Source organism: Vibrio pomeroyi (assembly GCF_024347595.1).
Lineage (GTDB): Bacteria > Pseudomonadota > Gammaproteobacteria > Enterobacterales > Vibrionaceae > Vibrio > Vibrio pomeroyi.
This window is the reverse complement of the sequence record NZ_AP025507.1, coordinates 865074-922744: the sequence shown is the minus strand read 5'-3', so window position 1 is coordinate 922744 and position 57671 is coordinate 865074. Positions and strand designations below refer to the sequence as shown.

The window sequence follows — 57671 nt, the reverse complement described above, 5'->3', positions numbered from 1 at the left end:
ATTGCTATTACCTAGTTTATTTTCATTTCTGAAATAGATAATAGTGAACATATACTAAGTTGAGTTTGCCAAAAGGACGCTATTATTGTTTTGGAAGACTCTCTTTCATCGAACCTAAAAACGCCCTTGGAGACATGCCAAAGTGCTGAGAGAAGCGTCGACTGAATGCAGACAAGTCGCTATAACCTACATTTTCTGCGACCAATTGAACGGGTAAATCGGTATGGCTTAGCAAGGCTTGGGCTTTTTCCATACGATAGCGAGTGATGTATTTAAGCGCACTGATTCCAATGCACTCTTTAAAGCGTTTCTTAAATTGAGTGGGGCTCAAACATGCCGTTTCTGCAAGCTGAGAAATAGAGAGAGGTTGGGCGTAATTATCCGCAATGAGCCTTTGTACCGCACGAATACGAGGGTCGATACTTTTACTCACTTCTTGTTGCTCTAATAGCAGTGAAAACACATCCAAGATGGATGACTCAATGCCACTGTCGACTTGATATTCCAACTGCTTTTCAACAAACAACAAGAAGCTCATTAAAGGTGGCGTTATCGTGAAAACTGAGAGCTCATGCTCTAACAAGTGCTTCGGTAACTCCGTCATATCCGCGACAATAAACCGTGCCGCTTCATCAGCTTTAAACGCATGCGCTGTGGTTACCGGAATCACCACACATTCACCGACAGAAACCTTGCCAACATACCCTACCATTTCAATGCTTATACTCCCTTGAATGGGCAACACCAGTTGATGGTAACCATCATGAGCATGAGTATTAAATTGCTTGGTGTAAGATCGAATGCTTAAGCTAGATTTCATGAGCAACGCCAGAGTACATTTCGCTAGGTTAAAGTAATAGAGACAACGCTACATTATCACTCCCCTAGAGTCACACTCAATGCTCATCAAATTCATGCTAGCTAGGCAACATGATCAAAAACGGCCTCCAAATGAGAGGCCGTTTTTATTAAAAAGCGTAATTCACACCAAGATTAGAATGATACTTGGCTGTCCTGACCCACGGTGACTTGCACGCCATTTTGAGCTTCGTATATTGCGAAGCCTGCGGCTAATGGCGCAGCATTGTCTTCATCACTGTCATGCTGCGCAGTACAGGTATAACCCAATGAGTAAGTACCTGGGTCAATGAAGCCCAGAGAGAACTCATAGTTTGTCTGTGCTTGATTCATTGTCACTGATGCTGAAGTGATCGGTTTCACTTCATCACTGCCGCCGATTGGTGCCATGTCAGCTTTGTCGACATCGCCTTCATACAGATAAACCGACTGAACGAACGTGTTATCGTCTGTAGGATTACAAGCTTCGAAAGTTGTGGTCGCTACAGTACCTTCAATGTTTCCTGTCTCAACCGTATTGATAAGGCTCACAGACGTTCTTTGAATGGTGTAATCAGGGAAAGTCGAACTGTTCTTTAGGCCACGTCGAAGATCGAACTCGACAACAAAATCGTTGCTTTGTTGGTTCACATTAAATGAATCATTAAAGTACAGTACGCCAGCGTTATCTTCTTTACCCACACCTTGCGGGCACGCGCCATTACCTTTCACCGTTAACTCACGATTCGTATCATCATTTTCTATCACGTAAGATGGATCTGTTGGGTGATCGCCATCATGAGCAAACACACACAACTTATAGCTACCTACTGGAACTACCTCATTTTCAATCAAAGGGAGCACATCGCTGCCTTGGTAATCCAATAAATTCACACTTAACGGAATAGGATCTGCGCCATCAGGTAATAGATCGCCGTTCTCATCAACGTAGTCGCCGTTTTCATCCGTTTTATACACGTCATATACTAGTGGTGAACCTCCTTGTTGAGGAAGTAAAGCCACCTTGCTGAATGTCACCGTCACATCTTTAACACCATCGACGGGCGCATCACTCACGCTCAAGGTAATGGGTGTCGTGCTGCTTGATGATCCTGAATCACCACCACAACCGACAAGCCCAGCCAGCACAAGGCTCGCTAAAGCGGTTTCCTTTAAATACTTCATAACTCATTTCCTATAAATCACTGCTCAATAAAGGGCTTAGTTTGTTGCCCTCTTATTCTTTTTCCTTAATGTGGCTCATAGAAGAACAGCGCTTATACCAAAATCGGTTACCCCTATTATTTAGGGATATCTCCATCCAAAAACTCTGTTCATCAAGGTGCACATATCAGGTCGCACATAGGTTAATTAAGTCTAGTAAGTAAATTGTCAATAGTCGCACGTGTTTGGCAAGATTGCTGTCAATTGTGTTGAAATAGTCGGTATGTATGGAGTCAGATAAGATAATTGAAAGCAACTCAACCAAAGCCCCAAACTACCACCAAGATCAAAAAAGGCCGTCAAGACAGCCTATTGCTGAACTTAAACGACCTTTTCATTGAATTTTGATTAAGCTAAGACGATATCAGCTCATTCAAACTCTCTTATTTTTGAAGTTGCTCTTTAGCGGCTTCAACCTTAGAAAAATCTAGGCCAAGCTCTTCAACTGCTTCTTTGATTAGCGCAGGGTTTTGCATTACCTGACCCATCAGCATTTGAAGTTTATCTTGTGGTAAACCAAGTTGGCTGATCGTCGCCATTGCTGCAAGAGGATTCTCGGTCAACGTTTTGAATAGCTCGCTGATCTGCTCGTCGCTAATATTGTTCTCTTTCAACATTGCTAAAATCGGGTTCATTTTTTTGCCTTTGAAACACTAAATTAAGTAGGAGCACAGCATACCATCTAGCTGTGCTCGATTGTACTAGCAACTTATACTTTGCCTACTGTGAAGTAACGCTAAGCCTAGCGAGACTCTAATGGGTAAGAGCGGTAGCTCCACATCCCATACGTTCTAAGAGCATCACGGTAGATACCTAGTAACTCGCCATCACTCGCCTTCTTAAGATCTGCGAGTGGCTTATCTGGGTAAGAAACCGTATCAAAGGTGATGCCCTGAGGGCCGGTTTGCCAGCTAGCGATTTCAAATAGAGTTTGACCACGACGAACATGGCTTGCCGAGCTGATAATAGTCGCGTGCTTAATGTCATGACGAGCTAACGCGTAACTACTGAATAAGGCATTGCCTACCGTGCTGGTCGCATAGTTCTCTTCGATGATGCGATCTTTGCTTACCCCTTTCTCGATAAGCCAATCCGCCATTAACTTGCCTTCAGTCTTATGGTTCTTCGGCACACCACCCGTTAACACGATCATCGCGTCTGGGTTCGCTTTAGCCATCGCTAATGTTGTCTCAAGACGCTCAATCAAGATCTGATGCATTGAGCCGTCCGGGTTAAGCGCATAACCCAATGTAACGATCGCGCCATGATCATCGAGCAAGCCTTTGTCAGCAGACTCTTTAAGCGGTGTTTCTAATACTCGGTAGACCGTAGCAAAAATGCGTTTGATGTCTTCTGCTTTGCCTTTATTCAGGCTCTCCAGTTTCTCCATGTGCTTATTGGATTCATTTTCATTGCCTTCAAATCTCTGCCAAACCGCAAGATAAGCGTGAAGATCAACATCGTCTGGTGCAACCGTTAGCGCTTGCTCAAACAACTCAATCGCGCGTTCTGCATTCTTGTTGTAGATCTGAGCGTTCGCAGCTGAGATAAGCAAATCGGTACGGTAAGGTTCCAGCTGGTACGCTTCTAACAATCGGTTAGTCACAATTTCCATGTTGCTTGGCATTTTTGCCGTAAAGCCCGCGTGAGAAATTCTTGCCGGAGACTTAAACGCCTGCAACGCATCAAGAAGTAATTGGTCGACAACTTGTCGCTTAGTCACCAACTGCGCGTAATCCGCAGAAGCCTGTACTGCGCCATCGTTAGCAGCAAAAGAAAATGGAGTTGCGCCAAAAGCGAGCATGCCACCAAGAGCGAGGGCGATAATGTTCTTTTTCATGGAAAGATCCTGTGTCGTTAAGTGTTCACATCAGATTTGCTCACCAATGTAAGTCCCTAAGATTAAAAAACCGTGAAGCACACCTTAATCTCTAACGTTTATATTCATTTGTTGCATAAGGTGTGGCAGCAGATCACGATTTTGAGCTTACCAATAAGCCTGCGTATCCAGATAATTCTGGTTTGAACCAGTGTTCAACGTTTTTGTTGGTATATCTGACTGCCGATTTCATACGCCCTATCCCGCCCAAAACCGCCAATCACAAAGCCAAACTCCGCATAAAACAACGAATCAAAAAAGCCACTTTAAGCTTTTTTTCAACAACTTAAAATCCAACACACTGAATCGCACGATGTTACCCCTCGCTCAAATAAAGAGGTCTTCAACACATAGATTTGGAATGCGAGTCAGAAGATATTTCAAATAATTCAAAATCAATTATTGAACGATCGTTCAAGTGATGATTTAATGAATTACCAATACAAGGAGTTACCCCATGCTTAAGTTCTATTTTCACCAAACACCAAACCCAATGAAGATCGCTCTGTTTCTAGAAGAGACAGGCCTAGATTTTGAACTTGTTCCTGTCGATACCTTAAAAGGCGAACAACACACACCGGAATATCGCTTAATAAACCCGAACGGAAAAACGCCAGCCATTGAAGACGAAGGACAACGCGTTTTCGATTCTAACGCTATCCTTCTGTACCTATCAGAGAAAACGGGCAAGCTAGGTGGGCAGCCAGAAGACAGAGCCGAACTACTCTCTTGGATGATGTTTATCGCGAGTGGCCTTGGTCCATACTCTGGTCAATCGGTACACTTCCGTCATGCAGCACCAGCAGGTCTAGACTACGCTGTGAACCGTTACCTACGTGAAGCACAACGTCATTACGAAGTGCTAGAAAAGCATATGGAAGGTCGCGAGTTTATCGTCGGAAATGAGTACACGATTGTCGATGTCGCTGCATGGGGTTGGATTGATAAAGCACCAGTAGTACTTGGTGAAGAAGGCCTAGAACCTTACCCGAACTTGAAGCGTTGGTTTAACGCAATCAACACTCGCCCACCCGCACTACGTGCCCGTGAAACCGGTAAAGATGTTGAATTTAAAACCGAACGTGATGAAGAAGCGAAACGAGCACTGTTTCCTTCGAATTATGCGAAGTAGAAGATAGCTGAAAGTTAACACTTTTCGAAATGACGGTTAAAATCCCAAACATAAAGAGCCGCTAAAAAGCGGCTCTTTCTCCATCCAAAAGATCAGAGACCTTCGGTTAATGAGTGATTGGTTGTATTGCTTCCAGTTAATTGTTTTGTAATGAGGCTTATGCAAAGGGCTACGAGAGGGACTGAACGTAGCTGATCAGATCGTCGGTTCTGGATTTAGTTCCATTGAATTACGCAACAAAGCCACTGAACAGACAACAGAAATAATCACGAAAGAATCCGCTAATGGTGAAAGCTTGATGTTTAGCTTTGGTGAGCCAGAAATCATGGACCGTGATTGCACCAACTATGAATACAACGAGCTTTACTACAACGAAGACGGAAACTACTGGGAACCGCCACTCGATAGAGCAGGCTTAAATAAACTGACTCGGGCTAACGCTTATCACGGTTCTATCTTAATGGCTCGCCGTAACATGATTGCGGGCCGTTACACCCAAGGTGGAATGCAGAAGCAGCAAATGCAATCAGCCGTACATGACTCGTTAGAATTTCGTGACACTGCCCTGCTTAAGCTTCGTAACTACTTTGGTAAAGTCATTGGGCTATGGCCTATCCCTACTATGTATTTACGTAAACGTAAATACGGTGACTTTGCTTTCCTAGAACGGAATGACAAGCAAAAGAGTTACAAGAAAGAAGACGTTATATTCATCAAACAATACGACCCAGTTCAGCAAGTCTACGGAGGACCGGATTACCTTGGTTGTGTTCAGTCCGCTTTGCTTAGCCAAGACTCCACCACGTTCCGGCGCCGTTACTATAAGAACAGTTTGCACATGGGATTTATCTTCTATGCGACTGACCCAAACTTGAGTAAAGACTATGAGGAAGATCTAAAGCAGAAGATGGCTTCAAGCCGTGGTGTGGGGAACTTCCGCTCGATGTTCATCAACATTCCAAACGGCAATGAGAAAGGGATTCAGTTGATGCCCGTTGGCGACATTGCAACAAAAGATGAGTACGAGAAAATTAAGAACGTCACCGCACAAGAGGTGATCACTGGTCATCGCTTCCCTGTCGAACTGGCCGCAATTATTCCAAACGGTGGTACTCGTGGTGACCCGATTAAATTTGATTACGTTTACTGTAAAAACGAAGTGATACCCGCTTGCGAAATGTTCATGGATGCAGTTAACAGCGACCCAGAAGTACCCAAACACCTCCATTTAACCTTCAATTTAGACAATGTCGCGGCCTAAGTAATAGGATATTTTTTGCAATTGCGTTTTTCATTGTAATTTTCGCTCAGCCTTTTCTCCATAAGGGCTGAGAAACAACTCAAATGATCGTCACAAAACACAAACGATCATTAAAAAACCGACCTAAAACACCAAAACCATTGCATTTCAAACACTTAACACAACCAACCAGATCAACACTGATCGTCATAATTTCAATTCCTTGCAATTTTTTGCACTCTTCGCAATTTTGTTAGGCGCTCTGTAAGCTATTTGGAGCGCTGCTAACTTGCAGCAAGCCCCGTTGTTCCTAAAGGGCTAGCGGCTTGTTAGCCTTCCATAGCAGCGACAGAATTTCACTGAAATAGAATTGCGAAAAAATGAGATCGAAAACGCTTCAGGTGGTGAGGAGGAGTGCGTTTTCCGTGGGCTAGTTGTGTTTTAGGTGAAGCTGTGTGACAGGAGTAAAAAAGCCACCTTAAGCGGTGGCCAAACTTGATACTAAGTGAATTTTACTTTCTATATTTTTTGTACAATGAATCAATAGAGTATTCAAACAATTCTTTGATATGGTGTTTAGCCTCTGATATCGAAACAAGCTTAAAATCTACCGAAACAGATTTACGACCAAAGATTCCAATAAAGCCAGGATTAGAAACGACTTCCAAACCCAACAAGCCTCTGTCATTTTCGACTGGTGAAAATTGATATGATGCATACTTGCCATCCATGTCGCCTAAGATGAAATAGAAACCGCCGCCTTCACCTAGCTCTTCAAACAATTCCAATTCTTTTGCCCAAGGGTAGGTGTCGATAGTTTCACAAGCTTCACGATGAAATTTTAGATCACTTTCATGATTCACAAGTTCAGTACCGCCTTCTCTATACTGATAAAAAACTTTAATTTGACTCATTAGATCAACCTTATTCGACTAGACAAAGAAATTCCGCTTTTTGAATATATAATTATTCTCTCTATCATCTGTACGCGAGAGGTGTGAGGTTCTGCACACCCGCAATAATTTAGTAAAAATCACTATTCATTTAGTCTGATTTTCTTTCTGTTTCTCTTAGAATTCCTAGCAGATAAAATTAGGTGACCGAACAATGAGTGATAAGAAAAGTATTTTCCCAGAAGGCTCAATGGCCCACGAAGCAGAGCTAAATAATACATCAGTACTTAATTCTAATGCTGATGAAAACACATTTTTCCCAAAGACTTCTATGGCTTACCAGAACGAAGTCAAAGCATCTCGTATTACACCAGGGATGGGGCAAGGCTTTTTACCACCCTTAAAAAAATCTGGGTACATGCAAGCAGCAGCACAACAAAATGCGCCGACTCAAACTGCAAACATTGCCCCTGAAAATATGTATTGGCCTCCTTATAATTTTATTGAGGGGGAATACATCAATACGAAGGTACTACCTGATGACGCGCTAAGGACGCAATTACAAAATAATCACACTGAAGTTATGCTTTTAACTTTAGAAGAGGCGTTTAGAGTCCTACAAAGTTGGGGTTGGATGGATACTAAAGATACTTGGAAGTCCATGACAACCTCAACTGGCAGTCAAGTTATGATTAATTACGGGGTCAATGGTAAAGATGTTGTATCGACTTCAATGGTTATTGCCCAATTTAACCTCCATGGCCTAAGAGCAACAAAACTTGGATTAAAAGCCACTTTTGGTATGAAAATGGCTACTGAATTGAACAAAATTGGCAATGAAATGATCAAACTAACTGGTCATTCAGGCTTAAGGCGTATTTTAACAGCATCATACTACAGACTCGATAATCCAAAGATTGTACAGCTAGGTATTGGCAAGTATGGCTTATCCCACTCTATAAAATCTGGAACCGTTCTAACTATTTATGTCGCTGCTGGATATCGGATATTAGACTACGCACTTAATGATGAAGTGTTTTTGACTGACCTCATCGGTTCTCTGGCGACAGATTTAGTTAAAATAGGAATATCTTCGATTGTCTCTGCTGCATTTGGTGCTACAGCAATGGCTCTAACATCTTTCGTTGCAGCACATTTAGTAGTAGTAGTAGCTGCAGGATTATTAACGTCAATGGTATTAAATGAATTGGATAACCACTATGGCATTACTGCTAAAGTGATAGAATTACTAGAAAAAGCACAACAAGAAGCTGTTGAGAAAGGGAAAGAGCTACAAAAAGACGCCTATAATAGCTTCTTAGATCTTGCCGAAATGCTTGTAGAAGGGGCTCTGGAAACAGGAAAAGAAGTAGTCGAGGCAGAAATCCGACACTTTATAAAAACATCACTAAATGAATTAATTTTGAAACCATTATGAAGCTAAAACCTGCATTAGAAAAAATCAAAAGAATATACAAGATAGCTGCAGGTACACTGCTTTTTGCTATTATGACAACCGCTTCATTTTATATGGGATGGAACAATATCATTGAATTAAGGCAACCTATTGGTGATGTTGAGGTATATTCTCGATTTGACCTCGCAGTTATTCCTATGGGCGTAATGATGCTAATAATGCTCATCTTGGGTATATGCTATGTGATAACAGAAGAGCGGTGGGAAGATAGGTACAGTGCAAGATTGCCGCTTTCTAGTTTAGGGTTTGCTGCTTTAGCTATTCTATTAACACTTGCCACACCTTATATTTATGAGTCGAGATATAAAGAGGCAGGGCTACAAGAATGTACCGGAACTCCAGTAGGATACATGCCATTCTTTGGTAAAAAGTTCGCGATTACCCCCTCTCTATGCAGGTAATAACTATTGTTTTCAAGCTATCCTAAGGTTTGTTTAAGTGGCTAAAACTGTATAAATCCGCACCATAATTTAGTACAATGAGCCTATCATTTCGATAGATTCACGGTGTCATATGAGAGTTGTTTGTCCAGAGTGTGGCGAGAAAGCCCGCATACAAAAATCAAACCGTATTTCAGCGGGTTATAGCGATTTATATTGTAGTTGTAGTGACCCCGAATGCGGCCATTCTTTCGTGATGAACCTAACCTTCAGCCATACTCTTAGCCCTTCGGCCAAAACGACTTCTCAGTTAGCTTTTGAAATGGTTAGAGCTCTCCCTCCCGAGCAACAGAAAGAATTAAAACAACAATTATCTATAATTTAATCTAGATACTGTGGCCTTTTACAAATACCTTCCTGGAACGTCATCTTACCATCAACAAGCTCTGCAACAGACATTTGCCCTGTAGGGAATACTCGAATCGACTTTGTTTCACCTGTAACATTTTCACATCTTTCAGATCCAACGTTGTACGCTGAAAACACTAAGATATTGTCACTATTTCCTACGTACTGAGCACTACCAAAGTTATGATAAAACAGGCTTGGTACTAGCAAAGCCATTAAGTACAGCGCGGAACATAACACCCCCGTATGAACAAACTTTTTAGTCGCAACGCTTTCACCATGTTTTATATCATCCGTTTTCGTGGAGTAATTTACCATAATAAAGAAGCGAGCCATGAATAGAATTACTGTCAGAAAGTTAAATAGTAATATTAGGAGCGCTAACATCATGCCCCATATTAGCGGTAACAAATAAATTGCAATAAGTGTCCTTGTATTACCAAAGAGACTCGCATCAAATGAGGTACTCCGCTCAATCACTTGATCTGCTACCAAGGATGCAGAAAACATCGCAAACATTGCTAGAGCTCCTCCAAACCATTTAAAGAAGCCCTTATTATTCTGGATAATAGGCCATAGCCTATAATTTATAATGCAAATGGCAGTTACGCTTGGAAACATAAACATTTGACTTATAGCCAAAAGGTTTTTCACATCAACATCGAAAACCCCGCTGGCTAGTATAATCGTAACATTCAAAATGACTGAGATATAAAGCCAGCTCATCATATTCTCTGCCAGAGAACGATTAGGTATTTCGGATATCAATCTTACTGTTTTTGATATCTTTTCGATTAATTTTGTTCGATTATCTACACTTTTATAGTGCTCAACAGTACCCAACACGATTGGCAGCAAAACAAAAATTATAAATATTACGAACATAACAACCCCAATCAATTGCTCAACCTTATCATTCATAAATCGCGCCCACTAGGAATGAAACCGTACAAATTCTGTAGACTCGCAGGCAAAAACACTTTTCTTTTGAATTTCAAAAAGTTTACGATATGTCAAACTTAGTAGAGCCCACACCATCAGCCATTTCAATTAGCTGCTTCATTGCGGCTAACTTTTCAGGCTTCAACTCCTCTTTTGGGTCTGCAACCAATAAACCCATCAAATAAATACCTACATTCGCTCTGCTTTCACCTTCAGTGCTGAGTGCTAATGCATCTATAATGAACTCCATCGCTTGTAAAAATATGTCCTGTTGTTTTAATGACATAACTCTACTCCAAACCAAAAGACTGAATAAATACACAGTGCTTTTATAAATATTCATACAGTGTTTTTATAAAGCGAGATTCATCCCTCATTCTGATTACTAATTTGAACCTTATATCAACGGCCACTCGTCGGCTTCAGGAAAGAACGACAAATTAGGCTGTTCATATTCATAGTCGTCATCTTCTCCGGTTAGAGGTTCAGGCGGTTTAACCTCGAATTCATCTAACCAGCTTAAATCTGGCTTGGGTTGATACTCTTCAACAAGCTGGGCAGGGCGAACCATACCGCATGGCAGGTGCTCCGCTGGGCGGATTCTTATACTCGTTTCATCATCTATTCGAATTGAGCTGCCTTGTTGCAGCGCGATTAGAGCTGAACCATCAATGTTTGGCGGTAACCCACCACCTACTGAGTAAGGTTCCAATAGTCGCTTAAGCTGATCGCTGACCTGTACTTTCTGCGGTAGCGTACAGTTGTTGACAGAACTCTGAGAGGAATCGGAGATTCCAGAAAGAGCAAGATCAAAAGCCCCCGCTTCAGCTTCATCGCTCTTTTCTGTTTTTGTCACTATCTGCTAGGTCTTAAGACGTGTCTTAACCAACTCACCTGCAACAACAAAACCTTCTGTCTTGCGAATGTCTTCGCCATGCGGAGAAGCAAACTGCAGCACTTCATAAGAGTTCGTGATCAGCAAATCCTCACGCTTAACGAACGGGCCACCCCGCCCCATGATATAGCCTTGCCAGTTGCCATGGTCGGCCGCTTTCATTGTTCCTGCGACATTCACTTGGTCAGTATCAGCCCTCGCCTCATAGTTCTCAGTAATCACAGCCAATAATTCAGCATTCGTCATGACATGCGCAGGTTTAAAGGGACCAACCAAACGGTACATCGACATGAGGTAAATAGAAACCAACTCTTCACGTTATTGCTTGAAAACGAATTGCAGGGTTCGACATGCATGTTTTGCGTCATTCGTTCGCAAGTCACTTCATGATGAATGGCGGCAATATTTTCGTGCTAAGGGACATTCTAGGCCACGCAGATATAAGCATGGCAATGCGCTATGCCCACTTCGCACCTGATCACCTATCTGTAGCAATACTCCATAATCCTCTATCAAACCTGTCGCTACTTGCCAAATTTCAGGTAAAAAAAGAGCCGCTAAAAAGCGGCTCTTGATTTTTAAACTATTGTTGAAACAACCATAAATTGATAACAATGAATCCATTAAAGTCATAGACTTAATCGAAAAACAACCATATCTTGATATCGCATAAAGCAACCATAAGTTGATATTTTTGTGGAACGAGGATTTCAGCGAAACTACAGCGGTAAGAAAGTTACTTTCAGTTAGCTAGTAAGATTCATCAAAAGAACCATCTCAAGCTTAGAAAACATCTAATCATTACAGTCCAGATAACCTTGTATCAGTCACGTTCACCAACTCTCTAAAGAATCGGATGCACTTGTCCAGTTCATCGCGCTTGACAATATGCGCTTCGGTTCTATCGGTTTGAGCGCGATGAACAGCCTCACCTCGTTTTTTTAACCATTTATTGAGTTGTGTTCTAGCTTCATCAGCGGTTTGAAAATTATTCCAAACCCAAGCTTCGGTCACATCAATACCGAAGAACTCAGCAAAAAGTGCTTTGGTCTTCTTTGACCCAGGATTGTTAAAGTACTTAAGATGCTCATCCAGTCGGTTCTCAACAATTCTTCCAAGTTGTGAGCCTATAACGACACCATATTTCGCATCAACAAGCTCTTTTGCTATGTCTTCTACATAGGTTTCCCAAGCAGTAAGAGTCATTATCAGAGTTGCTCTCTTAAGTACCTCTGGAGGTTGGGAGTTGGAGTTACATCCGTTTAACTGATCGTAACACTCTAGTAATTGCTCTGCGTCTGAGATCGCGTACTCAAAATTGGCTTTCGCTTCTGACATCCTTGGTCCTAGTTATCATGACTATATGCATAAGGTGAAATTTACCATATTTAGGATTCACCCAATGATAACTAAGTTCAATAAAGTTGAATTACTTCAATAAGCTAGTGACTGTTAGCTACGAATCTTGCTGGGAGTAGATTCGCAAAGCTACAAAGCGTCTAACGTCTTAAGTCAGTCCACTCTGAAAAGTAATGAATGGGTTCACAAATTTTGTTCATTGATGCGTAGTGAGAGTTACCTATTTGAATACCGTGAACCTGTAACCCATGATTTTTCCTTCGGTTGCTAATTTTTCTACTTAATCCCGAAGACACTGGAAATTCGCCATCACTCACTAGCAAGATATCTGCTTTATGCCACTCTTCCGAATCACATTTTTCTAGAGCTTTGTTAAGTGGCCCTTCAGCATCAGTACCACCACTAAAAGACATGGTCAAAAAGTTAAGTAAGACATTAAAGCCTGAAGCATCCAATGTTAAGTCAAGCTCACTGACTTCTCCCTTGCTACCAAACAAATAAACGTAACAGCGACGCTTTTCCTTGTATGCGACCTTTAGACATTCCAAAACACTGGCTTTGGCAATATTTTCTGGCAACCCAGCCATAGAGCCCGATGTATCCAAGCAGATCACCATCGGACCTCGGTTCTTATTACTTTTCTTGCTCTGCTTTTCACTTATACTCTCTTGTTCTATTAACTCTTCTGTTTCTGGGATCTCAGTCCCTTCCACTGAGTAAGAAAGTAAAGCATGCTCAGCTCGCTTAGCGTGCCAGAGTTTTTTGAGTACCGGATTGGTTAACAGTGAAGCTTCTTGGGGCAACATTCTAGAGATCGAATCTGAGCGAGTAAGGCCTTTAGTCTCCATTGGAACAAGAGGTGTCGTTACATACTTTTCATGTCTGGAAGTGCCACTCATTTTGATTACTATTTCTTCAAGGACTGAGCCTTCTGCTTGCTCATCACGCCCTAAGTCTCGAATCAGGTTTTGCAACTTGGGAAGTTTTTTAACAAGCTTGTTTAACCGAACAATATCGAGCCAGCCATGGCTTTGGAAGACGCCTTTTGATAAGTCAAAGCCTAAACCTGTAATCAGTCCAAGTTCAGTAAATACCTCTTCTAATTGAGTCCATACCACTAGCCTTTCTTGCCATACATCAGGCAAGATACCAACACCATCCTGTTCAGAGAGTAATTGCTGCCAGATTTCCTCTGAGGCATTTTCGGCAATTTTTGTTTGCTGAGCATTAGTTAGAGAAATAGGTTTAGTTTGTTTGCGCTTGTTCTTTTTCTTCTCTAAAGCTTGCTTGATTTGATTTAACGCTTCATCTTCCAACTTCTTAATCCGGTCAGTCACCAAAGGTGATGCTTGAGATTGAAGCTTATCTATCGTAGTAAGAATGTCGGTTAGCAAGGCATCTGTGACCTCTTCATTCTGTGCACAATAGTGGCTTAATCCGGTATCTTCTAACGCTTTACAAATCGCCTTTGTTAGTGGTTGAGAAGCCAACGGAAACAAGCTCGCCGGACTTTCTCCTAATAGCAGCTGATTCCTAAAGTTGATTAGAGACTCACAACGTTCGGTTAAACTACCAGTAGACCCGGTAATAGCTGCCGGAAGGAACTTCTCCGGCACATTATCGAGGCATGTAAATTGACTATCCAAGTTGAATAACGGAGATTGAACCTGATATGACTCGCTAATCACACAATTCTCCTTCAATTACGTCACTATTACTTGGTTCTAGAGCTAAAGTTGGGGATTTTTCTAGAGGTAGATTTTTGAAACCTGACTCAAGCGAAGCAACCCTGTTGAGTAATTTGTCGCCCTTTTTTATAGAAGCTTGCAGAGCATTAGTAACTTCAGATAATAAATCCTTCTCTAGCCAAAGGTGATTATCAAAGTAGCCTGAAACTTCTGATAGTTCTTTGTTTACGTGATTATAATGGGTTTCTACACTACTTCTTAGACTTTGGATCTCTCTAACTCGACCTTCAATATGAGCTTTGGAAAATGACCTGTTTAGAGATACAGGAGAATTCTTTACATCGTCCAATAAAGGCTTACATTTCCGTCCGTAGCGTTGAGCGGAAGTGGTTTCCTCTTTATACGTATCATCCCAGTAGAGTAAATTTCCACGAGAATCCTTCTTCTGGTACTTACTCATTTTATCTGTTGTTTCATGTCCATCTAGATCCGTGAACAAAAGGCGACCTTTAGAATCTTGTTTATGAGTAAGTTGGTCTTCCTTAAGTTTTGTTTCCCACGCTTTGATAACCTGCATCAAACGCGATGACGGAGTTTTTCCGTCGACTGTCACCAATCGCTTGTAGAGCTCTTGTAGGCCTTCAAATTGCACTGGTTGCTCCCATAAACAATGCGGCAAAATCCAAGTGTCGTAAATACTGGTTTCAGTGAAGCCTGATGTGAAAGCAGACACCTTCATTAACTTCACCAATTTTCGCCAACGGCGATCAGATACGTAAATATCTTGTGCCGCTAAGTAACTACGAAACTCTTTACATGCTTCTCTCGTTGCTACAGTTAACTCAACTTTCTCAGCTAAGCGCTGCACCTCATTTAGATCTTCAATCTTCAAACGGACATTGAGGTCTGGGTCGAACCCCTCTAGCGATCCGTTGAGTAATTCATCAAATGACTCTGTGGATACAGGCGACACATAAGAACGCAAAACAAATCTATCGTATAAAGCGCTGAGCTCCTCACCTTCCGGTAGCTCATTACTTGCTGCTACAACAGAGATTAAAGGAACATTGACTCTTCGATTCCCGTTATCAAACTGGCGTTCATTCAACAAAGTTAGAAGACTGTTTAAGATTGCACTGTTTGCTTTAAAGATTTCATCGATAAACGCCACCGATGCTTCAGGCAAATATCCACTGGTAAGCCTGTTGTAACGATCCTCTTCCAACGCTTTGATCGAAAGAGGGCCAAACAGCTCTTCTGGAACAGAAAAACGTGTCACCAATCGTTCAAAGTAATTAGCCTCAACGAAGACATTTTTCAATCGCTTTGCCAATTCACTTTTAGCTGTTCCTGGAGGCCCAACAAGTAATACATGTTCACCAGAAAGTGCTGCTAACATCATTAATCGGACTTGGTGCTCTCTTTCCAATAATCCACCGCTCATCTGAACCATTAGGGTTTGGAGCTTGTCTTTTCTGTTCATCGTCGTTGTACATACTGTCGTTGTCACAATAAGTTCCTTTTTCGTTATTCTGAAAATCGAGACATGTTTATAAGCACAATTGCCCTCGTGGTCGAAATGGTATTCAACATAAGAGTTAGGCTATGTTGTTATTTTATATAGTCATTTCCCTTTATTATGACATTTCCACTTTTCCCTTTGGGTGATATGCATCAGTATTTATAAATTTAAATATCTCTATTGATACAACAAATACTTAGATCTAATGAAAAGGGATATTATAAGCCGTACAGATATGAGCATAACGATACGCTATGTAGACTTCGTACCTGATTATCTGTCTAAAGCGATTCCCAATAGCCGTATTTAGAGCATGAATCTATTGCCTTTATCGCCACTTGCTAAATTTCAGACAAAAAAAGAGCCGCTGGAAAGCGGCTCTTTAGTTTCAAATATTGGCCAATCTTTCAAAAGACGACTTCTTAAACCGGAGACTCACATTGTGGGCATTTTATATTAGTCGGCTGCATTGGCATTGTGGAATGATACGTCCAATACTCGCCATTCTTAATCAGTCTATGGTTGCAGCTATGACAATGGTTGTAGACGGTAAACAGTTCACATTCATTGCATTGGTACCACAATTTCTTAGAATTTCTTTGGTTATGTAGGACTAATCGTAGGGAGCTAGATCCACAACCGATGCAAAAGTTATGGCTCTCCACATCATCACTCTGATGAAGTTTTGATGGCTCATACTGTAACAGCATTCCAATCAACCTCTGCATTTCGTCACTGTACTGATGTGATAATAGAGGATTTAAACAAACGGCCCCATATTGGTGTGGAGGGTTTCGGCTGTCCCAATCAAACAACCTTAGCTCACCCAGATAGGTGATTGCACCCCACTCTTGTGGTGACATAGGGCCACCCGCATCTTCTAAAGCATGAGCTTCTGGATGCAACACATAAACAGCATTTTTGCTATTCTCAGAATAGTCTTTTTTTATTGCGAGTTCTTCAAGAACGCCATTTAGGCCCCCTCGGCCACGCATGAACGCTCTAGAATAAAATTTCGCATCCAGTACTACTCTTTTTTTCAGCTTAGCCCCTTCTTTAGTTTCAAACGTCATATCAAGAACAAAATCAGGAGTCTTACCGTTGCTCAACCTTGGTTCATAACTCAACGATATTTCTCGTTTCGAACTATGATTAAAAAAGTAAATCACATCATCAGAATATTTGTTTTCTAATATTCTCAGTAACTTACGCTTCCACCCATCTTCAACCTGAAATCTAAAACTATGGATAAAAGATTTGATTAGCTGAAGAAGGCACCAACGTTCATACAAGAGAGGAATATTAACCAAACCAATGCTATCAACTTTCTCCAAGGACATTAATATATCCTCGTCTGTTAAACCGATCTGCTCTTTTAATTTCTTGTACCCACCATGTACCGCCTGATAACTAGGATTTTGAACAAACGTCATTGAGTTCGGAAACGAACTCTTAGGGTAAACTCCTAGTGCTTTAATCTGCTTGATTAACTCTCGTAGTTGTTTTTCTTTAGGAGTAAGAAATTCATAAACTTGCGAAATACTTTGTAGTTGATTACTAAAAAAAACTTGTCGGTTTCTGATAGAAACTCGTTCTTTCTCTTGTTCTTTCAACTCTTCATTAGATAATTTTCGCTTCCACCCGTTACTCTTAAGCTCAATGGCTTGTTGCTTGATCTTTTCAATGTCAGCGATTTTTTTAGAAGACGGTAAAACCTTAATCTTACTAATATAGATTGGTTTGAACACTACTGTCTGGCCATTTTTATACCAGCTTGTAGTCATTTCTGCAGAAAGTAGATACTCGGAATTCGGCTCAAATAGAGGAAAATATTTATCATTAAGATTCAAAATCATCGAGCTGGAATTACCTAGATTCAGCCACTCTCCATTTTCATCGTACTTAATTTTACAGAAATAACCATCGTTGTTATTGGTTGCTTTTTGGACTTTTAAGAAGCCCGTTGAGCCTGCCCCTGAAGAGGAATATTGTTCAAGTTTCTCCAGATATTTAGCTTTGTCTAAGTTGATTTTTTCTACGTTCACGCTTTCAAGGGCAACCTTATAATCCTTTACCACCAAATCACGGTTTACTTCTTTATAGTTTTTCAAACTATCAGCACGCTGTTGTAGCTTCTCCAAATTGTTTGATAACCGCTCTGTCTTGCTTCGAGATACGCGACATAACTGCGACACAATACGCTGAGTTGCCATTAGCACATACAGTACATAGCAATTTTCTGCGACGTTAAAGTTTGCCTTGACCCCTCGGCTAGTTAGTTGCCTGCTTTCACCCTTAGTTGCTATCTCCATGAAAGTACGAGGTACAGGTTTCACCGCTTTTCGTGGTTTGAGCGTTTGTATTTCCCTCAGTTCTGACTTTGGTTTTTTCAAAACATGACGCCCTGCACTCAATATTGAGTCGACTAGCTTTAGTGCCGTTTCATCAACACTCCCTGCTATTCCTTTTTTTGCTTCGGCGTGAATGTAACTACGTTCATCTAAAATTAGCTCCCACATACCCGATTTGAAATCAATAAGATATTTGTCCAAATCATCTTTGGATGCATCGCTTAACGTAACGTGTAATTTTAAGTTTTGCTTACCAATACGGAAACTAATAGCACCCGCGGTTCGATGAGTATTGTTACGCCATTCTTTATAATGAGAGTTCCACTCGCCTGGCTCTACCCACCATATTTTTCCAGTATTAGGATCTTCGATTTTTTTGAGTGGAACTATAGTTCCGCCAGGTAAGACAATTACTGGAGATAGGTGGGTTTTCCTATCTGTATAGGAAATAGCTATTTGGGAACGCTTAAGGCCCTCTATATTCGGGTAGATAGTGGTAAACGCTTCAAACTGATCTTTAGAGACTTCGTTGAGAGATAAATGATACTGAGACTCGACAAGTTCAAGTAGAGTGAATTTGTCGTGCCAAGAAGTCTCAATATGCTTAATTATAAAATTGGCGTTGCTCATTACTACGCCCAATAGTTAACAACATCATCGTTGGCTTTTGCAGTGTCTATTATTTCTTTAATAGCTTCTGTAACCGAAAACTCTTCCGTGACGACTAAACCATGTAACTGTTCTTCAATTTGCGTTAAGAACACTCGCTCAATATGAGTAAGCTTATCTGTATTTCCCATCGGTTTAGAACCGTCAAACGTAAATTTTGGCAACACCTTGTGGAGAAGAAAGTTATTAAGTGCGAGCAAATCGTTAGGATTTACTTCTCGATAAAGCGCAATGTAGTTCAAACCTTGTCTGATCGTGCGCATTCCGAATTCAACTCCCAATGGGTGAAAATGCTCTCTGTTGAAATCAGTAAATTGTCTACAAAAATCATCAGAAGGTGAGAAGTTGGGGTATTGTTCACGAACACCTAATTCGTCAATCGATAAGCATACCGACTTGCTCACATCATCCAGGTTATAATTCTCTATCTCTTGTTCAATAGCATTCCAATCAGTTAAAAGTGGACTTTTGAATTTCATGATGTGTGCACGATCGAGAATTTTGGGTGACAAGTAATGCGTAGTTTCATCAATATTTATAGCACCGACAATTCGAACATTACTCGGAATAGCGATCGTTGATGGAGTACCTAGAACACCTGACAACATTCTTCTTACATCGCCATGGTATTTAATAAGGGAATCTTTATCACTGAAACCAAATGCGCGTTTCATTTCTGCATTGATTTCATCATCCTGCATCAGCGCAACAAAATCTACGATACCGTTCTTATTGTACTTTTCTTTCGCTCCACTAATGATCGAAACCACACCTCGCAACTCAGAAAGTACATGAGCTGCTTCATCATCGGAATAAAGTTGGATCTCAGGTTGCTGTTTTCGCTCTTCTAGTTTCGAGAGAAAATCTGCGAAGTAGTATTCGACACGCGCCAAGTTCATCTCATCAAGGCAGATAAAATATGGAACCGTTGGGTTTTGGTTTGCTTCTAACAACGCTTCTAAGAAAGGGGTGGCTAAATACTTCTTCTCTAACGGGTTGTAATAGCCTAATAAGTCTTCACTACTCGTCCAGTTTGGTTTCACTGGAATTATTTTAGCTACCCCGCCAACAGCTTGGGCAAATGATTGAACAAGGCTCGTTTTCCCTGACCCAGAATCTCCCGCTAGGATAACCAGATCGTTAGTGCGGATAAGAGTTAAATAGTTTTCGACAATGTGACGGGAGTAATACTGCCCTTGTTCTTTTAAGTATGCCTGTAGATAAGAGGTTAGCTTTGAGTAATCAGAACCAAAATCATCCACAAAGCTTAAGCCTGAGCTATGCTCACTGTTATCGGGCTTACTGCCTGATAGCTCGGCATAAACATCCTCATCAATAAACTCAAAGTCTCTTAGAAAACTTGCCTTTTCTTCAACGTATTGTTTTAGTAGTTCTATTTTCTTGCTCATTTCGTCTTCGATCTGCTGTTGTTTTTCTATGATTAAGTTGAGTGTTGATTTTTCTTGCTCGATATTAGCCTTGACTGTGTACTGCAATTTTTCGAGATCTTTCAGTTTATCCAGCAGAGAGGCTCTCTTAGCGTTCAGACCTTCGACCTTACTATTGATCTCATTAAATTGAGTATCTAAGACTTTTTGCCTCTCTGAGTATGTAACATTGAGCCTTTTTAACTTGGCCTCAGCCTTCTCTTCATCAGCTGCAGTCTTGCTTTCCAAATTTGATAAGAAATGTCGATAGACGTTCTCAGATACAAGAGTAGTCAAATCTGATTGCGTAATATTGTCAGTACTGAACTTGGGTAGCTCAGTAAGAACCTCAACGCTAGAGGGTAAAAGCGATACCAAGAAAGGATTATCTTTATTCTTGCGATTGTTGACCGATGCTAACTTAAGCTCTCCCTTAACTAGAGCAGACTCCTTGCCATTCAATAAGGCTTCAGCTGTTGCTGGGTGGAGGAATACTCCCGCCTGCAAATCATTGTTGTTCGGTAGTGGATATTCGATGGGCTCACCAGTATCGATGAGTTTTGCTTGCTTTAAAGAAAACCAAGTTCTAGCGGCATTACCCTCTAAGCTCCCCCATACTTGGATAGTCTCATTTTGGACCTTCCAAACGTCATATAGGCATTTGTATAAGTCGTTATCATCGAGTTGCTTAGCGTAATTCTTATCATAAAGAAGCTTGTTATCATCCACTACTTATCTACCCTAAACCTTAAAACACATATGAATACATTCACTATCTGATTCCTAAACGAATTAACAATTCACTTATTAGCTGAGCCAAAGCATCATGGTGCTTCTTTTGTTGGGTTTTCATTGCCCCCCCAAAAAGGTCATTCCAGAAAGATCTATGCTTTCTAAATAGCGCAAGTTCTGCTTGAATTTTAGGAACATACTCAGACATCAGTCTGGCAACGTTAGCTTGCTGTTTCCTAGCTTCACACAATTGAGATGTCGCTTGAATCAATAATGTATTTAGTTTTTCACACTCTTCCGTTAACTCACGCTTTTTTTCTTTTAGGGTATCGACTTTTTTGTAAGCGTTTTTAGTTGAAAAAAATACAATTGGAGCAGCGACAATTCCTCCAAGAACCCAAAAACCACCAGCCATGCCCGCACCACCAGTCGCAATTGAGCCACCACCAAACCAAGCCAAAGTTGCATTAGTAGCAGCAACGCCGGATAGAGAAGAAATAGCTGTTCCGGTTGATGCTGAACCAACTAATGAAACAAGCCCCCACGCACCCAGCGCAGTGGAACCTCCAACTAAACCACCAAACCCGGTGTTCAAACTCGTATTAAATCCGCAATGAAACTTATCCAATTGACTTAGCGAATATCTGATTTCTGACTTACTAGCAACCTTTTTTGCTTTCAAAATTCTACTTGCAGGCTTCAGTAGCTTATTAAGGTCTGTTAACTGCTCGCCTATTGCGGATAAGCTTTCATTTGTATCTCGCTCAATTGATTCAGTCTTTTTACGGGCAGGTTCATATACCGCACTGTAAATATCAGCGTAATGTTTATTATGCATCTCCAGCATATATGAACCACCAAGCGAGACAATACCGCCTATGATTTTGCTGGTGTTTCGGATAATCCCTCGCTTGCTTTCAGTTGATTCATAAAAATCCACTTCTTCGAATACATTTTCTAATGAAGAGAACGAATTATTAACAATATCTTTTAGTGATTTAGAATTGCAATCGGTGACTTGTTGATAGGCTAGAATCGAGTTGCCAGTATTACGGTACGCTTGGATAAAAGAGGACACTTAATATACTCATAGTGAACTTGGATAAATAAAGAGCAAATGAACAAATTCTTTTGCTCACTCTCTTTCTTAAAGCAGGGAAGAGAAGCAACTTTACCACACGTCATACATATCGGGTTTTGCGTACGATCAATCAAATGTGTGATATTGCCATCACACATACTCGATTCAAATTAGGTAATTAATCTAACTACATTCCAGATAGACTTTGTAGATTATTTTGTTTGCAATATCATAATCTATTGAGCCACTTTCCAAGCTTAGTTCAGCAACTTCAACTATCGTACGATACCATGTTTCTTTGTTTACCAATTTAGAATAGCTATTAACTACTTTTTCCAAGAGTATCTGGTTACACCAAGTTAGCTCTTCTAAAAGAATAACCTTAACTAACTCTAACCAAAACTCAGAAGTTCCCGGTGCTTTTTGCTCATTCATCCAGTTCAGAAAAATTGGCAGCCTATCAAGTATAAGCTCTGCTTTATTTACTGCATGAATAACCTTGGTCAATTCAGAAAAATCTACCTGTCCAATCAACTGTTGATTGGTGATGTCCTCATCTAGCCAAAACTCAACGCTATCTTCATTGAACCAACGGCGCCAAAATGATTGAGGACTTTCTTTCTGCCAACATGTTGTTGAAAGTCTATGTTCCCACTCACTCCAGCGTTTAGAGAGCAACGGGTTTGAAGATAGTATTTTCTGGTCTTCCGCCGATAGAGAAAACAGCCAACTTATCAAGTTCGGTAACTCGTGTTCGTAACAGCGCAGCGCATATTCCACCACTTGCATCGCGTTTTCCAACGTTTTGCTTTGTGCAAGTAGCTGATTGATCGGTGAGGTTTCCACGTTGGTGAGCGCGGCAGGGTTAACTTCAAACAGTTGCGCTCGCGCTTCGACCAATCGCGCCACCCAAGCGCTGTCGAGCCACTCTGGCAAAACTGGCTCAACATTATGACCCAGCGCGGTGGCAAACACCGCCCAGTATTGCCAATAATGCGCATTAATCGGGCTATTTGCTAAGTTCGGACAGCGCAAGAAAAAGCCTTGTTGATCCAACAAACGTTCAGCCAAAGCCACCCAGTTCAGCACCGACAAGTTTTCTACATCGAGATGAAGATGACGCGCGAACGCCTCAAGCACAATCTCATTGACGCGTTTTGAAACCATCCCTTGTAATAACCAGTCTAGTTCGCTATGAGTTACAATGCGTGACCATTGCTCACCCGCAGCATGAACTTGCAATTCCACCGCGATCAAGTTGCGCTGCTCAAGCAACTGGCGCTCACGAATTTCCCAATACGTATTTTGAGCTAATTGCAACTGACGCTCCTCGCAAGCCAACAGTAAATCACGCAACAAGCGACCCAGTGGTCGCTTGACGGTTTGGTTTATCAAAGGTTGCTGCTTCCAACGCCAAAGGGTCTGCTCAATTCGTCTTTCAATAAACGCTTTGTCGCTTTTTAGCTTGGCAAAAGGGTCATCCAATTTTGATTCTGCATTCAACTCTGCACGAAATTGAATTGCGTCGACTGGCAACGGTTCAATACACAACACCCCGTGAGGATAACGTTCATACAGCACTTGCTCATAGTTGAGTTCACTCTGTGTCTGAGTGCGCAACACATAGTTGCGTGCCGTTCCTAACGCACTGTTCAGCCATAAAGATAGATGGCTCATCAACAGTGGATCACTGCACACTACGTAGTAACGGACGCTTTTTTGATAGTACGCCGAGAGGTAGAACACTGCCTCGCGGGCATCAATTCGCCCCGCCCCTTGGGCAATATGGTCTAAAACGCTCGCTCGCTCACTGCTCAAGTTCAGCCCGTTTTCACTGCCATAAAAACGGCGCAATAGGGTCATATCAGAACAAACAATCATCGTCGTCTTCCTGCTGATTTTCTGAAGTTAAATTAGCTGGGGTTAAAACTGCGGTAGCTAAATTTTCGCGTTGAGAGGCTACGGGTGCCTCTGGTGACACAATGGTCTCTACGGTCACACTGCCCGGCAATGCATGCTCAAAAGTGCTATTCGCTGATGGGCTAGAAAACAGCGTGTTGGGACGTGCAAACAGATCCGCGGACGATTTACGCAAATAACTGGTTGAAAACTCCAAGCCTGTATTGGCGAGAACGTTAGGATCGCGGTCAAAGATCATCATCTCTTCGTTACGGTTGGTGCCCGAATAGGTGAAGTTCATCGAACCACCTAAAAAGGCATGTTTGGTCAACAGTCCTTTGGTGTGCAACTTTTGCGTTTCTTCCAAACGGTAAGTGGTAAAACGCCCCAAGCACTTATTCAACTGGGTGACAGGCTTAAGATTGCTCTCATGCTTTTTCACGACCACGTTAAGATGGCAGCCATTGCTAACTGCCGTTTCGAGCATTTCAAAAAATGTCACCATACGGTGGCCCCAACTCGGATTGAGTAGATCCCAAGCGCCACTACGGTTGTCGAGTAGTTCAAAATCACTCACCCACGCACTGACTAACCACATCTCTCTTGGGTGGAGAATTTCCCCCACCAACATGCCACTCAGCACTTCTTTAATGTGCTGCTTACCCACCAACGATTTGGTCATGATTTGACGTTTATCGCGCAAACTCATTGGATCACCTCTGCGATCTCCACATAAACCAACAGCCCTTGTAATTCGCGTTTGATCCGCGCGACTCGTGGGAACACAATCAAACCATGCAGATCAATCGAAAGCGTACTGATGTTCGCTAACGCGCAGCCAATCTGAGGTCGCTGTGCTAAATCAAACGAGAGCACGGCTCGACCTTGGGTTTGCAAACGTTTTTCAAGCTCCACTTCCCAACTCGACTGATAGATCACTTGGTTGTGGTCGCTACACACCACTTTGCTAAGCAAGCAACGTTCAGTGCGGTTGCCCGGCGCGACAAATCGGTTGTAATAGGCAAGCGCTGATTGGCGAATTTGATTCCCGCGCGGCCACAGCAAGCCCAAAATCTTATTCGTGGTCTCACTCACCTGCCCTTGCCCTGTGTGGCGGTCACGTGCCAGTAAATATGCGGCAATGTGCAGCGGCACTTCCAACGCGAACTGCTGCTCCAAAGCTGCCCAGCCTTTCAGCAAATCATGCAAATATTGATCGGTGTGAGCGGCACTACCGGGACGCAAAATGCGCGTATGTAACATATTGTTCCAAACATGCGAAGGCGTGATCCCCAGCGCTGAGACTGCACGTTGCATGTTACTCAACGCATGACGGCGCTGCTTATACCCTTTGGCATTCCTCAGGGTCATAAAACTATCGCGTAAAGCATTTTGCTGCGGTAACTGCTCAAGCAAGTAAGCCAAATCGGCATCCACTTGCTCATACTCATCCGCTTCAAACACATGACTAAAGTGAGTCATCACCCGCAGAGGATCGTTGATGTAGGTTTCACGTAGGCGGATCACATTGCCCACCCCGCCACTTTCCGATTCACTGATCCATACCGTCAACTCATCGCCCGTCCACTGGTGATCAACGTTGATATCGGTGTCTGATACATCGGGAAGCAGAGTCGATACCAAACGGCTGATCCCACCTGCTAAGGTATAACCCAACGTTTTTTGTAACCAAGCTTGGAAGCTAGGAGCACTTTCGTCATCGTTGATCACCGCAAGTGCCACCAGCATCTCTTGCACTCGCGCAGGCTCATCGAAGTATTCGAGCAAATCCGCATGAAGCGCTTGCTCTTTCAGTTCGCTATCCTCTTCCTCGTTGACCATTTCAGCCATTTTGAATACGTCACAAGGCATGTTTTGCAACACACTCAAACCGGCTTTACTCCCCAACTGCCCATGTGCCTGCGACAAGGTGCAATGTTGCTGATGCATAATTACAAACATCGCAGCCATTGCGCAGTCAAACACCCATTTGGCAAAGAAGCCATTGCGTTCATAGCAAGGGGTTGCAAGAAATGCATCTTCCACGTAGGCAAATTTCAAACGCTGCGGGTTATCGGCAAACAACGCAAATTCGCGCCGCTGCTGCGCATCAAATTGGAACACCCACTTAGCACCATCCACCCACAATCGAGTGCCAATTGCCACTGGGGTTTGCTCATGTTGCCATTCGAAACGAATATGGGCAGGCTCTTTGCTCTTAGTGAACTTGATCTGTGCTTCTGAGCCAGTGGTGTAACGGTAGAGCTCAATTGGGTTCATCTCTTCATGGGTAAAGAACTTCACCCCTTGTAGGTATTGGCTCCAATCACTGTTGGCCGGCGGCAGCAGCAAATCGCCTCGATCGTAAGGAGTAAAAAAGCGCGAATGCCACGTTGAAAAGGCATTGCTGGTTTCACTGATAGTCTGCTCTTGGTCGAAATGACGCGTCTTCAGCTTGGTTGGGCTATAGATCGCCAATGGCAAGCCTTGCTCATTGGTCAAGGTGACTAATGGGGCTTGCGCGCTGATGTTCTCAAACGCTTGTGCCAGTTCAAAAGCCATCTGCCCAACGGTGCCCGCTTGCGGAGTGAAATTATCGGGTACCAACCAGTCGACATCTTTACGGTAATCAACCGTAAAACGTTTCGAGACCCGACCTGGCGCAAATTCTTTCAAACCTTGGAAAAAGCCCATCTCTTCCCACTTGCCTTTTGGCAACTCGCCCCCCGGCACCTGACGATCGTCATCGCTATGTGACTCATCTACGACCGAACTGGCACTTGGGGCATCTTGTGCAGCACTTTGCGGATCTTGAGACAAAGACTCAGAGCCTTGTTCATGCTGGCTTTTTTTCGCTCCGCGATCAAGAAATACCGCCAACGATGGCGCGCTCAACTCATTAAACAAGGTGCCGGAAATAAACTCCGGTAACGGGTGCTTTTTGCCTTCCGACTCTTTCCACTCTTGGCCATTTTCACTCCAGTTGGTTTCCAACTTATTGAGCAAACTTGGCAAAAACTCCATCATCACCGCGCGCGGAGATTGCCACAAAATGGTTTGCAGCTCGTCATCACTCACCACCAACGCTTTTTGAATGTAGTTCGCCAAGGTAAGAAAGGCTTGCTGATCACTTAATACCGCGCGCACTTCGTCACGCACGCGATTCAACGCGCCCACCTTAACAACGTATTTGTCATACACTAACTTGCGCGGCTCTCCCAACAGTGACCAAATATTTTTGCACTTGGTTTGTTGCGCCAGCCAATCCAGAGCCGCCATCGCCGCCTGCATTTTTTGAATGTGGCTATTTTGCACGGGCAATTTAAACGCTTTCACTCGCGGGTTGATCAACTGCTCATACTGCTGAAAGGCAATGCGATCACGTCCGAAGTCCGACAAAATGGTGTACATCCAAGGACGCATACCACGCTTACGACCCGCACGACCTTTACGCTGCAAATACGAAGCCACACCGCGCGGCGCTTTGTGTTGAATAACCGCTCCCACCGTAGGATCGTTAAATCCCACCTCCAAGGATGCGGTCGCGACCACCACTTGCGCGTCATGGTTTACCCCCGCATCTTGGCTGGAAGTTCGACCGATATTAATCAAGGCACTTTCCGACACGTCATGCCCAATTTTGCCCGGCGCGGTCCACTCTTGCCCCAAACTGCGACGTTGATGGTCATCAAAATAGTCTGGGTTAAGCGGGCTTCGTAAATAAGCCAGCGCCGGTTCATTTTTTGGATAAACTTTCTCTTTGAAACGTCGCCACCCTTCCGCATCCAGCAGTTGGTCGTACAAACGGTTGATCACATCTAAGTCATCGGTAAAGACAAAGCTCTTTTGCCCAAACACACCATCAGAGATGCCTTTTTCGTTGTGTTTGAACGCGTCCAACATGCGCGTGCTGAGCATCGAAGTTTGAATGGTGGTAGAAAGCAAAGCCGCCTGCGAGACAGGATCGCCACGCAGAGCAAGCAGATACTCAGCGCCTTCGTCTTCCATTTCATCATCACGTGGTTCAACCAACTCCACTTGGCTTGCCGGCGTTCCGGTTAGATCGCTAAAAAATCCCGCCGCGTCGTCTAGCGTTGCTGACAACCCAACAAAGTGAGGATGAATATTGGCACGCTTCATCCAACGCTTGAGTAAGAAAGAAGCTTGCGCACCACTCGACCCTTCGTAGGTGTGAACTTCGTCCATCAGCACCAATGGAATTGGGTGTTTGGCACCGACACCAAACAACTTGTTGTAATCACTGTTGCCCAAGTTACGGTTGAGCATTTCGGTCGAGGTAAACAAAATATCCGGTGGTGTCTTCAACTGCCCTTCACGGCTAAGCCCCAACAAAGTGTGATCAATCGTGTGCTGACAAAGACCACAACGCACCGTATCGCCGCTTTGCAACGACTGCTCTGTATCCCAAACCAACTCCCCCCCACACCCATTGTGTGGGCAAACCATGGTCTTGAATACCAACGCTTTGTTGTCGCGTGACTGATTGACGTTATAGCGCTTGAAAGTATCGCCAAAGTAGGTACCAATGCGGATCGGACGGCAATTGTTGGCTTTGAGGTAAGCATCCAATTTGCGCACCTGATCGTAGGTTTCTGAGAATTGGTCCTTGAGCAATTCATTACGCGGGTAGATCGCCAAAATACGTACGCGCGGCGAATCATCTTGTAGCAAATCGTGAGCAAGTTGGGTGATGGCAGGCAAGTAGAAAGAGAGCGTTTTACCGCTACCAGTGCCAGAACAGACGATGGTCGCCGATGAGCGTGGTTGCCAACTTTTGTGCTGACGGTGCAACTTAGTAATGCGCTCGGTTGAACGCATCTGAAAGCCCGCCAGTTTGAAACGGATCGCGCCATCTGTTAGTAAAGTTTGCATCAAGTGCGACTCGTGCGCATTCAATGACAGGGTGTGTTGCCACTGTTGGATCAACCCATCCGCTTCATAATCACGCTTTGGATAACGACGAGGACGACGAACAAAACGAAAATCAGAGACTAATGTTTTGGTTTTATCCAGCGCTTGATTGTTAAACCATTGACGTGACATCGTGTGCAAGCGAATGGTTTCCGCCATACGCGAACGATACAATGTCACCCCAAAACTGCTCTCGACTTCCAACAACAAACAGCGCTGCAACAACAGTTCAAGCAAGCCGTCAGCCCCCATCAATGGTAAATCGTAGTGCGCTTTTTGCCCTTGAATCAGCGCCAACAACTCATCATGAGTGAGTGACACCTCTGTGTCCCCCTGTGCGAGCAGTTCTGTTTCTTTTTCTTCAATCGCATCCAAACATGCGAGCAAGCATTGCAGCACTTGCGGCTCTAGTTTTTTCATTCTTAGTTCTGCTTGACTATAAATTTGCCTAGTAGTTCACGCTCTTTTAGCCAGAAAAACACCTCTTCGGTGAGCAACTCCAGCGTCACATGCTTACCTACAATATGCAGTGAGCCAAGGAACTTTTGCACTGACTCAGGCAAATCTTCGGTGTTCATATTTCCACGCAGCTCATGCAACTGATCGGCCATTTGCGTCAACAAGGTCAACTGGAATTCTTGGAAGTTGAACGTGCCTAACGCTTGATCAAACTGTTTCTTACAGTGGCGGTAATCTTGCTCAACACTGATGCCATTCGACACCAGTTTTTGATTTTTCAGCACTTCATCTAACACAACAAAACGATCTTGCTGCAAATCGGTCCACGCATTCCACGCTTGGCAATGGTTTTGCTCAAGTTCTTGGTGCAAGTGCTTAATTGACCTTACCAATGTATTCAGTTGATTACTATCGTCTTGCAGCGATGCAGATCCGTTAGACTGCCATAATTTTTGATAACCAGAGAATGAGTCCACCACGCTTGCCAACGCCTCTTGCTCAATGGCAGGCACTTGCAACTCAGGGGCAGAGTGTTCTGGCAAACGCTGAACCAACTTCTGTTTTCGCACACTCAGGGCAAGTTGCGTTTGACACTCTGACAAACGCGCTTGAATGTTCTGGCAATCGTCAATCTGCTGTTGGAACTCTTCGCCTTGGTTGTAAATTTCAATCTGTTTTTTCAGACGCTTTAAATCCGACTTAAAATTCATGATGCCGGCTCCTCATTCTCAACATCCACCTCGAGCGCACCATTGGAGACATGAACGCTCATCGACTGTTCTGCGGCTTGATCTTGCAGGTAAGAAAGGTTGTTGCTCATTTCTGCTAACTGCACGTCAACCGCCTGTTCAAGTTGTTCAAGCTGATCTGAGCCACGTGCTTGGTTCAATTTATCCAAGCGCGGCAAGCTGTAATTGCTCACTTCCAGCCACTCATCGAGCACCTGGCACCACAAATTGAGGTTATCGCCATCGATTTGGTACAAGAGTTCAATTTGCTCCACCTGATCCGCACTTTGCCCAAATTTACGTGCATGGGTAATTAAATCCCATTTGTAGGTATTTTGCAGTGTTTCCACGCGCATGCTGCGAGCGTCCAATTGCCCCCAAGCATCGGAACAAACTTCACGAGGCAACAACTTATACACCTCGCGCAAGGTATCAAGCGACTCACGCAGTTCATCGGACTTTTGACACTCTTGAGTAAAGCTCGCCAACTTCTTGAGTTTTGGTGACACATGATCCAGTGCGTTTTTAACTAACTGACGTTGTGACGCGTTGAACAACTCCCCTTGGTGCGCTTTCATTGCTTTAAACGCCACTTGGAAAGCCGACAATTCAATCGCCACAGGCGCAGCGCCTTTTTGGCTGCACGCCAAACGCTTGAGCATTTCTGCACGTGTTTGTGTCCATGCACTCAGCAACTCCTCTTGCAATTGGGCGAAAGCATCATTGATTGGGGTCACTAAGCAATCACGAATGTGATCCGCTTCTTTCACAAACAGCGCCATGCATTTCGGCATTTTGTGCTCTGGTTTTAGACCCAGCGCACGCGCAATATCCCACTGCTTTGCCAGAATTTTCGGCGCATCACCACGCACGTAATCCACACAAGCTTGCACGTTTTTAGGAACCCAGCGATGAGCAAAGTCCATGTAATGGGTGTAATCCTCGAAACCTTGTGGGTAGTCCCAACCTTTACCTTTGCTCTGGTAGTAGTCGTAACGTAAAATTGCCAACGTTTGCTGCTTCAAAGCAAAGCTCTCGTTGCTGTTATTGACGTCATTCACCGAGCAGAAATGCAGCACTGGTTTATGATCTTCCGCCATCGCTTTTGGTACCGCAATGCGATAACGCTGTGCCGATTTAAGCACTACTTGGAAAAGTGAGCTCTTGCTATCGTTCAACTTGCTCCACGCGGTCCATTTAGCGGCACTTTCCACGCTATAGCGGGTTAAACCAGGCGCACTTTCCAGCATGGTGTAGAGGTGTCGACGCAAATCATTGGCGATTGAAGCGTCTAGACGGCGCTTTTCTGCAAACCATGCATTCACTTCTTCTTCCAAATGAGCGCAAGGGTCGACCACCACCTCCATTAACGAAGAACATTGGCAACGACTCGCCGGTTGCATGCATACCGAGCATGTTGGCACCACCGTTGAGCTATTGTCGATGTGATAACCTTTTGTGGTTGAAGCGCTATTGCTAGCACTGCTTGTGGTTGCCGATTTGGGCGTCGCTGTTGTTGTGGACGTCGCCACTTTTTTCGCTGGCTGCGTTTTCTCTTCACCAAACACCGCCGGCAGTTGGAAGATTTCCGCCTGACGATTCGTCAAACTCGCACGCAAATCGCTGTGTGACTCACCTTCACCATACACTGCAACAAAGCCCATCACACGTTCAATATAGGCTTTCTCAACGTCACGCAGCACCCACTCTCGCAGTGAGTTGTTTGCCAAGTCGATGTGCTGTTTGGCAAAGTTTGCAGATGGGTAGTTTGCCTGATCAAAATCCGCATGGTTGTCACGCAAAATCGGGATCAAAATCTCTTTGATCACAGCTCGTGGGTTAAAGCGCGTGCGATTAAATTCACCCATACCATTTTTACGGTACAACTTAAGCTCCGCCAACTTGCGGATTGCTGTGGCATTGAATGGGAACAGAGCGATCTCTTGGCTTTCGCCTTTGCCAGAGATGAGCGGGCAATAGCCAAAATCGTCCAACGCTTGCTTTTCATGTTGCTCAATCGCCGCATCGCTCAACCATACTGGCAGCGCCGTTAAATCATCGTTGCCATCAAAATGCGCTTCAATCGCCTCAATACCATGACGTGCGGCATTCAAGTAGCGTGCACAGAACGCCGTGACTTGTTCAATGTCTGGCTGAACATCTACGTTGACCATGCGCAAATCATTATCATTCGGGATACGCCATTCAAACCCACTGCGAGTCAAAATGGTTTCACGACGTGCAAAGTAAGTTGGGTTACTGTCCGTCGTCGCAATAACCGATTTAAGTGGGCAAAGGGTTTGCACGCCGTCGTAGGTATCTTCTTGCAACAGGCTGTCTATCAGCACATCGTCTATCGCCGAGATAGCCGCCAAGTCTTCAACCAAAATCACCAATACGCGATTGTCAGCTTTCAACGCGGTACGGATCTCAACAAACAGATCTTGGAAGTTACCGTTCGAGAACTGGAATAAGTGGTTAAAGATCAACTTAGTCGCGGCATTAACCGCTTGGTTGGTCATCTCAACCGCCATCGCGACTTTGCTGTCGCTGCTGGTCAGTTGCAAACCTTCAATTGCTTGCTTGGTCATTAGGTTAAAGTCTGAAAATTCAAACTCGTAACTAGTCAAAAAGTTGAAATCATCACACGTAACCGCGTAGTTTTTCTCTTCAACTTCAGCGTAGCTTTTTGACTTAATCAAACGGTCAATGGAGTTAGTAATCGGTTTATCTTGGGCTGAAAACGCTTGCTGGAACACAGGATCAGCAAAACAGGTGCTGAGATGCTTGGTGAAAGTGGCCTGCATTTTCAACAAACTTAGTGCTTCGCGATCTTGGTTTTGCTGCGCTTGTTTGGCTTTATCACGAAAATCCAACGCGTTGTTACGCAGCGCTTCACACAAAAAGGTAAAGAAGATGTCTTGCATCAACTCACCAGAAAGCTTGGTGCCAACATCTTCAATTTTCTTGTGCGCACTATCAAACACCTCTCCTTTTAAATCGCCAAGCATTGAGGTCAGCACTTGACGCATGGTGGCATTTTTAGGGATGCGCACAATGTGCCAATTTTCTTCTTTAGCGACTGGGTGGAACTCGAGTTGCGCGTGTAACCAACGGATCAGGTGCGATTTACCGCCGCCCGACTCACCTACTATCGGTATTGGTCGGTTAGTGACCAATAGATGATCTAGTACGTTTTGTTCTGTTTTCAGTTCTGGTTGCGTGTTGGAAAAGGTCGTGCTCACCAACTGCATTGGATTGTGCACCGCTAGCAGCAGTGCATCCGACAACTCTTCCGCCTCACTGTGAATACACGCGGCGATCTGATTCAGTGTCGGCCAGTAATGTTGAATGCTCATACAGATTCCCCTAGGTAAGTCAAATGGGTAATCACGGTGTTTTCACCGGTTGGTAAGGTGAGATTAAAGCGAGTCGCGCTGTCTGAGCCCATACGGAAAGTCAGGATACCTTGGCGTTGCAAACGATAAAGCGCGATGCTCAAACCGGCGGACAAGCGAATCCCTTGCCCAGGCGTCCATTGGTCGTTATCGTGCACGACGGTTTCTTCGATCAGTTGGCGATATTCTCCTTGATCGAAAATCGGCAAGTCTTGGTTTAGCCGCGCCAAAAAGGCCTCGCAAGGCAGGTCTTGATTGACCGTAAGGTTGGAACGGAGCAACACATTTAACGCGCGGGTTGGGTCAACAAAGTAGTTCTCTTTGTCCACATGCTCAAGAAAACCCAGCACATAAGCATATTCGAAAAAACCTTTGAGCTCACTGGTATTGAGGTTCATGCGTCCCACGTTGGTGGTGTCCACCACACCGGAAATGAGGCGCGATGCTTCCTCCCGGTTTAAGACCTGTTTACCCACCATTGTGTACTTGTCAATAGCCAAAAACAGTGTTAGGTAACGCAACAAAGGTTCAATCTTAGTGCCATGCAAAAAGTCGTATTGTTTACTTGCTATCAGCTTTAACAAACGCGCTGGTAGGTTATCGCTACAATCCAGTTCCGACCAAGCCCGCACGTCACCTTGCTCATTTTTCTGCCACAACCCTTGCTCACGCCAAAAATCGAGCGACTCTTTGAGTTTTCGGGTTGGGTTTGTTTTAATCTTATACTGACCACTTTCATCTTTATTGGTCTCGAGCAGCAAGTATGGCGGGACGCAGTTATCTTTGATTTTTGCTTCCGTTAAAAATTCATCTGACTTGGCGCGGCTGAAATCGCTGATCAAACGATCGAGCAAAAACAGGGACTCAATATGACTTCCCGCTTTATCATTGTTAATGATCGACATTAGATTGCCTCAATATTATTTTTGAAATTGGTCAATGACATGGCACTGTCTTTCCCTTCCCACCATTTGCGATGAGTGAGTTCGGGGTCGCGTAAGTTTTCATGCGCACAATAAATGGTGCGCACTCCACTAAATTCAGGGACACTCGCCTCCCCTATTTGGCGATCATCAATGATCATTTTGCTGTATTGACTGACAATCGGGCAGTCACTCAGCCACTCTTCACGTTCGAGCAAGAGCCAAAACTGCCCGAGGCCCGCCGCGTATTGGGTTTTAACCCGAGCCAACAACGGTTCAGGCGCAGCCAGTGCCACCACTTTTTGTTGGCGCAGCAATTGAATAAAGGCTTGCAGTAATTCGTCGGTCAAATCCGTTTGGAGCGGAGAAAAATAGACCGGAATGTCGACCATTGGGCTATCTTCTTGCATCCCGTAAACAGAAACGCGATAGCCTACTTCGACGCGTGGCAGTTCAAACAAACGTGCTGATACCGGGACTTTCTGCACATCTTCATAGGCCGCTTTTTCTTGCTGTTTTTTAGCACGACAAGCAGGACAACCACCGCAAGCCAGCGTTGGACGCTCGCCTTTCAAGCGGTAGAATTCGCGTAAACGGTGACACAAATGACTGTCTGATTCAGTTAACCATTCGTGCAACACTTTAAAACCAAGGCGACGCGCTGCACTTTCCACAGAGCGCTGCTCTTCCACTTTCCTTTGCCACGTTTTTTCGTCCATATGGTTTGGATCCACCACAGTGACGAGCACCTTCGCTATATACTCTTCCCACGCTTTTTGGGTGTCTTGATCGTCTTCTTCGTTCTCCGACCAATCATCTGGTTGTGGGTAAGCGAGCTTAATAAGCCCGGTACGTTGCAACAATAGCACCGTCATCCAATTCCAATAGGTGTTACTTTTGGTGCGCTGGTCGACGTGTTCGGGTTGGTTACGTAAATCAATCAGCTTTTGTGGCATATGGGAGTCACTAGTGACCAAACTGCCGCGTAGCCATAGCCCTTTCCAACGTGCTAAGCCTTTCTCTTGGCTAATAATGGTGTCTTTATTGAGGGTTCGCGCGACATTGATATGCTCACCATGAATAACCAACTCGCAATGTGCCGCTCGCCCATCTCGCCCAGCTCGACCCACTTCTTGATAGTAGCGGTCAATGTTTTCTGGCAGGCACGCATGCAATACCGAACGTACATCCCCTTTATCCATCCCAACACCAAAGGCTGATGTGGCCACCATGATATCGAGCTGATTCTCTTGCCATTGTTTGAGCAACGCTTCACGTTCTTGCGAACAGGTATCGCCGTGGAAAGTAGCCAAACGCGATATTCCTTGAGCCCGCAACGACTCGGCAAGAGCTACACACTCTTTGACTTCTGTGGTGTAGATAATTAGCGGCTTGGGCATGCTCAGTACTTTGTCAAACACCACGTTGAAGTGCTGATCTTTGCTGACCCAATGTTTGTTGGTAGAAAACTCTTGACGCAAAAATCCGCCGTTCATCACCACCGCTTGTTGCCCAACATCACAGAACAAACGTTCAATGGTATGAAGGTTTTGTTCGGTAAAGGTTGCGGACATCAACACGGTTTTCAATCCGTTTGGCGATAGTTGACGTAGCGATGCAACAAGCAGACCGATACGCTGAAAGTCGGGGCGAAAACCCGCGCCCCAACTGTCAATCAAGTGCGCTTCATCCACAATCAAAGCACCCAGTTTGCCTCGCTCGGCAAGACGAAACAGCTCTGGCAATAAGCTGCTGAGCATCGACTCAGGCGAGACTAACAGGACTTTTTGTTGCCCACTTTGGATCTGTGCGCGAATACGCTGCTTCTCTTCTACAGCTAAACCACTGTGCCACGCATAATTGCCAACCACTTTTTCGCCCGCTTCGGCGAGCATTTCCTTCACGCGTTGCCCCTGCTCGATAGCCAAAGCAATGGTTGGCACCACCATTAATGTCAGAGCTTGCGGTTTGGTAAACAGCGCCACTGCGTGCCCGACTAAGGTTTTGCCACAGCCGGTGGGCAAATTGACAATCACGGTGCTGTTTTCTTTGGCGAGTAAACTGGTACGCACGGCGGTGCGCTGCGCTGCGCAAGTGTATGTCGAATAACGCTCAGCAAACTTCATTTTCAACGCCGGATCCATCGGCACCACACGCATACGTTTTTTCTGCTGCAAGCTGTACACCGGCGTGAGTTCCGCAGCCAGTTCGTTATCTGCCAGAGTTAAGGTGGTCGTGCCTGATGCCATACTCAACCCACACGCTTTCGCCAGTTCAAACTGCTCTGGGGTAGGCCGAACACGTAAATCCAACGCAGCCGGAAATTTATCCATTTTGGCAGCCCATAAACCGTCGCGAGCCAACAACCAAAAACTGCTGAGAGAGAGTTGCTGATCACCTAGCGCCTGCGCGAGACGCTGGGTAAACTGATTGTTCGGAAACTCACTCAGTTCAGCGTGAATATGGTTAAGTTGCTCTTGCAACAAATCGCCCGCAGACAGGGTTACCACCTTAGGATCAAGCCAAGGCAGCGGCATGTAACGACTCATGGCTTACCCCTCTCCCACCAAGATCACCGCTTGGATGGTCAGCAATGTCGCTTGTACGCTCGCTGGGTGCTCTGGGTATTGATCTGCAAAACTCGCCAAAGCGTGTTCACGTGAGCGCTCAAAAACACAATCAATCATCTCTTGCCAATGACGCTGATCGTATTCACGTTCAATGTAATCCCACAGATCAATCAGTTCGCCATTGAGTGCGGTCAAGGCAATGTTTTGGTCGCTGTACATCACCGACATGCCACCTAAGTCGAGCGGGGTTGGCTTTTTACTGTACCCTGCCGCCATCAAACTTTTCGCTGGCGATGCTTTCATCACATTGCCGTTGCCTTGGAAAATATCGCTGACCACCAGCGGTGCCGCTTGCTGATCACGTAGCAATTGCTCAAAGCTGCTCTGATCTGGCTGGTCAAGTGACACAACCCATTGGGTTTTAAAGCACAGTTGGCTATCGCCCAATTTTGCTTGCACTTTACGTAAGTATGCGCTCGCCATGCCCAAAGGCAGTTCATTCGACATGCTGGCGACCGAATCCACAAACGGTTGACCATAACGCAAAGGATACGCGCCCGTTTGCGCGCACAAGGTACGGTCTGGTGACATTGGGTGTGTTACTGGCGCGCTGTAGGTTGAATGTTCGAAATCCAAACCAATGATGCAGTGACGGATCAAGCTATCGACATCTAAGCGGGTACGATGGTGAACAAACTGTAGTTTAAATTGCTGCGCATTTTCAATTCGTGATTTCTCAAACAGCAATCCGTATACCATCCAATCCAATAACTCATTGGTGGTTTGCTCATACGCTTCATCATGCTGTTTGATGCGCTGTGCAAAACGAAGGGCTGCGCGCACATCCAACATGTCGCGGTCCATCGCATCTTGAATTTCCAGCTTGTGCAGCTCTTGCGCAACTAAGCCTTGAGGACCAGCCAAACGTTCCGCCAATGCATTAAGATGGGCAAAACCACCTAGCCAAAGCCCTTGCCATCCTTGCGTCAGGAAAGCATCAATTGGCTCTTGAATACTGGCTCGGTAGTGTTCAAATGCTCCGATCCCGTCACGCAATAGCTCCGCCCACTGACGATAAAAACCGTTGCGATTTGGCACCAGTACACAGGTTTCAATCGGTTGACAACCTCGCATAAACGCACTGTAGCGGTTCAACCGTCCATTGCGCTGCTCAATGCGGTTAACCGCCAATGGTAAGGTGTAGTGCACGGCCAAACGACGTCGCCCTTGCAAATTCAAACCATCTTCACCACGCTCATCACACACGAATACACGTACGGTCTCTTCGCAGGTAAAGCGTGGTGTGCAAGCGGGATCATGACGTTCTACTTCGCAGTTCAATTGAGCACCGAGCCATTGATGGACATGATCCGCGACACCACGTTCACCACAAAACACCACGATTTTGCCTTGTGAATTTTCGCTCAGCCACGTCTCTAAACGTTGTAACAGGGCGTTATCTTTGGCTTGTTGTTCTTGCGCAGCGACATCCACCATCCCCTGCCAGTAGGCTCGTTGCTGGTCACTGAGTGTGCACGTATTAAGACGCTGCGTAATTTTCGTCTCCAAGTGGCGTGGGCTTAGCATCATAGCTTCCAACCACTCAAGGTATTCACCTTCCGCCAAAGCAAAGTTAGTTGCGAAACCATCGCCATTTTCCTGCGCCGATTGGCTCGCCGCGGCACGCAAGTCATCCAATTGCTGATCTTGCAAAGTTTCGCTTTCGGGCAGATCCCAAGTGACGAAGTCACACGCCCCCAAACCCGGGAACAAATTTTGGATTACCATTTGCGCGGCGCCGTTTGTCGAGTCGCGACGGTTGCGCAGCATTCGGTAGTTAAATGTGTAACGATCAGCAAAGTAACTGCGCACGGCGAGCACCGCTTGTTTACGTTCACTTGCGTCAATCTCATCTTCATCAGCAAAGAAATCGACCAAAGGCTCCGCTGTTTCAATCAAGGCTTGCAACTTATCATCTTGCAAGTCGAGCGCTTTGAGGTCGTTTAACACTCCTTCAAGAATATCGTTATCCTTGGCAGGGTCGAGCGCTCGGTACAAACCAACAAAGTGCGCTTGATTAAGGATCTGCGTTTTGAACGTTTCAACAAACGCCAAATCCAGTGGGTATTTGTCGCTCTCTAAACAGTGCAACATCGCCAAATAGTTTTTCTCTTGACCAATCAGCGGTGTCCCAGTGAGCAACAAAGAAACTTCCGCTTGACTTGACGCTTCCGCTAGCGCATTAAAGAAGAAACGCTCAACAAGTTGTTCGCTCCAACCGAAATCAGCAAATTGGTGTGCTTCATCAATCACCACCATGGTTGGCTTGCCAATTTTTTGGGTCAGTTTGGTGATGTCTCGGTACGAGCCGAGAAACACCAACTGGGTATCATCGTTGGCATCCAATTCGTCAGAGGCTAAAGTCAGCACATCACCAAGGTGAAAGCGTTCGCTCAGTTCACGTTGCCATTGGTGTGTTAAGGCCGGTGGCGTCAACACAAACACACGCGCCTCACGCCCTTTTTCCATTACATGGTGACGCAGGATCAACCCCGCTTCGATGGTCTTACCTAAACCAACTTCATCACAAAGTAAGTACTTGCGTTTGCTATCACTGAGAACACGACTGACCACGGCCAATTGGTGCGCTTCAAATTCCACCGCACTGCCGAGAATAGAGGACATGGATTGACATGCCGCTCGCTGAGCCAAGTAGTGGTGATAAAACTGAGCGCGAGCTTCAGTTAAGAAGGGGGTCACAGTCCCTTTGGCTTTGAGATACTCATGCGGCTTAAAGGAGCCTGTCATTTGGGCATTCGGCACATATAGATCGTGCATGGTAAATTCATCGCTAAACTCACGACTAAACTCAACAAGGTGCTTTTCACCCGGGCGCTCACCTTCATAGAAACCGAGTTTCCATCGTTCTTGTGTACCGACTTTACAGAACACGACCGATTTGTTTGGCAAAGCGAGAATTGGCAATAATTGGCTAGCTGGGACCGTTATACGCCCCTCATTCGGACGAGAAGGAGATGAAAAAAAGCTAACCTCTGCAGATAGCATCTCTGTATCAATCGATACTATTTTGCCAATACCTGAAAAAGCACTTGTACTTTTTACCAATGAACCAACCTTAACTGAGAACATCTAACCCCTAACCTTAAATTAAACTTGCGCTCGAAAACACGATACCAAGCTAACTACATAAGAAGAATTGGTACAGCTTACACTTTCAAGCGAAAAACATAGATACGACAAACAGTATATCATGCCAATGAACTGTAGTTAGTATACTTAGATCAAATTTGAGCACTTACCATTATGCGCCAGCATAAACATACTCAACCTTGGAAAAAATAAAAATGAGGCGACACAAAATGCCGCCTCATTCAAGTAAATTCACAGAAATTAATCAGGGTATACCTAAACTTGTTTTACTCTTTTAAAGCAACCGCCCGTCTTCACAGTAGTAGTACTACTAGTTACATCTTGTACTCCACGGCTCTTGACACAATAATGAGTAGCTTCAAATTTAACATATAGATCATCGACATCTAGAAGCGTTTTCAAAGCGAGGTAAACCTGAGCTGTAAGTCGTTCTTGTACCTGAGGTCTTTGGGCAAAAAATCTCACGATGCGATTAATTTTTGAAAGACCAATTACTTTATCCTTTGGGATGTAACCCACAGTTGCTAGACCATCAAAGACAACTAAGTGGTGCTCACAAGTACTGGTGAAAGAAATATCTTTGACGACGATCTTTTCATCAATATACATTTTGTTCTCTATCGTAGTAATTTTCGGAAAATTACTGTAATCAAGGCCTGAAAAAATCTCATCTACATACATTTTTGCAATGCGCTTAGGCGTCTCAGACAAACTGTCATCGTTCAAGTCCAGAGATAGTGCGTTAAGAATATCTCTTGTCGCGTTCTCAATAACTGCAAATTTCTCATCATGATTCAAAGTTTGCTCAGTCAACGGTGTTTCAAGACCTGCAGCAGCAAGAGCTTCTTTAACGATATATGCTTCATGTGACAATTCATTCATTTTGCTAAACCGACGATTTCGTTCAAATAAGTAGCTTTATTTTGCTCGTAAGCCGAAAGACCTTCCGCTCTCAGTTTACACGACGGGCAGTCGCCACAACCAGTGCCGACAATACCGTTATAGCAAGTCAGTGTTTTTTCTTTCACGTACTCTAACTTGCCATACTTATCAGCCATCGCCCATGTTTGCGCTTTATCTAACCACATGAGGGGGGTAACTAACGATAGATCATATTCCATACCTTGCTGAAGAGCGCTCTGCATTGCTTTAACAAATGAGTCACGGCAATCGGGGTATCCAGAAAAGTCTGTCTCACAAACACCTGTAATCACTGATGCAGCACCAATTTGGTAAGCATAGATACCAGCAAGAGTTAGAAATAATATGTTACGACCAGGAACAAAAGAATTAGGTAAGCCATTACTCTGTAATTCGTGAGATACAGGGATATCATCACGTGTTAATGAACTGATCGCCAACTCATTTAGCAAACTGACATCCAGTACCTTATGGGCGGTTACACCGAGTTCTTGGGCAATGTCCTGAGCAACTTCAATTTCTAGTTTGTGCCTTTGGCCGTAATCGAAAGTAATTGCATGAACTTCATCGTACTTTTCTAGCGCTTCAATAAGGCAAGTCGTAGAGTCTTGACCTCCACTAAAAACAACAACTGCTTTATTCATATTAACTCCTACGCTATTTGAAGATATTTGTGTGTCTGAATTGATAAGCGCCAATTGTTCGCAATACAGTGTTGAATACACAACTCCGTCGCTCTTGGCTTTTGACTAATCGGTTGAAGTGCAATAACAACGTCTTTTTTTGTGTCATGCTCACCAAGCATTTTAACTAAATTTTCTATGTCTTTCTCAGTACCTACCGGGTGCTTGACTTCATTGGCACGACCAACTGCAGAGCCAAGGATTTTGAAGCCACCTTTCATATTTACTTTTGGAGAAACAGTTACCCAAGTATTAGGGGTTGTTCTGATCTCAAATGTACCACTAGTTTCAATCTGGCAAGAAAATCCGTTGGTTTCTAACTGTGTGGTTAAGTCCGTTAGATCATACATACACGGCTCACCGCCTGTAATCACGACATGCTTTGCCGTCCAGTGTTCTTGAAAATATGTAATTAACTCAGAGATAGTCGTATCTGACCAAGTATTAGAATCTTGACCTTTATCTACTACATCAACTAGCGCTACTTCTGCACACGCATCCACTTCCCAGGTATGTTTTGTATCACACCACGCACACCCTACTGGGCACCCCTGCAGACGAAGAAAAATTGAAGGTACACCGGTGTAAACACCTTCACCTTGAATGGTTTCAAATATTTCATTGACTTTTAACAAGCGTAACCTCTCTTTCTTGTAAGTCGTAAATTCGTGTCAGGTAATCTGTTATCAGGTTGATATCTTGGGATAGATTTTGAATTTGATTCCACTTTCTGACAATCGGTTGGCCGTCGATATCCATACCGAAGTCCCAACTTCCACTACTCCATCTACAGAATGGCTTCAATCTGACTAACCTATTCTTAGCAAAATCAAAAAAACTGCCAAGTTTGCCATTAACTTCATATGAATAAAATATCTCATCAAACAACTGACCCAACGCTACTATGCCCGCACCGTGGAATAGGCGTGACTCCTTTGGTTTCTTCCCCCAATCATCGGGGAACGCTTCTTTAACCGCTCGGAAGTAATCATTGAGTAAACCAAGCATACTATCACAATCGACTGGGTTATAAGTCTGTTGCGCCTGTTCTCTATATTCATACAACGCACCTTCTCTCAAGCTGTTATCGAGCATTTTCATTAGAGAATTATCAGCAATAATGCCTATCGGGTTTGTAACTAATTTAACTAACCCAAATAGTGGTGACGACTCATCAAAGTTAAGGAGTTGAACTAATAATGACGGAAGTTTTCTTCTAGTTAGTTCCTGATTAAAAAAGCCATTTGCATGGGGTAATAACTCATAGATCAAACTTTTCGGAAGTGGCTTAGCAGAATTGATCAACAGAAACTGCTGTCTTTCAAAATCCTGATCATCGCTTATAAATGCACACACGGGAAGATAGAAATCTCGTCTACCTGAAAGTCTAAGTGCGGCTAAACGCTGCTGGCCATCAACAATCAAAGCGCTTTTAGGTACATTGGGAATTATCAATTCGAATATTTCACCATCAACCTCTTGTAACTCTACATCGCTAGACAAACTCATGATAATAGAGTTAGGGATAATACCGTCCTCACTCCCTAAGTAATCTGCAATGTTATTAATGTGATTTCTGACCTCTGGTCTTTGGTAACCCTCTAGAACGTTGTGCTTTCGTTCAATGCGAGTAATCATGGACACAGACTCTAACTCATCTAAGTTCATGTTAAATTGGAAAAGTTTGATGTTATTACTTTGCTCAATTTTCAATGCTTTTTTCTTCATCACTCTGCACCAAGTTTTTGTAGAAGTCTTGTAGATTGTGAAATGCTCGTCGCTTATTTCGCTCAGAACCACGAAAGATTAAGCCCTCAACCCCTATATGTTTACAGATGTTACAGTTGCATTTTTCCCAAGGTCGATCTTGCAATGTTCTTCTGTATTCACTACTCAAATAACTATCTCTGCTAAACACCAACTGTTCATAGTCATTAATCGCCTTGATAGTATCTTCAAGACCCAATTGACGCTTTCCATACATACGTACTGCACAAAGAGCATTTCTTTCTAATCTAGATACTTGGTCTTGCTTGATCTTTCCTGACGCAATAGCGTTTTTAACTCTGGTGTTGCTGCAAGACTGCGGTATTCGGATAGCACAATATGTTTCGCCATTTAGTCTATAGTTACGTTTTTCATTTAAAAACGACTGTTTTAAAGGCGTTGTACTATCAATGCTAATGACATTCCGCTTTGCTAGGTGAGGAATTATCTCCTCACGACCGATCCCTAATAAATGAAGACCATAGTTCCCAGGAGCCTGAGTATGGATGTCATCTAAAAGCTCACAAATCTGTTTTGAGTTTAGGGTGACAATTCCCCCGATGGTTATATGCTCATAACCCATATCTTTTAATGCTTTAACTGAATTGATATAGCTAGATTTATCCCACCCTTGGGCAACCCCATAAGGAACAAATGAATAGTGTTTCTTTTGCCCTAAAAAAACTTCAGCATTGTGGAGTGACAACGCAACACGTTCACGATGATTTGCAATCACTTCACTTGAAATCGGTTTCTTTGATTGTGGATCACTATAACCGATAACAACGTGATCAAGTGATACACCACTATTCACTCGGGACTTCACATAAAAATTAATCAAGTCATCACTGTTGTACGGGGGAACCTCTTCATTAATATATGAAAACGCCCCACTATCTCCCATAACATGGAAATCAGACGTTAGACGGAAAAATCGATGAGCACCTTCTCTAAACAGTCTGTATTTTTGGCCTCTTGAATAACGGGTTTTATCTGTTTTACCCGGAATTCCCTCAACAATCGCTTTAGAAATTAACAAACCGTCATAAGGTCTCTCCAACAAGTGGTGCGCATAGACATCATCTCGCTGGGTAACTCTCAGTAGTTTGTTCTTTTCAGTTTCAAAATCGAAGTTTGGGTCTACAAAGTCCTGACTGTCCGGGAAAAAGTATTTCATTTACGCCTCCTGATAAAACAAAGCATATACGAAGTTTCATCTTTCAGCTAGACTTCGAGGATAAGAAAAATCGATACGGCATCTTAGGTAAACCTCATGAGAGAAATACACTTATTAGTTCCTTGCACAGCAAGAAAAACTCTCGATGTTTCAACATCAATGAATATAAGTGAGCACCTCTCTAGTGACATCCAAACTACTATTGAGAATTGGGAACGTGCCTTTTCAGGGACAACAAGCAAGACTAAAGCCGAGGATTTATATTCTGGGCAAGCATTTTCTAAACTACGTACGTACAGCAAAGAGCACGATCTTTCGTTGAAAATCTTATCTGCTGGGTTTGGTTTGGTTGATGGGACAACAGAGTTGCCAGGCTACAATGCGACTTTCGCCCAAAACAATAATAGGGTCCCAACGCCCAGAAATGACTGGTGGAATACAGTAACTCAATCTTCGCTTCCGAGTACTTCAATCAAAGATACTGTTAAAAGTCACCCACGGGACAACTTTGTAATCGTTGCGAGCAACGAATATTTGCAAGCTATTCAGGTAGACTTGCTTGAAGCACTCTCCAGTTCAGAAAGTGCTCACGAACGCTTTGCTATCGTAACAACTTCAATCCCTAAAACTTTATCTGCATATGCCAGTTGCTTTGTGAAATGCTCCCGTAAAGTCCTTCAACATCAAAATGCCAAGGCTTTCGGACTCAGTCTTGCAGATAGAAGCATTACAACTATTGCTACTCTTATGTTTTTAGAAAAATTGGCGCTTACAAAACCTGACTTCAGTGGTACTATCTCCGCCCTAAATAATGAGTTCGCCGACCTGAAAGAAGTGCAAAGGCCAAAGAAAGTAAGCCCGTCTCCTGAATTTATTGAACATTTCATTCGACGTGAGATCGATAGCGTAGACCGACCTGCCTCTTCAACTTCTATGCTTCGTACATTCAGAAATAGTGGTTATGCCTGTTCTGCTGAACGCTTTGGCGAATTCTATAAACAAGTTAAATCAGAAAAAGGTTTATCGTGACTCAGTTCCGTTTCTACTTTCCAGACAATAAAGACTTTGTTGACCCAGAATTTGATGGTCGCGACAACAGTCGCACTAAACATCACCGTACATACGATGATGACCACTACCCACACCAAATCCTAACTGAACTGCCGTTTGATGGGATGCTAGTCTCTCTTGCTGGTGTTGGAACGATGCAAAAGCGTGGCAAGTACTACGAGCAAGAACTGACAGAGGACTTTTACTTCCTTGGCGCTCGCGAGTTTTTACGCCTCAATAAACCTAAGTTTAAAGACGTGAAACTAATGGGAGACTGTGGTGCCTTTGACTACCACGCAGAGAAAGAGCCACCTTTTACTATTGAAGAATTGATCGAGTTCTATGACCGCGGTGGTTTTGATTACGGGATTTCACTCGACCACATTGTTTTCCCTTACTTCAGAAACGAAGAGGCTAAAGACGAATTTATCGAAAAAAGCGGCTCACACGCTTTTCACGAGTTAATTCAAGAAAGTGAACGCAGAATCAAGATTACATTAGACAATGCAAAAGTATTTCTTGAGAAATCAAAGCCCTACTCATTCCAGGCTTACGGTGTCGCTCACGGCTATGATCAAAACTCATTCCTGCGTTCTGTGAAAGAGTTACAAGAAATGGGTTACCGCCGCATCACAATCGGAGGTATGATCAAAGCGAAAACAGATGAACTGCTTGAATTACTTGAACAACTCGGTGAAATTCGCCATCCAGAGACTCAGTTTCATCTTCTAGGCATTTGTCGTTTCGACAACATTCCAGCTTATGTTAACTCGGGTGTAACTAGTGCAGATAGTACCTCGCCACTTATGCAAGGACTGAAAGGCGGTAAGTACTATACATTATCTGAAAATGAAGAAAACGCGAAACTAGAAGAATCCTTAATGATTCGAGTTCGCCAGTGCGATCATGACAACGTGCAAAAACACATCGAAAAGTACCGCGATGAACTGCAACAACACATCAGTCAAATGGGTCAAAATAACGAGTATGACATCAACTTATCAAATACAGCTTTGTCAGTACACGAGTGCGTTAAACGTCTTGAAGTAGACTGCTTGAAAAAGTTAAGGTATTTTGATGAAACTGCGCTTGATCTAGAAGGTACACTTAAAGCTCTCATTGCTTATGAAAAAGTAACCAATGAAGCATATCTACCATCGAAGTCTACTCCTTCTAAAGTAGCATCACTTGCACGTAATGAAGAAAAATACCGTGCATTTCTAGAGCAACGTGAGTGGCGTCAATGTGCTTGTGGTATTTGCAAAGGAGGGTTGATGAACATCATTTTCCGCTCAAACCAATCAAACCGTCGCCGTGGTATCCACAACCTTGCAATTGTAACCAAGCACAAAAACCGTGTAATCGAATCACTCGAGCCAGCAGCGAAATAACTCATGTCAGAAGTATTGAAAATTAAAGTAATCCAAGAAATCGTGAACGGTATTACTGTTTACACAGGTTGGGTTGAAGGTAAGAAAGTTCGTGATGTAGCAAAGATCGTACACATCACACGTGAGGGAGAGTACATTCACGGCTACCAACGCAGTGAACTACCAAAACACATTGAGTCAATCACTGATTACGTGGAATCGGAAAACTCAACCATCCTAGCAAACCTTGTTATTGGTTTTGATCACACCGTAAAATTTGAACCTATTGTAGAAGGCTCCGAGTTTGGCTACTTAGTCGTGCCTTACGATCCAGAGAAACCTTCAAGCGAGTTACCTGGTGCTATTGTTGATGGTCAGCAACGATCAGGAGGCGTCAAAAACAGTCATCACGAAAGTTACCCACTTCCTGTTTCTATCTTTATCTCAGAAAATGAATCTGACTACATTCAGCAATTTCTGATCTTAAATCTAGGTAAGCCGCTGACTTCTGTACAACTTAATGCGCTTGCTTTGTATGATGACATCTACAAGCCACCAGCACTTGCAGAAAAAGCGTTTTCATTATCAATGTGTGAAGAGTTAGGTTTCCGTAACTCTGACTCACCACTTTATGGTCTTATTAAGTCAAACGGCAACAAAGATGGGATGATAGCTGAATCTTCAATTACCGAGTTCGTGACCAACGTTCAGCGCCAACTTCTGAACACAATAGATGTGCGTGTATACCAAGACCTCAATGAGGAGACTCGTAAGCTGTTTATTCAAGTCCTTAAAAATTTCTGGTGCGCGGTAGCGACTGTATTTCATGAGGAGTGGGAGAAGAAATCTCGTGATATGAAACGCTCATACATTACACACGGTACAGCAATTGTGGGCTTTTCATACTTATGTCGTCATATGTTGCGTGTATTCATGACACCGTCAAAAAATGTAACCAATGAATCAATGCTGAATACTCAAATCCCTTCACCTGCTTTTTTTATCAAAGAGTTAGAGGTCATAAAAGACCAGTGCCATTTCAGCAGCGAGCACTGGGAGCTTGGTTTACTTCGAACTAACCAAGAAGACAACAATGGCAAACAACTAGAGATTAAGTACACACGCCGTTGGAACGATTTTCAAAACACCACTTCGGAAAAACAATTGTTTGCCACCAACTTACTGCGTATTTATGAAGTAAGTAAAGGGTGGAGAAAGGGTTACGATATCTATATCGATTAGCCTAAAAAAAGAGAAGGTATTACCTTCTCTTTTTTATTCGTCTATGCTGTCTAATAACTCAAACACCAACTTCAAGCGTTCATAATCACAAAGTAAAACCAAAGTCTTCAGTTCATCAGTAGACAGTTGGTTATTTTGCGCTTTATTTTTTAGCTCCGCCCATTGTTCCGAGTGAGTTACTGGGGTGATTTGCCCACTTGAAACACCTAGCAAGAAGGGCGTTATTTCAAACTCAAGTAGACGCGAACATAAAGTCGCCAACTTACTAGATTCCATTCATACACCTCTATTCTCATGTTCAATTCGCCAGATATTAATGGCCAATCTAACATCAAATGGCTATGAAAGTAATACCATTCATCGTGAAATTTTCAGTTTATCAACGACCTAACTAATGCTGTTTGATATAATGTAAAGAACTTAACATCTGACTATGTATAAGGATTTTGATGTGAACCTTTTTGTGCGAGATCTCACCGTTATAGACTCCTCTTACTTATCACAGACACGAGGTATGGTCGGAGAGAGTTGGATTTTAGACATTAGCCTTTCTGGCGACCTTGATGAAATGAGTATGGTGCTAGATTTTGGCCAAGTTAAAAAGCAAGTCAAAAAGCTAGTAGATGAGGTCGTGGATCATAAGTTACTAGTGCCAATGCGAAACAAACATATGTTCATCGAAAAGGCTAATCTGGGATATTCTACTGTCGACTTAGTATCAAAGAACAACACTATACATCTTTATTGCCCTGATGAAGCAATTTGCCTCATAGATACAGAGTCGATCAATCAAGATAGTGTAACTGAGTACTTACATAACGTATTAAAAACTCACTTACCAGAAAACGTCAAAGGTATAGAGTTAACTCTTAGAACAGAGAATATCGACGGAGCCTACTACCATTACTCTCATGGTCTTAAAAAGCATGATGGTAACTGCCAAAGAATTGCTCATGGGCACCGCTCGCCTATAGAACTTTTTGTAGATGGTATCCGAGATCCTCAACTTGAACAGAAATTCGCAAATCGCTGGAAAGATATTTACCTAGGTTCAAAAGAAGATTTAGTCACGTTAGGTACTCTTTCACTTAGCAAACACGCGCTTCAAACCATCGAGGAAAGTCACTTTGCATTTAAATACACTGCTCCTCAAGGTGAATTTCAGTTAGCTATCGAAAGAAACCGAACCGAATTAATAGAAACAGATACCACGATTGAATTACTCGCAAACTTTATTGCCGATGAAGTCAAAAGCGAACTTTCCGATACTCAAACCGTCAGAGTAGTTGCTTACGAGGGGGTCGGTAAAGGTGCTATAGCAGTACGCTAAGCTACAAATCAATAAGAATCGATAGAGTGGCACCAATAATGGGACTCGAAGAGAAGGTTAGATATCTAACAATCGACGAACCACTCTATAGATTCTAGTTTGACGGTATAACGTGAGGTTTGATAGCTTTGACATGACTAAATCAACTTCAAACGTTATTTATTTTCCAATCTAGATTTTAAAAATAATGACTCACTGATTTTATTTAAAATTTCATATCCATTTGAATTTTTTCTATTAAATGTTCGCCAACCATAAATTAAAACACCATGTAACACCTCTAACATGCTATTTCCAAAGATAATTTATACGTTCAAATTAAAGTTTCACCAAATAAAATCCAATGTTGTTTTTTAAATAAAAAAGAAATCATCTTACCTAATAAAAAAGCTCACTTTCTACTTTTTACCCCCTTGTTATTTCAAATATAATACCCTATGTTAATAATAGTATTTTTTAAATTTCGACACTTATGAAAAATATATTTTTAATAAGGCCATCTATAAATAGCACTGAGAGTTTGGAAAGCTTTTTTATCCGAGTTGCCAATAAAAATGGATATGATGACGTCCATCGTTTCCTAGAAGCCACCAAACGCTTCCTACAAGACATTGACCATCACGGCTATCAAACCTTTCCAACTGATATCGCAAAGATTAACCCCTGTTCGGCCAAAAATAGTTCTAGTGCCCGAACAGCCTCATTCCTGAAACTAGCTCAATTAACGTTTAACGAACCTACCGAGTTACTTGGATTAGCAATTAACAGAACAAACTTAAAATATTCTCCATCAACTAGTGCCGTCATCCGTGGCTCAGAAGTTTTTCCTCGTAGTTTACTCCGGACAAAGTCCATACCCTGCTGCCCATTATGCTTACAAGAAAATGGTTATGCTTCTTACCTTTGGCATTTTGAGGGTTACGATCACTGCCATATCCATGATGTGCCTTTGGTAAATCGGTGTACCTGTGGAACTGAGTATGACTACCGAGTATCTGGTTTGAAAGGGAATTGCAGTAACTGCAAAGGATCTATCGCCATAAAGAATCCAGAGATTAGTAATAAGACAATATTCTCCGTTGCAAATTGGCTCGCCGGCAATGAGTCTAAAAATCTACCTGATGTCCCCAGGAGCTACCGATGGGGTTTGGTACATTGGTGGAGCCACATCAGCGATAATGAATTCGATCACTTTTCGTTCGTCCAATTTTTCTCTAACTGGCCTAGCTCGTTTCATTCTATGATCGATAATGAGATCGAATTCAACCTAGAGCACGCCATTGTTGGAAGAAGAGAATTGCGGATAAAAGATCTTCTAGGGCGGATATTTTTTAGTTCTGTTCGATTACCAGAACGCAACCTGCAGCACAATATCGTTCTAGGAGAGCTTCTACGGCATACAGAGATGCATTTATGGGATAACAACGGTCTGATCGCTAACCTTCGAATGAACGCTCTAGAGACTACTGTATTCCTCAATTGCAGTAAGGATGAGTTAGCGTCAATGGTAGAACAACGCATCTTAAAGCCAAATCGCAAAACTAAGCCAAACAGGCCTCTGGCGGTTAACGACTACTTATTTTATTTCGGCGACATCTTCTGCCTTTGGCTAGCCGAATTTCAAACTGAAGAATTTAACCGCTCTTTCTATGTATCGAGGTGGTAAGTGCAAACTCTGAAAGATCTAATCGCATCAAATCCTGACGACTTAAAAACAGCACTAAAGCGCGCATTTCGGCCACTCACACCGCATATTGCGATTGATGGCAAAGAACTTGATGCACTGACAATATTAGTCAATTTAACCGATAAGACAGATGATCAGAAAGACCTGCTAGACCGAGCTAAATGCAAGCAAAAACTTCGAGATGAAAAATGGTGGGCTCGCTGTCTAAAAACGGTTGAGCATAGACAAAGCCACAACCTAAAATTTCCCGACATACGCTCTGAAGGTGTAATTCGCGCGACTCCTCTGGGGCTGCTACCTGAATTTTTACTCTCATCTTCTAAATTAGAACCACACCACTGGGCGTACAGTCATGATTCGAGTGATGTTAACAAAAGCGCATTATTAACCAATGAATTTAGTTGGAATTGTGTGATTTCATGCCTTGGGGATTTACTTAAAGATGTAGAACACCCGTTGTGGCAAAAACTCAATACGCTTGGCTGCTACCAGAAAACACGTAAGGCTATCGCTAAAAAATTGGCTCAGATTTCTCAAACAACGATTAACGTCAGTCTCGCTCCAAATTACTTAACTCAACTATCTTTGCCTGATAACGACAGTTCTTATATTTCACTCTCGCCAGTGGCTTCTCAATCGATGCAAAGTCACTGTTATCAAGCGCTAGAAAATGAGTATCGCTATACAGCGTTAACCCGTTACAGCCGCAGTACTAACATGGGAGTATTGCCTATGACATGTGGTGGTGCTTTGAAGATGTTGAAAACTGTCCCTAACTTTTCCCTTACAGATCATTATCAGATAAACATTGGAAAATCTTGGTTGACCTCAAGTCATATTCAATCGTTAAAACAGTACCAAACGCATACTCAATATTTAATGCCAAAAAATAAGCGAGTGGCTTACCACAGAACAGTCAAAAACGAGATGCAAGAGATGGTTAAGGCTTGGTTGCTTACACAGGATAGGACCATGGATGTGAATACTCTTATCCAACATCTAAACCATGATCTATCCCGCATCAAATTAGCTAAGTGTTTTGCTTACGAACCGAGTATGACCAAACTCCTACTTGGGCTTATAAAGCGTGAACTCAACGAACATAGGTCCGATTCTACTAACGTTGGCAACAGTGAAAAAAAGGATTCATTCTTTGCGATTCCAAATATAAGAGTTTGTGGAGCAAGCGCGTTGAGTTCACCAATCACGGTCGGTCTTCCATCACTCACTGCTTTCTTGGGGTTTACTCACGCGTTTGAACGTAACTTAAATGAGTCTTTTCCTACGCTCACAATTGATTCGTTTGCCATCTGTGTCCATCAACTACACGTTGAAAAACGCGGTTTAACAAAAGAATATATACAAAAAGCAAACCACACCATATCTCCACCCGCTACACACGATGACTGGCAGTGTGATTTGGTATTTAGTTTAGTGATTAAATTTGATCGTAGCTTGAGCGTTGATGAAAGTACGATTGTTCGAGCTCTGCCGAAACGGTTTGCCAGAGGTTCCGCTAAAATAGCCATTGCAGATTTCAAATACATCCGGTCATTTTCAACGTTAGAAAAGACGATTCAATCCTTTCCTCAGAAAACCGGCAAATGGCTATCGATGCATACTGAACCTATCGAAAACATGAGTGATATTTTATCGGAAGTTAAAGAGAACCGAAAATTAACCCCAAGCTGTGTTGGGTATCATTTTCTTGAAGAGCCGACCGACAAACCTAACTCTCTTCGAGGTTATAAACATGCTTTTTCTGAGTGCATGATTGGTCTGATTGAGCCAACCACTTTTGATCAAAACACCGACATAAATACTATTTTGTGGCATCACAGGTGCTATCAAAACTACCTTTCTGTGCAGCCAAGGAGTACCTATCATGGAACTACCGACTAACCTAGCCTATGAACGTTCTATTGATCCTTCTGATGTGTGCTTTCTAGTTGTGTGGCCAGATGGGCGAAAGACCCCCTTAACCTACACTTCTCGTACTGTAATAGGACAAATGGAAACCGCAGCCTTAGCTTATGAGCCGTCGGGGCGGACCAAAGAGAGTGCAACCGCTGAAAAACTGGCTCAAGGTAACCTACATCAAGTCGATTTTTGTCATGCTCCTTTCGGTGCGAGCAACATTGAATGCTACTTTTCGGTCTCTTTTTCTTCTGAGCTACGCAAACCTTACAAGTGTAATTCGTCTACGGTTAAGCACACACTAATGCAGCTAATCAAAGCGTATGAAGAAAATATTGGTTGGAATGAATTGGTTTCTCGATATCTAGTCAATATATGTAATGGTTCATGGCTGTGGAAAAATACTAAAAAAGCCTATTGCTGGGATATAGAGTTAACCCCTTGGCCCTGGGCGGGAGATGCTGTCAAATTTCAAGACATAAGGGCTAACTACCTAGAAAGAAATGACTTTGAGAACCATAAAGATTGGGAAGCTATTGCTCAAATGACCAGAAATGCTTTTTCTCACTCTAATGGTTTGGCCATATTTGAAGTGAAAGCCACCTTGCGGCTACCAACCAATAAACAGATTTTCCCGAGCCAAGCATTCACCGAAAATGAAAGTAACAACACCAATAAATCTAAGAAACAAAGCAAGGGACGAATTTTTCAAAGCACAACGGTTGACGGTGAACGGAGCCCAATATTGGGCATTTATAAAACTGGTGCCGCCATTGCGACCATAGACGACTGGTACCCCGATGCAACTGAGGCACTACGTGTCGGTCGGTTTGGGGTTCATAAAGAAGATGTCACTTGCTACCGTCACCCTTCTACGCAAAAAGATTTCTTTTCTATCCTTAAGCAAACAGAGTCTTATATTGAAGCACTCACGTCTTCAGATAAACCAAATCAAGAGACCATAAACGACCTGCATTTTTTGGTCGCAAACATCATCAAGGGTGGAATGTTCCAACATAAGGGGGATTAAGTATGAAGTGGTACTACAAAACTGTCACTTTTCTGCCAGCGCGTTGTAACAATGAATCATTAGCCGCTAAGTGCCTTCGGATTCTTCATGGCTTTAACTATGAGTATGAAACAAGAAATATTGGCGTTTCATTTCCTCTTTGGAGTGACGATACCATCGGAAATAAAATTTCTTTTGTGAGCACAAATAAAATCGAGCTCGATTTGCTACTCAAACAGCACTACTTTACCCAAATGAAAGAGCTGCACTATTTTGATATATCAAATACAAAGGTTGTCCCTGACGGTTGCGAGTATGTTTCATTTAAGCGTTGCCAGTCGATAGACAAAGCAACACCTGCTGGACAAGCTAGAAAAGCGAAAAGATTAAAAAAACGTGCGGAAGAAAGAGGTGAAGAGTTTGACTTATCCTCGTTCAAACAACACGAAATTGTTGTACTCCATCACTACCACTCGCTTGAGGAAGACAGTAAAAGTCGTGGCGGTAGTTTTCGACTCAATATAAGAATATTCAAAGAAGCTCGCTTAGACGGAGATGCACTATTTAGCAGCTATGGTCTTGCGAATACTGAAAACAAATCTCAACCTGTCCCCCTAATTTGACCCTATTTTATCGACACTTTTAAGTCGTTGAATTATAGAAATTTTATCACAGTGAGAAAAATAGGGTTAATTGACACTAAATATATTAACTGATTGATAAATATATACTATTCTTTTATTAGTAACCGTAAACTGCCGAATAGGTAGCTGATAATACTTGTAGTCGCGTTCATCAGGGGCAGGATGAGTAAACTGCCGAATAGGTAGCTGATAATGTCACTTGCGTGGTAACAGGTATTGGCTTTGTGTGAACTGCCGAATTGATAGGAGGCCTTTCAATATCAATGCTGTTGCTTCAAATCTCAAAATATTACTCTGTTGTTTGCTTTAGAAATTAATGAGGACTATAATCCTCAATACTACTGTAAAGTAGTTGATAACAAACGGACCACTTTCATTCGCGTTAAATAACAGTTTACTGCTGAATAAGTAGATACTTTAAGAACTGGTACCTTAAGGCAGCAAATCTCTCACATCACACTCAAGAACTTGAGCCAACTGATAGGCTTTTTCGAGTGTGATGTTTACTTCCCCACGCTCAATCCTGCCAATATAACTTCGATCGATATCAGCCAACAAAGCTAGTTGGTCTTGAGAAACCTTCTTATCCCTGCGTTTTCCGCGTAATTTGGCCCCAAAGCGCTTTGCTAAGTCTTTCATTTAAAACGACTCTAAAAAACAAAAACTATCGCCTCTTGATGCATTTATTGCCACGGACTATAATCCGCAAAAATTCACAAATAGATTCAACAATGAGTTCAAAAGTAAAAATTAATCAAGATATCTTTGATGCAATTAATCGATGCAATTCAAACCAGTTCAGCATTATTGAGATTAGAAGTTCGATTCAAAAAGAATCTGACCAGTATGAGAACAGTAGCGTTGCTCGACTTTTTGTAGCGAGGTCATTGGAGCGACTTCTCTCGTTAGGTGTATTACAGGCAACGGGGGAGGGTCGAAACAGAACGTTTTCAAAATCAGATAATTTTGATTCAACGCAATTTAACATTGTTCCTAGACGCAAAAAGGTCATAGCAAAAGAACAGGGACTAAAAATATCCGAATTTAATATAGCAAAAGCCCAATTAGAGGTTGAACGACAAGACATAACTGCGCAGCTCACAGTAACTCTTGCTGAGATTGATGAATACCAAAGCCTTATGCGACGCTTCAATTCCTTACAACCATTCATACAACCGAGTTACCAAGAAGCGACTAACAAGTCGGCAAAGCTAATGGCTCAATTGAATGTGTGGACAAACACTATATCTCTAATTAATCAAAATACTGGTGGTAAAAAAGAATGTTAAGGCGTTGGCAATCAGAGTGTATTGGAAACGCAATGGCCCACTACATTCAAGGAAACAAACATTTTTTAGCACAAGCCACACCAGGTGCAGGCAAAACATTTATGGCCGCCAATCTAGCTAAAGGCTTATTTGAACGCTCTATGATCGATTTCGTTATCTGCTTTTCTCCATCAAAGACTGTGTCATCGAGTATACAAAGTAACTTCTCCGAAACACTACAAGATGAAATGGATGGAAAGTTTGGCTCTCTAGGTACATCTATCACTTACCAATCAATAACACACCTAGATGACAAGTTCTGGAATAGGCTTTTAAAATATCGTGTACTTTGTGTTTTTGATGAAATACATCACTGCGGTGGTGATAATAATGAGAACAGCAATGTCTGGGGCCAACTGATTCTATGCAAGATTAAGAAAGTAGCCACTTATACACTCGCTTTAACTGGTACACCTTGGCGTTCAAATTTGCCCCCCGTTGTACTCTCGTCATACAGCGATCCTGAGGGGACGATTGTATGTGATTATCAATACACACTAGCGCAAGCTGTCCAAGACGGCGTTTGCCGTAAACCAACGATTACGCTTATTGATTGTGATAAATCCACGATTAAGTTAGATAATCATATTGAATCATTTAACTCATTCAATGAGCTTATATCTGAGAGTGAAATTAACTACTCTACTATTCTCAACAACAAACCTGCTTTGATTCATATTTTGGGAACAGCCGTTACTCGCTTGAAGAAAATTCGAAGTCAATCCCCATATGCCGGAGGCTTAATCGTAGCTACATCTGTCAATCACGCCATAGAAATAGCTTCACTACTCAAAAATACATTCAATCAAACAACCACGATAGTCACATACAAAAATGATGACTCCCAAGTCAGAATTAAACAATTTAGAACCGACTACACCGAGTGGATTGTGAGTGTTGGTATGGTCAGTGAGGGCACAGATATTCCGAGACTCCAAGTATGTTGCCATCTGAGCAACATAAAGACCGAACTCTACTTTCGCCAAATCCTTGGTCGTATACTCCGTATGACTTCATGCCCGAACCAAGAAGCATGGCTATATACTTTTGCCGCCCCAAAACTCATCGAATTTGCAGAGGAAGTTGAACGAGATATTCCAGATAGCTGTCGTTATTTGAGGAGGCCTCAGAAAAAACCAAACCAAGCACTAGAACACATAGCTACAAATTCAAATCTCCCCCTTAGTGATAATGGAGACAATACCGATAGTGTCTCCATCAATTTCTCTGGACGAATTGATCAGAGTGGTAGCACAAAATCGGAAAGCAACTCTGCCGAGATCGCGGACCTAACACTGACAAGCTTTAAACAACGAGTAATTGAAGCTTT

44 protein-coding genes and 3 pseudogenes (2 of these 47 cut by a window edge) are annotated in these 57671 nt (G+C 43.1%); 16 read left to right on the top strand and 31 right to left on the bottom strand.

All coding sequences use genetic code 11. The features are described 5' to 3' along the window. From OCV12_RS20200 to OCV12_RS20180, 5 genes are all read right to left on the bottom strand, one after another. Positions 1–2, bottom strand: a 2-nt sliver of a protein-coding gene (locus OCV12_RS20200) for a DMT family transporter (protein ID WP_261887058.1). The gene continues 916 nt to the left of window position 1, outside the view; just 2 of its 918 coding nucleotides fall inside the window; its start codon straddles the left edge of the window (only 2 of its three bases are visible, at positions 1–2); its stop codon lies off the left edge, out of view. An 80-nt stretch (positions 3–82) separates the two neighbouring features. Further along, a complete protein-coding gene (locus OCV12_RS20195) occupies positions 83–820 on the bottom strand; it encodes a helix-turn-helix domain-containing protein (protein ID WP_261887057.1) in 738 nt (245 codons plus the stop codon). 173 nt (positions 821–993) lie between these two features. Beyond that, on the bottom strand, positions 994–2022 hold the full coding sequence (locus tag OCV12_RS20190; RefSeq protein WP_261887056.1) for a DUF4382 domain-containing protein: 1029 nt from the start codon (positions 2020–2022) through the stop codon (positions 994–996). A 422-nt stretch (positions 2023–2444) separates the two neighbouring features. Further along, positions 2445–2696: a DUF2999 family protein gene (locus OCV12_RS20185; RefSeq protein WP_004731647.1), complete on the bottom strand. Its 252-nt coding sequence runs from the start codon at positions 2694–2696 to the stop codon at positions 2445–2447. A 107-nt stretch (positions 2697–2803) separates the two neighbouring features. Further along, positions 2804–3901 carry an ElyC/SanA/YdcF family protein gene (locus OCV12_RS20180; protein ID WP_261887055.1) on the bottom strand — a complete coding sequence of 366 codons (1098 nt, stop codon included), beginning with the start codon at positions 3899–3901 and terminating at the stop codon, positions 2804–2806. Positions 3902–4397: 496 nt separating this feature from the next. On the opposite strand from OCV12_RS20180, the gene OCV12_RS20175 reads away from it, so the two are divergent. Then, positions 4398–5072 carry a glutathione S-transferase family protein gene (locus tag OCV12_RS20175; RefSeq protein ID WP_261887054.1) on the top strand — a complete coding sequence of 225 codons (675 nt, stop codon included), beginning with the start codon at positions 4398–4400 and terminating at the stop codon, positions 5070–5072. 66 nt (positions 5073–5138) lie between these two features. Here OCV12_RS20175 and OCV12_RS20170 read toward each other — a convergent pair. Continuing rightward, positions 5139–5237: pseudogene (locus OCV12_RS20170) on the bottom strand (IS5/IS1182 family transposase); the annotation flags it as partial. A 133-nt stretch (positions 5238–5370) separates the two neighbouring features. On the opposite strand from OCV12_RS20170, the gene OCV12_RS20165 reads away from it, so the two are divergent. Next, a complete protein-coding gene (locus OCV12_RS20165) occupies positions 5371–6333 on the top strand; it encodes a phage portal protein (RefSeq protein WP_261887053.1) in 963 nt (320 codons plus the stop codon). Positions 6334–6824: 491 nt separating this feature from the next. Here the strand turns inward: OCV12_RS20165 and OCV12_RS20160 are convergent, their stop codons facing one another. After that, positions 6825–7226 carry a hypothetical protein gene (locus OCV12_RS20160; RefSeq protein ID WP_261887052.1) on the bottom strand — a complete coding sequence of 134 codons (402 nt, stop codon included), beginning with the start codon at positions 7224–7226 and terminating at the stop codon, positions 6825–6827. 193 nt (positions 7227–7419) lie between these two features. Here OCV12_RS20160 and OCV12_RS20155 point away from each other — a divergent pair, with 193 nt between their 5' ends. The 3 genes from OCV12_RS20155 to OCV12_RS20145 all read left to right on the top strand — a co-directional run bounded on the left by OCV12_RS20155 (position 7420) and on the right by OCV12_RS20145 (position 9447). After that, the gene (locus tag OCV12_RS20155; RefSeq protein WP_261887051.1) at positions 7420–8643 is read left to right on the top strand and encodes a hypothetical protein; all 1224 of its coding nucleotides are present in this window, start codon (positions 7420–7422) and stop codon (positions 8641–8643) included. Then, positions 8640–9083: a DUF2079 domain-containing protein gene (locus OCV12_RS20150; RefSeq protein ID WP_261887050.1), complete on the top strand. Its 444-nt coding sequence runs from the start codon at positions 8640–8642 to the stop codon at positions 9081–9083. The genes OCV12_RS20155 and OCV12_RS20150 overlap by 4 nt, the downstream gene beginning before the upstream one ends. A 112-nt stretch (positions 9084–9195) precedes the next feature. Further along, entirely contained in the window at positions 9196–9447 is a 252-nt protein-coding gene (locus tag OCV12_RS20145; RefSeq protein ID WP_261887049.1) for an ogr/Delta-like zinc finger family protein, read from the top strand. On the opposite strand, the gene OCV12_RS20140 is transcribed toward OCV12_RS20145, so the two are convergent. From OCV12_RS20140 to OCV12_RS20130, 3 genes and pseudogenes are all read right to left on the bottom strand, one after another. Next, positions 9444–10391, bottom strand: a complete 948-nt coding sequence (locus tag OCV12_RS20140) for a hypothetical protein (protein WP_261887048.1) — start codon at positions 10389–10391, stop codon at positions 9444–9446. The genes OCV12_RS20145 and OCV12_RS20140 overlap by 4 nt on opposite strands. Before the next feature lie 82 nt (positions 10392–10473). Further along, positions 10474–10698 (bottom strand): hypothetical protein, encoded by a 225-nt coding sequence (locus OCV12_RS20135; protein ID WP_261887047.1) that lies wholly within the window; start codon positions 10696–10698, stop codon positions 10474–10476. 111 nt (positions 10699–10809) lie between these two features. Then, a pseudogene (locus tag OCV12_RS20130) lies at positions 10810–11643 on the bottom strand (replication endonuclease); the annotation flags it as partial. A gap of 2 nt (positions 11644–11645) precedes the next feature. Here OCV12_RS20130 and OCV12_RS20125 point away from each other — a divergent pair. Beyond that, positions 11646–11882 (top strand): annotated as a pseudogene (locus OCV12_RS20125) (tyrosine-type recombinase/integrase); the annotation flags it as partial. A 226-nt stretch (positions 11883–12108) separates the two neighbouring features. On the opposite strand, the gene OCV12_RS20120 reads toward OCV12_RS20125, so the two are convergent. The 19 genes from OCV12_RS20120 to dpdA (OCV12_RS20030) form a co-directional block, all read right to left on the bottom strand. Beyond that, entirely contained in the window at positions 12109–12645 is a 537-nt protein-coding gene (locus tag OCV12_RS20120) for a HEPN domain-containing protein (RefSeq protein ID WP_261887046.1), read from the bottom strand. Between the two features lie 161 nt (positions 12646–12806). Further along, a complete protein-coding gene (locus OCV12_RS20115) occupies positions 12807–14354 on the bottom strand; it encodes a VWA domain-containing protein (protein WP_261887045.1) in 1548 nt (515 codons plus the stop codon). Next, positions 14347–15864 carry an AAA family ATPase gene (locus OCV12_RS20110; protein ID WP_261887044.1) on the bottom strand — a complete coding sequence of 506 codons (1518 nt, stop codon included), beginning with the start codon at positions 15862–15864 and terminating at the stop codon, positions 14347–14349. The genes OCV12_RS20115 and OCV12_RS20110 overlap by 8 nt, the downstream gene beginning before the upstream one ends. Before the next feature lie 434 nt (positions 15865–16298). Continuing rightward, positions 16299–18857 carry a nuclease domain-containing protein gene (locus tag OCV12_RS20105; RefSeq protein WP_261887043.1) on the bottom strand — a complete coding sequence of 853 codons (2559 nt, stop codon included), beginning with the start codon at positions 18855–18857 and terminating at the stop codon, positions 16299–16301. A 2-nt stretch (positions 18858–18859) separates the two neighbouring features. Beyond that, positions 18860–21052 (bottom strand): McrB family protein, encoded by a 2193-nt coding sequence (locus OCV12_RS20100; protein WP_261887042.1) that lies wholly within the window; start codon positions 21050–21052, stop codon positions 18860–18862. 43 nt (positions 21053–21095) lie between these two features. Then, positions 21096–22133, bottom strand: coding sequence for a hypothetical protein (locus OCV12_RS20095; RefSeq protein WP_261887041.1), 1038 nt, complete (start codon positions 22131–22133; stop codon positions 21096–21098). Between the two features lie 186 nt (positions 22134–22319). Next, positions 22320–24017, bottom strand: coding sequence for a hypothetical protein (locus OCV12_RS20090; RefSeq protein WP_261887040.1), 1698 nt, complete (start codon positions 24015–24017; stop codon positions 22320–22322). Then, entirely contained in the window at positions 24001–24744 is a 744-nt protein-coding gene (gene dpdK / locus OCV12_RS20085) for a phospholipase D-like domain-containing protein DpdK (RefSeq protein ID WP_261887039.1), read from the bottom strand. Before dpdK ends, OCV12_RS20090 begins: the two co-directional genes overlap by 17 nt. Further along, positions 24741–29387, bottom strand: coding sequence for a protein DpdJ (gene dpdJ / locus OCV12_RS20080; RefSeq protein ID WP_261887038.1), 4647 nt, complete (start codon positions 29385–29387; stop codon positions 24741–24743). The genes dpdK and dpdJ overlap by 4 nt, the downstream gene beginning before the upstream one ends. Positions 29388–29389: 2 nt before the next feature. Further along, on the bottom strand, positions 29390–30136 hold the full coding sequence (locus tag OCV12_RS20075) for a hypothetical protein (RefSeq protein WP_261887037.1): 747 nt from the start codon (positions 30134–30136) through the stop codon (positions 29390–29392). After that, a complete protein-coding gene (gene dpdH, locus OCV12_RS20070) occupies positions 30133–33513 on the bottom strand; it encodes a protein DpdH (RefSeq protein ID WP_261887036.1) in 3381 nt (1126 codons plus the stop codon). The genes OCV12_RS20075 and dpdH overlap by 4 nt, the downstream gene beginning before the upstream one ends. After that, entirely contained in the window at positions 33510–34457 is a 948-nt protein-coding gene (dpdG, locus tag OCV12_RS20065) for a protein DpdG (RefSeq protein ID WP_261887035.1), read from the bottom strand. The genes dpdH and dpdG overlap by 4 nt, the downstream gene beginning before the upstream one ends. Continuing rightward, a complete protein-coding gene (gene dpdF, locus OCV12_RS20060; RefSeq protein ID WP_261887034.1) occupies positions 34457–37024 on the bottom strand; it encodes a protein DpdF in 2568 nt (855 codons plus the stop codon). The genes dpdG and dpdF overlap by 1 nt, the downstream gene beginning before the upstream one ends. Positions 37025–37027: 3 nt before the next feature. Then, positions 37028–40195, bottom strand: a complete 3168-nt coding sequence (gene dpdE / locus OCV12_RS20055) for a protein DpdE (RefSeq protein ID WP_261887033.1) — start codon at positions 40193–40195, stop codon at positions 37028–37030. Between the two features lie 276 nt (positions 40196–40471). Then, complete coding sequence (gene folE / locus OCV12_RS20050) at positions 40472–41098, bottom strand: GTP cyclohydrolase I FolE (RefSeq protein WP_261887032.1); 627 nt, start codon at positions 41096–41098, stop codon at positions 40472–40474. Continuing rightward, positions 41095–41781, bottom strand: coding sequence for a 7-cyano-7-deazaguanine synthase QueC (queC, locus tag OCV12_RS20045; RefSeq protein WP_261887031.1), 687 nt, complete (start codon positions 41779–41781; stop codon positions 41095–41097). Before queC ends, folE begins: the two co-directional genes overlap by 4 nt. An 8-nt stretch (positions 41782–41789) precedes the next feature. After that, entirely contained in the window at positions 41790–42455 is a 666-nt protein-coding gene (gene queE, locus OCV12_RS20040; RefSeq protein WP_261887030.1) for a 7-carboxy-7-deazaguanine synthase QueE, read from the bottom strand. Further along, positions 42439–43548 carry a DGQHR domain-containing protein DpdB gene (gene dbpB / locus OCV12_RS20035; RefSeq protein ID WP_016795635.1) on the bottom strand — a complete coding sequence of 370 codons (1110 nt, stop codon included), beginning with the start codon at positions 43546–43548 and terminating at the stop codon, positions 42439–42441. The genes queE and dbpB overlap by 17 nt, the downstream gene beginning before the upstream one ends. Next, positions 43523–44764, bottom strand: a complete 1242-nt coding sequence (dpdA, locus tag OCV12_RS20030) for a tRNA-guanine transglycosylase DpdA (protein ID WP_261887029.1) — start codon at positions 44762–44764, stop codon at positions 43523–43525. The genes dbpB and dpdA (OCV12_RS20030) overlap by 26 nt, the downstream gene beginning before the upstream one ends. 96 nt (positions 44765–44860) lie before the next feature. On the opposite strand from dpdA (OCV12_RS20030), the gene OCV12_RS20025 reads away from it, so the two are divergent. From OCV12_RS20025 to OCV12_RS20015, 3 genes are read left to right on the top strand one after another with little or no spacing between them, the layout of a single operon-like run. Then, positions 44861–45793: a DUF6884 domain-containing protein gene (locus tag OCV12_RS20025; RefSeq protein WP_261887028.1), complete on the top strand. Its 933-nt coding sequence runs from the start codon at positions 44861–44863 to the stop codon at positions 45791–45793. After that, the gene (dpdA, locus tag OCV12_RS20020; protein WP_261887027.1) at positions 45790–47205 is read left to right on the top strand and encodes a tRNA-guanine transglycosylase DpdA; all 1416 of its coding nucleotides are present in this window, start codon (positions 45790–45792) and stop codon (positions 47203–47205) included. The genes OCV12_RS20025 and dpdA (OCV12_RS20020) overlap by 4 nt, the downstream gene beginning before the upstream one ends. Positions 47206–47208: 3 nt before the next feature. Continuing rightward, the gene (locus OCV12_RS20015) at positions 47209–48426 is read left to right on the top strand and encodes a DGQHR domain-containing protein (RefSeq protein ID WP_261887026.1); all 1218 of its coding nucleotides are present in this window, start codon (positions 47209–47211) and stop codon (positions 48424–48426) included. 33 nt (positions 48427–48459) lie between these two features. On the opposite strand, the gene OCV12_RS20010 is transcribed toward OCV12_RS20015, so the two are convergent. Next, complete coding sequence (locus tag OCV12_RS20010; RefSeq protein ID WP_016795640.1) at positions 48460–48702, bottom strand: hypothetical protein; 243 nt, start codon at positions 48700–48702, stop codon at positions 48460–48462. A gap of 175 nt (positions 48703–48877) precedes the next feature. On the opposite strand from OCV12_RS20010, the gene OCV12_RS20005 reads away from it, so the two are divergent. The 5 genes from OCV12_RS20005 to cas6f all read left to right on the top strand — a co-directional run bounded on the left by OCV12_RS20005 (position 48878) and on the right by cas6f (position 54992). Beyond that, on the top strand, positions 48878–49756 hold the full coding sequence (locus tag OCV12_RS20005) for a 6-carboxytetrahydropterin synthase (RefSeq protein ID WP_261887025.1): 879 nt from the start codon (positions 48878–48880) through the stop codon (positions 49754–49756). Positions 49757–50228: 472 nt separating this feature from the next. After that, complete coding sequence (locus tag OCV12_RS20000; protein ID WP_261887024.1) at positions 50229–51422, top strand: TniQ family protein; 1194 nt, start codon at positions 50229–50231, stop codon at positions 51420–51422. After that, positions 51423–53345 (top strand): type I-F CRISPR-associated protein Csy2, encoded by a 1923-nt coding sequence (locus OCV12_RS19995; RefSeq protein ID WP_261887023.1) that lies wholly within the window; start codon positions 51423–51425, stop codon positions 53343–53345. Further along, complete coding sequence (gene csy3 / locus OCV12_RS19990) at positions 53329–54390, top strand: type I-F CRISPR-associated protein Csy3 (protein ID WP_261887022.1); 1062 nt, start codon at positions 53329–53331, stop codon at positions 54388–54390. Before OCV12_RS19995 ends, csy3 begins: the two co-directional genes overlap by 17 nt. Positions 54391–54392: 2 nt before the next feature. Further along, positions 54393–54992 carry a type I-F CRISPR-associated endoribonuclease Cas6/Csy4 gene (gene cas6f, locus OCV12_RS19985; RefSeq protein WP_261887021.1) on the top strand — a complete coding sequence of 200 codons (600 nt, stop codon included), beginning with the start codon at positions 54393–54395 and terminating at the stop codon, positions 54990–54992. 453 nt (positions 54993–55445) lie between these two features. Here the strand turns inward: cas6f and OCV12_RS19980 are convergent, their stop codons facing one another. Beyond that, positions 55446–55652, bottom strand: a complete 207-nt coding sequence (locus OCV12_RS19980) for a helix-turn-helix domain-containing protein (protein ID WP_135457286.1) — start codon at positions 55650–55652, stop codon at positions 55446–55448. 92 nt (positions 55653–55744) lie between these two features. On the opposite strand from OCV12_RS19980, the gene OCV12_RS19975 reads away from it, so the two are divergent. Both OCV12_RS19975 and OCV12_RS19970 read left to right on the top strand, forming a co-directional pair. After that, complete coding sequence (locus OCV12_RS19975) at positions 55745–56302, top strand: hypothetical protein (protein WP_261887020.1); 558 nt, start codon at positions 55745–55747, stop codon at positions 56300–56302. 32 nt (positions 56303–56334) lie between these two features. Further along, on the top strand, positions 56335–57671 hold the 5' portion of the coding sequence (locus OCV12_RS19970; protein ID WP_261887019.1) for a DEAD/DEAH box helicase. 13 nt of this gene lie beyond the right edge of the window; only the first 1337 of its 1350 coding nucleotides appear in the window; the start codon lies at positions 56335–56337; the stop codon falls past the right edge of the window.

Coding starts and splice junctions, on each gene's coding strand:
- OCV12_RS20195 (WP_261887057.1), bottom strand. CDS start 820: ATGAAATCTAGCTTAAGCATTCGATCTTACACCAAGCAATTTAATACT.
- OCV12_RS20165 (WP_261887053.1), top strand. CDS start 5,371: ATGTTTAGCTTTGGTGAGCCAGAAATCATGGACCGTGATTGCACCAAC.
- cas6f (WP_261887021.1), top strand. CDS start 54,393: ATGAAGTGGTACTACAAAACTGTCACTTTTCTGCCAGCGCGTTGTAAC.
- OCV12_RS20175 (WP_261887054.1), top strand. CDS start 4,398: ATGCTTAAGTTCTATTTTCACCAAACACCAAACCCAATGAAGATCGCT.
- OCV12_RS20000 (WP_261887024.1), top strand. CDS start 50,229: ATGAAAAATATATTTTTAATAAGGCCATCTATAAATAGCACTGAGAGT.
- OCV12_RS20190 (WP_261887056.1), bottom strand. CDS start 2,022: ATGAAGTATTTAAAGGAAACCGCTTTAGCGAGCCTTGTGCTGGCTGGG.
- dpdK (WP_261887039.1), bottom strand. CDS start 24,744: ATGAGTTTGCGCGATAAACGTCAAATCATGACCAAATCGTTGGTGGGT.
- OCV12_RS20180 (WP_261887055.1), bottom strand. CDS start 3,901: ATGAAAAAGAACATTATCGCCCTCGCTCTTGGTGGCATGCTCGCTTTT.
- OCV12_RS20150 (WP_261887050.1), top strand. CDS start 8,640: ATGAAGCTAAAACCTGCATTAGAAAAAATCAAAAGAATATACAAGATA.
- OCV12_RS20090 (WP_261887040.1), bottom strand. CDS start 24,017: ATGATTGTTTGTTCTGATATGACCCTATTGCGCCGTTTTTATGGCAGT.
- OCV12_RS20160 (WP_261887052.1), bottom strand. CDS start 7,226: ATGAGTCAAATTAAAGTTTTTTATCAGTATAGAGAAGGCGGTACTGAA.
- OCV12_RS20025 (WP_261887028.1), top strand. CDS start 44,861: ATGAGAGAAATACACTTATTAGTTCCTTGCACAGCAAGAAAAACTCTC.
- dpdG (WP_261887035.1), bottom strand. CDS start 34,457: ATGTCGATCATTAACAATGATAAAGCGGGAAGTCATATTGAGTCCCTG.
- dpdA (WP_261887029.1), bottom strand. CDS start 44,764: ATGAAATACTTTTTCCCGGACAGTCAGGACTTTGTAGACCCAAACTTC.
- OCV12_RS20015 (WP_261887026.1), top strand. CDS start 47,209: ATGTCAGAAGTATTGAAAATTAAAGTAATCCAAGAAATCGTGAACGGT.
- dbpB (WP_016795635.1), bottom strand. CDS start 43,548: ATGAAGAAAAAAGCATTGAAAATTGAGCAAAGTAATAACATCAAACTT.
- OCV12_RS20185 (WP_004731647.1), bottom strand. CDS start 2,696: ATGAACCCGATTTTAGCAATGTTGAAAGAGAACAATATTAGCGACGAG.
- OCV12_RS20135 (WP_261887047.1), bottom strand. CDS start 10,698: ATGTCATTAAAACAACAGGACATATTTTTACAAGCGATGGAGTTCATT.
- dpdF (WP_261887034.1), bottom strand. CDS start 37,024: ATGAGTCGTTACATGCCGCTGCCTTGGCTTGATCCTAAGGTGGTAACC.
- dpdH (WP_261887036.1), bottom strand. CDS start 33,513: ATGAGCATTCAACATTACTGGCCGACACTGAATCAGATCGCCGCGTGT.
- OCV12_RS20010 (WP_016795640.1), bottom strand. CDS start 48,702: ATGGAATCTAGTAAGTTGGCGACTTTATGTTCGCGTCTACTTGAGTTT.
- OCV12_RS20155 (WP_261887051.1), top strand. CDS start 7,420: ATGAGTGATAAGAAAAGTATTTTCCCAGAAGGCTCAATGGCCCACGAA.
- OCV12_RS19975 (WP_261887020.1), top strand. CDS start 55,745: ATGAGTTCAAAAGTAAAAATTAATCAAGATATCTTTGATGCAATTAAT.
- OCV12_RS20145 (WP_261887049.1), top strand. CDS start 9,196: ATGAGAGTTGTTTGTCCAGAGTGTGGCGAGAAAGCCCGCATACAAAAA.
- csy3 (WP_261887022.1), top strand. CDS start 53,329: ATGGAACTACCGACTAACCTAGCCTATGAACGTTCTATTGATCCTTCT.
- OCV12_RS19980 (WP_135457286.1), bottom strand. CDS start 55,652: ATGAAAGACTTAGCAAAGCGCTTTGGGGCCAAATTACGCGGAAAACGC.
- folE (WP_261887032.1), bottom strand. CDS start 41,098: ATGAATGAATTGTCACATGAAGCATATATCGTTAAAGAAGCTCTTGCT.
- OCV12_RS20075 (WP_261887037.1), bottom strand. CDS start 30,136: ATGAATTTTAAGTCGGATTTAAAGCGTCTGAAAAAACAGATTGAAATT.
- OCV12_RS20105 (WP_261887043.1), bottom strand. CDS start 18,857: ATGAGCAACGCCAATTTTATAATTAAGCATATTGAGACTTCTTGGCAC.
- queC (WP_261887031.1), bottom strand. CDS start 41,781: ATGAATAAAGCAGTTGTTGTTTTTAGTGGAGGTCAAGACTCTACGACT.
- dpdE (WP_261887033.1), bottom strand. CDS start 40,195: ATGTTCTCAGTTAAGGTTGGTTCATTGGTAAAAAGTACAAGTGCTTTT.
- OCV12_RS20120 (WP_261887046.1), bottom strand. CDS start 12,645: ATGTCAGAAGCGAAAGCCAATTTTGAGTACGCGATCTCAGACGCAGAG.
- dpdJ (WP_261887038.1), bottom strand. CDS start 29,387: ATGAAAAAACTAGAGCCGCAAGTGCTGCAATGCTTGCTCGCATGTTTG.
- OCV12_RS20140 (WP_261887048.1), bottom strand. CDS start 10,391: ATGAATGATAAGGTTGAGCAATTGATTGGGGTTGTTATGTTCGTAATA.